The organism is Derxia gummosa DSM 723, from assembly GCF_000482785.1.
GTDB classification, from domain to species: Bacteria; Pseudomonadota; Gammaproteobacteria; order Burkholderiales; family Burkholderiaceae_E; genus Derxia; species Derxia gummosa.
Genome location: NZ_AXWS01000007.1, coordinates 907635 through 964627, shown reverse-complemented (window position 1 = coordinate 964627; position 56993 = coordinate 907635). Strand labels below are relative to the sequence as shown.

49 protein-coding genes and 2 pseudogenes (2 of these 51 cut by a window edge) are annotated in these 56993 nt (G+C 69.3%); 30 read left to right on the top strand and 21 right to left on the bottom strand.

Features of this window, described 5'->3' with window-relative positions; genetic code table 11:
- From H566_RS0105375 to H566_RS0105355, 5 genes are all read left to right on the top strand, one after another.
- A protein-coding gene (locus tag H566_RS0105375; RefSeq protein WP_028310634.1) for a DUF3683 domain-containing protein crosses the window boundary here: on the top strand, positions 1-1026 show its end. Its footprint begins 3003 nt before the window's first position; 1026 of the gene's 4029 nt are visible here — the last part of the coding sequence; its start codon lies off the left edge, out of view; the stop codon is at positions 1024-1026.
- A gap of 79 nt (positions 1027-1105) precedes the next feature.
- Positions 1106-1552 (top strand): HIT family protein, encoded by a 447-nt coding sequence (locus H566_RS0105370; protein WP_028310633.1) that lies wholly within the window; start codon positions 1106-1108, stop codon positions 1550-1552.
- Between the two features lie 121 nt (positions 1553-1673).
- On the top strand, positions 1674-3023 hold the full coding sequence (locus tag H566_RS0105365) for an ammonium transporter (protein ID WP_051378077.1): 1350 nt from the start codon (positions 1674-1676) through the stop codon (positions 3021-3023).
- A gap of 46 nt (positions 3024-3069) precedes the next feature.
- Positions 3070-3360: a hypothetical protein gene (locus H566_RS0105360; RefSeq protein WP_028310631.1), complete on the top strand. Its 291-nt coding sequence runs from the start codon at positions 3070-3072 to the stop codon at positions 3358-3360.
- 167 nt (positions 3361-3527) lie between these two features.
- Positions 3528-5195, top strand: a complete 1668-nt coding sequence (locus H566_RS0105355) for a hypothetical protein (protein ID WP_028310630.1) — start codon at positions 3528-3530, stop codon at positions 5193-5195.
- A 54-nt stretch (positions 5196-5249) separates the two neighbouring features.
- Here the strand turns inward: H566_RS0105355 and phoR are convergent, their stop codons facing one another.
- The 5 genes from phoR to rsmD form a co-directional block, all read right to left on the bottom strand.
- The gene (gene phoR / locus H566_RS0105350) at positions 5250-6569 is read right to left on the bottom strand and encodes a phosphate regulon sensor histidine kinase PhoR (protein ID WP_034410516.1); all 1320 of its coding nucleotides are present in this window, start codon (positions 6567-6569) and stop codon (positions 5250-5252) included.
- A 61-nt stretch (positions 6570-6630) separates the two neighbouring features.
- Entirely contained in the window at positions 6631-8343 is a 1713-nt protein-coding gene (locus H566_RS23090) for a glycosyltransferase family 39 protein (RefSeq protein ID WP_084544777.1), read from the bottom strand.
- A 609-nt stretch (positions 8344-8952) separates the two neighbouring features.
- Positions 8953-9240: a YfhL family 4Fe-4S dicluster ferredoxin gene (locus tag H566_RS0105340; RefSeq protein WP_028310628.1), complete on the bottom strand. Its 288-nt coding sequence runs from the start codon at positions 9238-9240 to the stop codon at positions 8953-8955.
- A 14-nt stretch (positions 9241-9254) separates the two neighbouring features.
- Positions 9255-9734, bottom strand: coding sequence for a pantetheine-phosphate adenylyltransferase (gene coaD, locus H566_RS0105335; RefSeq protein WP_028310627.1), 480 nt, complete (start codon positions 9732-9734; stop codon positions 9255-9257).
- On the bottom strand, positions 9731-10384 hold the full coding sequence (gene rsmD / locus H566_RS23085; protein WP_034410514.1) for a 16S rRNA (guanine(966)-N(2))-methyltransferase RsmD: 654 nt from the start codon (positions 10382-10384) through the stop codon (positions 9731-9733). Before rsmD ends, coaD begins: the two co-directional genes overlap by 4 nt.
- Positions 10385-10445: 61 nt before the next feature.
- Here rsmD and ftsY point away from each other — a divergent pair, with 61 nt between their 5' ends.
- The gene (ftsY, locus tag H566_RS23080) at positions 10446-11765 is read left to right on the top strand and encodes a signal recognition particle-docking protein FtsY (RefSeq protein ID WP_028310626.1); all 1320 of its coding nucleotides are present in this window, start codon (positions 10446-10448) and stop codon (positions 11763-11765) included.
- An 88-nt stretch (positions 11766-11853) separates the two neighbouring features.
- Here the strand turns inward: ftsY and prmC are convergent, their stop codons facing one another.
- Positions 11854-12744 (bottom strand): peptide chain release factor N(5)-glutamine methyltransferase, encoded by an 891-nt coding sequence (gene prmC / locus H566_RS0105320; protein WP_084544776.1) that lies wholly within the window; start codon positions 12742-12744, stop codon positions 11854-11856.
- Between the two features lie 785 nt (positions 12745-13529).
- Here prmC and H566_RS0105315 point away from each other — a divergent pair.
- The 5 genes and pseudogenes from H566_RS0105315 to H566_RS0105295 form a co-directional block, all read left to right on the top strand.
- Positions 13530-16490: pseudogene (locus H566_RS0105315) on the top strand (ribonucleoside-diphosphate reductase subunit alpha); the annotation flags it as partial.
- A 107-nt stretch (positions 16491-16597) separates the two neighbouring features.
- Positions 16598-17887 (top strand): ribonucleotide-diphosphate reductase subunit beta, encoded by a 1290-nt coding sequence (locus H566_RS0105310; RefSeq protein WP_028310623.1) that lies wholly within the window; start codon positions 16598-16600, stop codon positions 17885-17887.
- Positions 17888-18182: 295 nt separating this feature from the next.
- Positions 18183-18905, top strand: coding sequence for a hypothetical protein (locus H566_RS0105305; RefSeq protein WP_028310622.1), 723 nt, complete (start codon positions 18183-18185; stop codon positions 18903-18905).
- Positions 18906-18993: 88 nt separating this feature from the next.
- On the top strand, positions 18994-19545 hold the full coding sequence (locus H566_RS0105300; RefSeq protein ID WP_028310621.1) for a YggT family protein: 552 nt from the start codon (positions 18994-18996) through the stop codon (positions 19543-19545).
- A gap of 7 nt (positions 19546-19552) precedes the next feature.
- Positions 19553-19873 carry a DUF167 domain-containing protein gene (locus H566_RS0105295; protein ID WP_028310620.1) on the top strand — a complete coding sequence of 107 codons (321 nt, stop codon included), beginning with the start codon at positions 19553-19555 and terminating at the stop codon, positions 19871-19873.
- A gap of 102 nt (positions 19874-19975) precedes the next feature.
- Here the strand turns inward: H566_RS0105295 and H566_RS0105290 are convergent, their stop codons facing one another.
- From H566_RS0105290 to H566_RS23065, 9 genes and pseudogenes are all read right to left on the bottom strand, one after another.
- Positions 19976-20401: an outer membrane lipoprotein gene (locus tag H566_RS0105290; protein ID WP_051378212.1), complete on the bottom strand. Its 426-nt coding sequence runs from the start codon at positions 20399-20401 to the stop codon at positions 19976-19978.
- Positions 20402-20590: 189 nt separating this feature from the next.
- The gene (locus tag H566_RS0105285; RefSeq protein ID WP_028310618.1) at positions 20591-21529 is read right to left on the bottom strand and encodes a carbohydrate kinase family protein; all 939 of its coding nucleotides are present in this window, start codon (positions 21527-21529) and stop codon (positions 20591-20593) included.
- A gap of 14 nt (positions 21530-21543) precedes the next feature.
- Positions 21544-22491 (bottom strand): DUF3426 domain-containing protein, encoded by a 948-nt coding sequence (locus H566_RS29920; protein ID WP_028310617.1) that lies wholly within the window; start codon positions 22489-22491, stop codon positions 21544-21546.
- 507 nt (positions 22492-22998) lie between these two features.
- A pseudogene (locus tag H566_RS30550) lies at positions 22999-23103 on the bottom strand (zinc-ribbon domain-containing protein); the annotation flags it as partial.
- A gap of 71 nt (positions 23104-23174) precedes the next feature.
- Positions 23175-24083 (bottom strand): 50S ribosomal protein L11 methyltransferase, encoded by a 909-nt coding sequence (gene prmA / locus H566_RS0105275; protein ID WP_051378074.1) that lies wholly within the window; start codon positions 24081-24083, stop codon positions 23175-23177.
- 209 nt (positions 24084-24292) lie between these two features.
- Positions 24293-25660 (bottom strand): acetyl-CoA carboxylase biotin carboxylase subunit, encoded by a 1368-nt coding sequence (gene accC, locus H566_RS0105270; protein WP_028310615.1) that lies wholly within the window; start codon positions 25658-25660, stop codon positions 24293-24295.
- A gap of 94 nt (positions 25661-25754) precedes the next feature.
- Positions 25755-26213 carry an acetyl-CoA carboxylase biotin carboxyl carrier protein gene (gene accB, locus H566_RS0105265; RefSeq protein ID WP_028310614.1) on the bottom strand — a complete coding sequence of 153 codons (459 nt, stop codon included), beginning with the start codon at positions 26211-26213 and terminating at the stop codon, positions 25755-25757.
- Positions 26214-26521: 308 nt separating this feature from the next.
- Positions 26522-27277: a TlpA family protein disulfide reductase gene (locus H566_RS23070; protein ID WP_051378072.1), complete on the bottom strand. Its 756-nt coding sequence runs from the start codon at positions 27275-27277 to the stop codon at positions 26522-26524.
- Positions 27278-27369: 92 nt separating this feature from the next.
- On the bottom strand, positions 27370-27945 hold the full coding sequence (locus H566_RS23065; protein WP_034410512.1) for a hypothetical protein: 576 nt from the start codon (positions 27943-27945) through the stop codon (positions 27370-27372).
- 114 nt (positions 27946-28059) lie between these two features.
- Between H566_RS23065 and mpl the strand changes: the two genes are divergently transcribed.
- The 11 genes from mpl to H566_RS0105200 all read left to right on the top strand — a co-directional run bounded on the left by mpl (position 28060) and on the right by H566_RS0105200 (position 42215).
- Positions 28060-29520 (top strand): UDP-N-acetylmuramate:L-alanyl-gamma-D-glutamyl-meso-diaminopimelate ligase, encoded by a 1461-nt coding sequence (gene mpl / locus H566_RS0105250; RefSeq protein ID WP_028310613.1) that lies wholly within the window; start codon positions 28060-28062, stop codon positions 29518-29520.
- A 140-nt stretch (positions 29521-29660) separates the two neighbouring features.
- Entirely contained in the window at positions 29661-30311 is a 651-nt protein-coding gene (locus H566_RS0105245) for a YqiA/YcfP family alpha/beta fold hydrolase (RefSeq protein WP_051378210.1), read from the top strand.
- A 72-nt stretch (positions 30312-30383) separates the two neighbouring features.
- The gene (gene fabG, locus H566_RS0105240; RefSeq protein ID WP_028310611.1) at positions 30384-31124 is read left to right on the top strand and encodes a 3-oxoacyl-ACP reductase FabG; all 741 of its coding nucleotides are present in this window, start codon (positions 30384-30386) and stop codon (positions 31122-31124) included.
- Between the two features lie 215 nt (positions 31125-31339).
- Entirely contained in the window at positions 31340-33526 is a 2187-nt protein-coding gene (locus H566_RS23060; RefSeq protein ID WP_051378070.1) for a ribonuclease catalytic domain-containing protein, read from the top strand.
- 182 nt (positions 33527-33708) lie between these two features.
- Positions 33709-34602, top strand: a complete 894-nt coding sequence (locus tag H566_RS23055; protein ID WP_051378068.1) for an energy transducer TonB — start codon at positions 33709-33711, stop codon at positions 34600-34602.
- Positions 34603-34609: 7 nt separating this feature from the next.
- Positions 34610-35458, top strand: coding sequence for a shikimate dehydrogenase (gene aroE / locus H566_RS0105225; RefSeq protein WP_028310610.1), 849 nt, complete (start codon positions 34610-34612; stop codon positions 35456-35458).
- 109 nt (positions 35459-35567) lie between these two features.
- On the top strand, positions 35568-36278 hold the full coding sequence (gene mtgA / locus H566_RS0105220) for a monofunctional biosynthetic peptidoglycan transglycosylase (protein ID WP_211238049.1): 711 nt from the start codon (positions 35568-35570) through the stop codon (positions 36276-36278).
- Between the two features lie 581 nt (positions 36279-36859).
- Entirely contained in the window at positions 36860-38785 is a 1926-nt protein-coding gene (locus tag H566_RS0105215; RefSeq protein WP_028310608.1) for a PrkA family serine protein kinase, read from the top strand.
- A gap of 39 nt (positions 38786-38824) precedes the next feature.
- Entirely contained in the window at positions 38825-40093 is a 1269-nt protein-coding gene (locus H566_RS0105210; protein ID WP_028310607.1) for a YeaH/YhbH family protein, read from the top strand.
- An 84-nt stretch (positions 40094-40177) separates the two neighbouring features.
- Positions 40178-41701 carry a SpoVR family protein gene (locus H566_RS23050; RefSeq protein ID WP_084544772.1) on the top strand — a complete coding sequence of 508 codons (1524 nt, stop codon included), beginning with the start codon at positions 40178-40180 and terminating at the stop codon, positions 41699-41701.
- Positions 41702-41810: 109 nt separating this feature from the next.
- On the top strand, positions 41811-42215 hold the full coding sequence (locus H566_RS0105200; protein WP_034410509.1) for a YqhG/Tai3 family protein: 405 nt from the start codon (positions 41811-41813) through the stop codon (positions 42213-42215).
- A gap of 81 nt (positions 42216-42296) precedes the next feature.
- On the opposite strand, the gene H566_RS0105195 is transcribed toward H566_RS0105200, so the two are convergent.
- The 3 genes from H566_RS0105195 to H566_RS0105185 all read right to left on the bottom strand — a co-directional run bounded on the left by H566_RS0105195 (position 42297) and on the right by H566_RS0105185 (position 46253).
- Positions 42297-43202: a LysR family transcriptional regulator gene (locus H566_RS0105195; protein WP_028310605.1), complete on the bottom strand. Its 906-nt coding sequence runs from the start codon at positions 43200-43202 to the stop codon at positions 42297-42299.
- Between the two features lie 91 nt (positions 43203-43293).
- On the bottom strand, positions 43294-45129 hold the full coding sequence (locus H566_RS0105190; protein ID WP_034410507.1) for a bifunctional metallophosphatase/5'-nucleotidase: 1836 nt from the start codon (positions 45127-45129) through the stop codon (positions 43294-43296).
- Positions 45130-45167: 38 nt separating this feature from the next.
- The gene (locus H566_RS0105185; protein ID WP_028310603.1) at positions 45168-46253 is read right to left on the bottom strand and encodes a transglutaminase domain-containing protein; all 1086 of its coding nucleotides are present in this window, start codon (positions 46251-46253) and stop codon (positions 45168-45170) included.
- Positions 46254-46489: 236 nt separating this feature from the next.
- On the opposite strand from H566_RS0105185, the gene H566_RS23045 reads away from it, so the two are divergent.
- The 7 genes from H566_RS23045 (at position 46490) to H566_RS0105150 (ending at position 52416) form a co-directional block, all read left to right on the top strand.
- The gene (locus tag H566_RS23045; protein WP_084544835.1) at positions 46490-46990 is read left to right on the top strand and encodes a cytidine deaminase; all 501 of its coding nucleotides are present in this window, start codon (positions 46490-46492) and stop codon (positions 46988-46990) included.
- 359 nt (positions 46991-47349) lie between these two features.
- Positions 47350-48813 (top strand): magnesium transporter, encoded by a 1464-nt coding sequence (gene mgtE, locus H566_RS0105175; RefSeq protein WP_028310602.1) that lies wholly within the window; start codon positions 47350-47352, stop codon positions 48811-48813.
- 28 nt (positions 48814-48841) lie between these two features.
- Positions 48842-49948, top strand: coding sequence for an EpsD family peptidyl-prolyl cis-trans isomerase (locus tag H566_RS23040; RefSeq protein ID WP_051378064.1), 1107 nt, complete (start codon positions 48842-48844; stop codon positions 49946-49948).
- Positions 49945-50805, top strand: coding sequence for an exosortase B (gene xrtB, locus H566_RS0105165; protein WP_028310601.1), 861 nt, complete (start codon positions 49945-49947; stop codon positions 50803-50805). Before H566_RS23040 ends, xrtB begins: the two co-directional genes overlap by 4 nt.
- Positions 50802-51539 (top strand): exosortase-associated protein EpsI, B-type, encoded by a 738-nt coding sequence (gene epsI, locus H566_RS0105160; RefSeq protein ID WP_084544768.1) that lies wholly within the window; start codon positions 50802-50804, stop codon positions 51537-51539. Before xrtB ends, epsI begins: the two co-directional genes overlap by 4 nt.
- 317 nt (positions 51540-51856) lie before the next feature.
- A complete protein-coding gene (locus H566_RS0105155; protein WP_084544767.1) occupies positions 51857-52192 on the top strand; it encodes a BON domain-containing protein in 336 nt (111 codons plus the stop codon).
- Between the two features lie 38 nt (positions 52193-52230).
- Positions 52231-52416 (top strand): CsbD family protein, encoded by a 186-nt coding sequence (locus tag H566_RS0105150; protein WP_028310598.1) that lies wholly within the window; start codon positions 52231-52233, stop codon positions 52414-52416.
- Positions 52417-52567: 151 nt separating this feature from the next.
- Here H566_RS0105150 and H566_RS0105145 read toward each other — a convergent pair whose 3' ends face one another.
- Entirely contained in the window at positions 52568-54523 is a 1956-nt protein-coding gene (locus H566_RS0105145) for a PAS domain-containing protein (RefSeq protein WP_028310597.1), read from the bottom strand.
- Positions 54524-54654: 131 nt separating this feature from the next.
- Between H566_RS0105145 and H566_RS0105140 the strand changes: the two genes are divergently transcribed.
- On the top strand, positions 54655-55689 hold the full coding sequence (locus tag H566_RS0105140) for a 5'-nucleotidase (RefSeq protein WP_034410504.1): 1035 nt from the start codon (positions 54655-54657) through the stop codon (positions 55687-55689).
- A gap of 73 nt (positions 55690-55762) precedes the next feature.
- On the opposite strand, the gene H566_RS0105135 is transcribed toward H566_RS0105140, so the two are convergent.
- Both H566_RS0105135 and H566_RS27235 read right to left on the bottom strand, forming a co-directional pair.
- Entirely contained in the window at positions 55763-56566 is an 804-nt protein-coding gene (locus H566_RS0105135) for a response regulator (RefSeq protein ID WP_084544766.1), read from the bottom strand.
- A gap of 8 nt (positions 56567-56574) precedes the next feature.
- A protein-coding gene (locus tag H566_RS27235; RefSeq protein WP_028310594.1) for a protein kinase domain-containing protein crosses the window boundary here: on the bottom strand, positions 56575-56993 show its 3' portion. 1762 nt of this gene lie beyond the right edge of the window; only the last 419 of its 2181 coding nucleotides appear in the window; the start codon falls outside the window, past its right edge; its stop codon occupies positions 56575-56577.

The window sequence follows — 56993 nt, the reverse complement described above, 5'->3', positions numbered from 1 at the left end:
GCCCAGCGTTTCGCCAACGACCTGCTCAAGAAGTTCACGCGCAAGCAGACCGGCCATCCGCCCGCCACCGACGGCGGCCGCCCGCCGATCCGCGAGCAGGTCATCCACTTCGTGAACAAGAAGCTGCCGGCCGGCCTGCCGACCAAGACGGCGCGCGCGCTGCTCGACATCGAGGACAACGAGATCGTCCCGATCATCCGCGACCCGAAGAAGACGACGCCCGATACCGAGGCCGTCTTCTACTTCCCGGGCTGCGGCTCGGAGCGGCTGTTCTCGCAGGTGGGGCTCGCGACGCAGGCGATGCTCTGGCATGTGGGCGTGCAGACCGTGCTGCCGCCGGGCTATCTGTGCTGCGGCTATCCGCAGCGCGGCGCCGGCCAGGCCGACAAGGCTGAGAAGATCCAGACCGACAACCGCGTGCTGTTCCACCGCGTCGCCAACACGCTCAACTACCTCGACATCAAGACGGTGGTGGTGAGCTGCGGCACCTGCTACGACCAGCTCGCCACGTATGAATTCGAGAAGATCTTCCCGGGCTGCCGCATCGTCGACATCCACGAGTACCTGATGGAGAAGGGCGTGAAGCTGGAGGGCGTGCAGGGCACGCGTTACATGTATCACGACCCCTGCCACACGCCGATGAAGCTCCAGGACCCGCTCAAGACGGTGAACTCGCTCATCACGACCGCCGACGCCACGAAGATCGCGAAGAACGACCGCTGCTGCGGCGAGAGCGGCACCTTCGGCGTGACGCGGCCCGACATCGCCACCCAGGTGCGCTTCCGCAAGGAAGAGTCGATGCGCGCCCAGGCCGACAAGCTGCGCGCCGACGGCTTCACCGGCGACGTGAAGATCCTCACCAGCTGCCCGAGTTGCCTCCAGGGCCTCACGCGCTACGACGAGGACTCGGACACCAAGGCCGACTACGTCGTCATCGAGATGGCCAAACACCTGCTCGGCAACGACTGGCTGCCCGAGTACGTGAAGGCAGCCAACAACGGCGGGATCGAACGTGTGCTCGTCTGAAGCGCGCGTGATGCCGGCGGGCGCCGGCCATGCGGCCGCAGGCCAGGCCACGGCCACGGTCGGGCCTGCGGTCGCGCCGATGCCCGCCGCAACCGCCTTCGCCGCCGGCTGCCCGCTCTGCGAGGGCGACGGCGGCCGGCTGCTGCTGCGCACGGCCAAATGGCGCCTCATCCTCGTCGAGGACAGCGGCTTTCCCGGCTATGTGCGCGTGATCTGGAACGCGCATGTGCGCGAGTTCAGCGAGCTGCCGGCGGCCGACCGCGTCGCGCTCATGGAGGTGATCGCGACCATCGAGCGCGTCGCGCTCGACGTGCTTGTGCCGGCCAAGATCAACCTCGCCGCATTCGGCACGGTGGTGCCGCATCTGCACTGGCATGTGATCCCGCGCTTTGCCGACGACACCCACTATCCGGACGCGATCTGGGCACCGGCACGGCGCACACAGGCCGGCGAGTGCTGCACCGCCGCAGGGAGTCGCGTGAATTACTTCACGGAAAAGCTTGTCGAGGCGCTAGGACTCGCCTGAGTCCGAAAGCCCACGGCAAGGGCATGGAGCTTGCTGAAGTCGGTCGGATCTTTTCTAGGGTCGGGCCGCAGCGCCCGCCTGGCCACCGGCGCGGCTTGCGTCGGACCTTCCCCGACGCTCCATGCAAAGAAGAACTCATCTGGAAACCAAGGGATGCGGGCGCCTCGGCGCGCTCGCCGCATCAAGTGCATTGCTTCTTCCGCTCGCCGCGCGGGCCGACGATGTGCCGACCCAGCCCTTCGTGGTCGGCTTCGATGCGATCAGCGCGGGCGACACCGCCTGGATGCTGGTTGCCACGGCCTTCGTGCTGCTCATGACGCTGCCGGGCCTCGCGCTGTTCTATGCCGGCATGGTCCGGCGGCAGAACGTGCTGTCGGTCTGCCTGCACACGCTTGCATGCTGTGCCTCGGTCACGCTCATCTGGGCCGTCATCGGCTACAGCCTCGCCTTCACGCCGGGTGGCACGCCCTACATCGGTGGCCTGCAACGGGCGCTGCTGCATGACCTGGTCTATCTGAAGGAATCGGCGCGCCTGAGCGTGAGCCATCTCGCGCCGTCGATTCCCGAGCCGGTGTTCCTGATGTTCCAGCTCAGCTTCGCGATCATCACGCCGGCGCTGATCATCGGCGCCTTCGCCGAACGCATGCGCTTCGGCGCGATGCTGGCCTTCCTCTCGCTGTGGTCGCTGCTGGTGTACGTGCCGGTCGCGCACTGGGTGTGGGAGCCGAGCGGCTGGCTCGCGGGCCTGGGCGCGCTCGATTTTGCGGGCGGCACGGTGGTGCACGTGAACGCGGGCGCGGCGGGTCTGGCCTGCGCCTGGATGCTCGGGCCGCGGCGCGGCTACGGCCAGGAGGCCTTCGTGCCCTTCAACCTCGGTTTCACGATGACCGGCGCGGCGCTGCTGTGGGTGGGCTGGTTCGGCTTCAATGCCGGTTCGGCGCTCGCGGCCGACGGCCGCGCGGCGATGGCGATGGTGGTCACGCATGTGGCGGCGGCAACGGCGGCGCTCAGCTGGATGGCGGTCGAATGGATGGCGAAGGGCCGGGTCACGCTACTCGGCGCCTGCTCGGGAGTGGTGGCGGGGCTGGTGGCGATCACGCCGGCCTCGGGCTTCGTGGGCGTGGGGGCGGCGATGGGCATCGGCCTGCTGGCGGGCATCGGCTGCTTCTGGGGCGCGACCCAGCTCAAGCGTGTGCTCGGCGTGGATGACGCGCTCGACGTGTTCGGCATCCACGGCATCGGCGGACTGATCGGCGCGCTGCTCACGGGCGTGTTCAACGATCCGCACATGTCGGGCCTCAAGGCCGACATGCTCACGCAGGCGATCGCGGCCTTCGCGACCCTGGCCTTCAGCTTCGCGATGTCGGTCGTGCTGCTCAAGCTCGTCGACCTGGCGATTGGCCTGCGCGTGAGCGAAGAGGCCGAGGACACCGGCCTCGACCTGGCGCTGCACGGCGAACAGGTGGCCTGAATGCCGTCCCCGCGACGGACTGTCGAAGTGATCTGGGAGACCATCGATGGATAGCAGCGAGATCGACAGCAACACCCTCGCGATCGCGGCGCGCATGCATGTGGCGCTGCGCCGCAAGACCGGCCGCGTGACCGACACCGAATGGATGGCGAGCAATGCCGACTACGCGCGCGAGGTGTTGCGCGTGGCCCGCGCGGCCGACGATGGCGAACTCGACGCCATCGCGGCGCGGCTGGAGGCGGCCGTTTTCAGGAACGGTGGCGCTGCCGCTTCGCGGCGCGCGCAGGACATGGCCGGCACGCCGACCCAGGGGCGCTACGTCGGCAGCTTGCGCTGACTTTCGGCCGCCTGTCCGCCGCCTGGACGCGCTCGCGCTGAGCGGGCGCTGCTGGCCGGTCGGCTCGCCGCAGGGCTTTTCCGCCTGCGGCGCCGGGCCGAATACGCGACACTAGCCGCGCACAGACCGGGTTCGCCGGTCGGCTGTTTCGCGCAGGAAACCCGGGCGTGGCCTCCACCGACAACAACCTTTTCACCGACTCGACCGCGGTTCAGCTCTGGCTCAACCGTGCCCTCTCGCAGGACCCGGAGCGCTGGATCGATCAGGCGGAAGCCGGCATCGCGGCGGTCGGTGTCGGGCCGCAATCGGGCATTGCGCCGCTGGCCGCGCTCGAGACGTTGCGCCTGCCGCTGATCGAGGCGCTGCGGGCGCATGCCCGCGAGGCGTCGGGCCGGGCGCTGCCGCTTGACGAGATCCAGTCCGGCGGCCTGCTCAAGGCGCTGCGCATCATCGGCGCGCTGCGTGACGCCTATGCGCGCCTGATCGAGAGCATGCCCGACGTGCCGCAGGCATCGCCCACGCGCGAGCCCCAGGTCGATCGCCGGGGGCGCGAGGTGCCGCCGCCGCCCGATGTGCTGGCGGTGTTCGGCCCCCAGCAGCGCAGTGTCTCGCCGCGCGTGATTGCCGTGCAGCGCGCGATCGTGGCGCAGATGCAGGCCATGCTCTGGTGCCTGCGCGCGCGAGTCGATCTGCCCGCGCGCGACTGGGATCTGCTGGTGCGGCTGGCCAAGCTCGCGCGCCAGCACGCCGCGGTCGATGCGCCGGTGAGCGATCCGGCCTATCCCGAAATCATGCTCACGCCGCGCGCCGCCGCCGCGACCGTCGCCTTCGTGGCGCTGGCCGATCCGCGCGCGCTCACGCTCGCCGAATACGAGGTCGCGCGCGATCTCGCGCTGCGCAACGCGCACAAGATCAAGCTGCGCGTCGATTCGGGCGACACCGCCGCCGACGCCTCGGTCTGGCCGTCGGTGCGCGCGACCGCCGTCGAGACCTTCAGGCTAGACACCCGCCCGATGCTCGACGCGATCAAGCGCTACACCGCCGAACTGGGCGCGGGCATGGCGCCGGCCAGCCTCGGCCTCACGCGCCGGCTCACGTCCAGCGTGCTCGTCACCGTGCTCAACCGGCTCGCCGACCGCTGGCGCACGCCGGCCGCGCCGCCGGCGGTCTGGCGCAAGCCGATCGCGCCGCAGGCGATGGTGGTGCCGACGCTGCACCGCATGCTCGGCGCGCTGAACAAGGGCGGACGGCAGGCCGGCGGGGCGCTGGTCGATCGCGGTGCTTCGGTCTATCAGTACCGCAGGCATGACGTCGACCGTGTCGCGGCCGTGGGCGGCGCGGATTCGGCGCGGCGCCAGCTCGATCTCGTGTTTGCTGCCGCCGAGCTGTGGCAGATCGACGGCGAGAACGCGACCGGCCTTCAGTGCCGGCGCGACGCCGCCATGCCGCGCCTCAATCACGATCATCTCGTCGCGGTGCGCTTCGGCGACGCCGCGCGCGTGCCGCCGCTGTTCGCGGTGGTCGAGGCGGTGGCACAGACGATGCCCGAGTCCGGCGTGGTCGCGGGCCAGACGCTGCGGCTGCGCCTGCTGCGCGGCGTGCCGACGGTGGTCAGCATCAAGCTCGACGGCAACACGCTCGAAGATGCCTTCCTGCTCGTGCCGCCCGGTGCGGCCGACGACGCCTCGCTCGCGCTGGTGCTGCCGGTCGGCCGCTGGCGCGAAGGAAGCGAGACGGAGTTCGTGCATGACGGCCGCGCGCGCCGCATCCGGCTCGGCAAGCTGCTGTTCCGCGGTCTGGATTTCGATCAGGCGAGCTTCACCGAGCTGGGGTGATCCGGCGCCGGGGCGCCCTCCGGTCGTCTCCCGCGACCTGCCGGTCGGCTCGGCTCAGGCCACCCGCGCCGGTTCGCGCCGCACGCGCGCGACGCGCTGGGGCGGAAACACCGCCGTCATCGTCGTGCCCACGCCGACCTCGCTCGTGATGTTGAGCTGGGCTTCGTGGCGCGAAAGCGCGTGCTTGACGATCGCCAGTCCCAGTCCGGTACCGCCCGTCTCACGCGAGCGGCCGCGATCGACGCGGTAGAAGCGCTCGGTCAGCCGAGGGATGTGCTGGGGCGCGATGCCGATGCCGGTATCGCTCACGGCAAAGCGCACCTCGGGCAGCTGCCCCTCGGGCGCGGGAGGCGCGAACAGACGCACGCGCACCGTGCCACCGTCGGGCGTGTAGCGGATCGCGTTCGAGATCAGGTTCTCGAAAGCGCTTGCAATCTCTCCCTCGACGCCGAGCAGCGAGATGCCCGGTTCGAGCGCGAAGTCGAATTCGTGCCGCCCGCCGCTGAGCGAGCGCGCCATCTGCGCGAGCTTGTCGAGCAGCGGATCGAGTTCGACACTCGCGTCGCGCGGCGCGTCGGTACCGGCGTCGAGCGCCGACAGCGTGAGCAGATCGCCCACCAGATGACGCATGCGCGTCGCCTGGTCGTTCATGAGGTTGAGGAAATGCCGCTGCTGCTCGGGCGGCATCTCGTGCTCGATGAGCGTTTCGAGAAAGCCGGCCAGCACCGTGAGCGGCGTCTTGAGTTCGTGCGAGACGTTGGCCACGAAGTCGCGGCGCATGGTTTCGAGCCGGTCCATCTGCGTGATGTCGCGCGCGAGCAGGAGACGCTGGCTCTCGCCGTACTCGACGAGCTGGATCGAATAGAGCCGCGCGGTATCGCGCATCACGCGCAGCGACAGGGGACGGCTCCAGTCGCCCTGGTCGAGGTAGTGGGCGAACTCCGGGCTGCGCACGAGGTTGGTAATGGCGGCGCCGGTATCGGTATGCAGCTTCAGGCCGAGCATCGATGCCGCGTTCGCGTTGCACCAGGCGATGTGGTTGTCATGCGTGAGCGTCACCACGCCTTCGGGCAGCGCCTGGGCCGCGCGGCGGAAGCTGAGGAGTGCGTTCGTCACCTGATGCAGCTGGCGCTGGTGCGCGCGGCGCTGGCGATAGAGCAGCGCGAACACGTCGTCCCACATGCCGATGCCGTGCGGAACCGGCTGTTCCGGATCGTCGAGCCAGCGCTCGAGTCGAGCCAGCCGCTGGGCGCCGTACATCCAGGCCGCGAAGGCCAGTGCGAAGCCGAAGCCGAAGCCCACCGCCGGCCCGAGGCTCGCGACGAGCGCGGCGACGAAGCTGGCGATCAGCAGGAACTTGAAATGACTTTGCATCAGAAGGGCTGCCGCGAAGCGAAAGCCCGAATGGTAGCCGTGGCAACCGGCCCCGATCGTGTCAACGCGGGTTGCGCAGCCAGCTCGGCAGGGTGCGGCGGTCCTTCAGCACCGAAAGCGTCGCGCCGAGGCGATCGACCTTGCCGATCACGTCGCCCTTGAGCGCGCCCGCGCAGTCGAGCTGGGTGATGGCGAGGAAGAAGTCGGCACGTCGCCAGTCGCGCGTGACGCGGAACTGCGGTGACAGATAGGCGGCCGCCTGCGCACCCTCGGCACAGACCGCCACCTGATACGGCTCGCGCACCGTCTTGCCCTCGCGCCGCACGAACTCGTTGAGCTGACCCGACAGCTCGCGCAGCGAAGTGGACCAGTAGTCGCCCTCGTACTGCGTCACCGCCCGGGCCGTGCCTTCACCGAACACCGTGTTGTAGGCCACGTACTCGTAGGGATGGAGCCGCGCGAGCAGGACCGATTGCGACAGGCAGAGGCCACACAGCGTTGCGACCAACGCCCACGGTGCCACCGGCCGGCGCAGCATCGCGCGCCAGGCCAGATGCCAGCCGAGCGCCGCCAGCACCGCCGCCACCGGCACGATGAACAGGAAATGCCGCAGGCCGTTGTAGAGCGGCGGCGCCTTCAGCCAGGCAAAGGCGAGCGGGAATGCCAGCGCGAATACCACCGGAAACAGCACCAGCGCGCGCAGACGGTCGTCGGCCGCCGCCGGGCGCCAGTGGCGGATGGCTGCCGCGCCCCACCACAGCAGGGCAGCCAGACCAGCCAGCACCACCTCGGGCATGCGCACGAGGAAGTAGGTCGGCAGATAGCGGCCGGGTACCTGGTCGAGCGCCAGCGGCTGCCCGTCGAGCACCGTGTACATGCCGAAGGAGAAATGCGAGAAGGTGCGCGCCGCCTCGGCCAGATGGTCGAGGTCCATCACCGCCCAGGGCCAGCACAGACCGGTCAGCGCGAGACAGGCCACCGCCGCCGGCAGCAGCGTGACCACCGAGCGCAGGGCGAACTGCGCGCGTGCCTTGAGATCGCCGGTGGCGACCAGCACCAGCGCCAGCGCGACGGTCAGCAGCACGTACATCACCGCGAAGGCCGCGCCCACGCGCATGCCGAAGGCGGCGCCGATCGCGAGCCCGAGCTTGACAGACAGGCCGAGCGGCACGCGCGGCAGCAGCGGCGCGATGCGCACGGTGTAGTACAGCGCCCAGGTCATGAAGGCCGCGAAGGGCACGTCCTTGGTGTGGGTGAACAGCGCGCCGGTCCAGGCGCCGGTCAGCGCCAGCAGCAGCGCCGCCACGACGCCGACCTTCTCGCTCGCGACATGCCGGCCGAGACGCCATACGCCCACCATGCCGAACAGCCCGAACAGCCCGGAGAGCAGATGACGCAGCTCCCAGACGGTGGCGCCGCGCACGTCGAGCGCGCTCGCCAGCCAAGCCGCGACCAGATCGAACAGGCCGCCGTAGAGGTAGAGATTCTTGTAGCCGAAGACGAACTGGTCTTCGAAGCCCGAGCGGTAGAAGTCGAGCAGCAACTGGCCGTAGGTGTGCTGTACCGGCTCGTCGTTGCTGAGTGCGACATCGCCGTAGCAGAACAGCACATACAGGCCGAGTGTCCAGAACAGGGTCCAGCTCGCGGCGCGGGTCCAGCCGATGGATTGCCAGGCGTTCGCGCGCCACGGGCGGGGCAGGGCGGCGATGCCGCGGCCATCGGTTTGAGCGAGGCCGAGGCTGGTCATGAATGACCGCAGGAGGTTGGTGAACATTGTCGGCAGGCGCCTGCGCGCAGGGGAGGCGCGGTCCGGCGCCGGACGGAAAACCTGTTGGGAAGGCCTGCCGACCGATGCAGATCGGCCAGGGGGCGGTACCGACGGTTTCATGCGGCGCCGCGCGCGGATTCTACAAGTGCGACCTTTGTCGCAATCGGTCGAACAAGGCTGGGTTTGTAGGATTGCGCTGACGAACTGTCACATTCCTTGTCGGTGCGAGCGAGTCGTTGGCGCTTCCATTGGGGTCTTTGCGGTGTTGCCAGCCACGAGCATCAGGGGTCTCGGCTCCAGCTGATCCGAACAGCCGGTGATCGCACGGTGGGGCTGTCGTGGCATGCCGCTTGCTGCTATCTTCTCGACTGGCCAAGCGTTGTGACAATTACAACCTTTGTGTCATTTTCGCGACGACGAGACGGCGCGGAATGACGGCTGCGGTTCTCCACGATGTCGGGTAGCGAGGTCTGAAGGCAAGCGCTGATCGTAGGCGCCCGACAATTCCAGCCGTCGGTCGATAAACGACCGACGGCTTTTTTTTGCCTGTTTCCGCGACGGACGGTGGCGTCGCCCGGCCGGTCGGGGCGGCATGCGGCTCTGCCGCGCCGCGCTTCAGGCGCTGCCTTCGTGCGGGGCGCTTGCGGTCGTCGTGGCTTTCTGCTTGAGCCGTTCGGCCTTGTCCGCGAGCGTCTCATTGCTCTCGACGTGCGCCGGGTCGTGCGGGATGCATTGCACCGGGCAGACGATCTGGCATTGCGGTTCGTCGTGATGACCGACGCATTCTGTGCAGCGGGCCGGGTCGATCTCGTAGATCTCGGCGCCCATCGAGATAGCCGCGTTGGGGCAGACCGGCTCGCAGACGTCGCAATTGATGCATTCGTGGGTGATCTTCAGCGCCATGGCTTCGGGCGTGATCAGCGCTTGGCGCGCTGGCTGAGCCAGCGTTCGACGCTGGGGAAGACGAACTTGGACACGTCGCCGCCGAGCTGGGCGATCTCGCGCACGATCGTGCCGGAGATGAACTGGTACTGGTCGCTCGGCGTGAGGAACAGGGTCTCGACGTCGGGCAGCAGATAGCGGTTCATGCCGGCCATCTGGAATTCGTACTCGAAGTCGCTGACCGCGCGCAGTCCGCGCACGATGACGCGCGCGCCCTGAGCGCGGACGAAATCCTTGAGCAGGCCGCTGAACGGGGCGACTTCGACATTGGGGTAATGCGAGAGAACTTCGCGCGCGATCTCGACGCGCTCGTCGAGGGTGAACAGGGGACGTTTGTTGGCGCTGTCGGCGACGCCGACGATGACGCGCTCGAACAGGCCCGAGGCGCGCCTGACGAGGTCTTCGTGGCCACGGGTCAGGGGGTCGAACGTGCCCGGATAGACCGCGGTGATCATGTGGGCTGGCTCCCAGAGAGCGGATCGGACCCGGAGCCGTCGGCCGCCGGGAAGGACAAAAGATGATAGTGGACTTGTCCTGCGCGATCGTGGCGGCTCACCGTCAGGCCATTGCCGATGGCCAGTTCATTGATGTCGTGCTCGGCCTCGACGTAGATGCGTCCGCCCGGACGCAACAGTCGGACGGCGAGCGGCAGGCAGCGCTCGATCCACTGATCGCGGAACGGCGGGTCGAGGAAGACGAGGTCGAAGCGCTCGCCGTCGCGCGCCGCGCGCTCTGCATGGGCGAGGGCGTCGCCGCAGATCGGCACGAGCATGGTCGCGCCGAGCTTTGCGGCGAGGGTGCGGATGGAGGTGATGGCGCCACGCGAGCGATCGAGGCAGACGACGCGCGCGGCACCACGCGAGGCAGCCTCGAACGAGAGCGCGCCGCTGCCGGCAAAGAGGTCGAGGCAGTCGAGACCGTCGAGCTCCTGGCCGAGCCAGTTGAACAGCGTCTCGCGCACGCGGTCGGGCGTGGGGCGCAGGCCTTCGCCGTCGGGCACGGGAATGGGGGTGCGCTTCCAGCGGCCGCCGATGATGCGCACGCGGTGGCTGGCGCCGGCAGTGGCCTGGCGCGGGGCGCGGGCCGGTTGTCGGGGTGAATTCATTGCCGCGATTCTAGGCGGGGCGCTCGGCTAGAATTGCCGATTACCCTGCGGCGACCCTTCCATGTTCGGATTCTTCAAGCGCAAGCTTTTTGGCGACAAGTCCGCCGACAAGACAGCCGCGGAGCAGCCCCAGACTCCGCCGCCCGCCGCCAGCGAACCCGCGCCCGCACCGGCGCCGGCCATAGCGCGGCAATTCCCGCCTGCTGTGGATGCGCCGGCCTCCGGTGGCGCCGCGGCAGTGCCCGACAAGGCAGCTGAACCCGTCGGTGCGCCCGCGCCAGCAACCGTGCCAACGTCCTCGGCGCCCCGGCCAGCCAGCGCGCCGGCGTCGCCCGTGCCCGCGCCGGCCCCCGTTGCCGTGGCGGCAAACGCACCGGCTGCCGCCGCACCGGCGGCTATCGTTTCCGCCGTGCCCGCCGCCGAGGCGATCGCGCCTGTGGCCGAGCCTCAGCCCGCCGAGCGCAAGTCCTGGCTCGGCCGTCTCAAGGCTGGCCTGTCGCGCACCGGCCAGTCGATCTCGATGCTGTTCGTCGGCGCCAAGGTCGATGATGCGCTGCTGGAGGAACTCGAAGCCGCGCTGCTGATGGCCGATGCGGGCGTCGAGGCGACCGAACTGCTGCTCGAACGCCTGCGCCGCCGCGTCAAGGACGACAAGATCACCGACGCCCAACAGGTGCGCGTCGCGCTGCGCCAGCTCTTGGCCGACCACCTGCGCGTGCTGGAGCGACCCTTCGTGCTCGACGCAGCGCGCCCGCTCGTGGTGATGGTCGCGGGCGTGAACGGCGCCGGCAAGACGACCAGCATCGGCAAGCTCGCGCGCCACATGCAGGGCGCAGGCTGCAAGGTGCTGCTGGCGGCTGGCGACACCTTCCGCGCGGCGGCGCGCGAGCAGCTCCAGATCTGGGGCGAGCGCAACAACGTCACCGTCATCTCGCAGGAAAGCGGCGATCCGGCGGCGGTGGTGTTCGACTCGATCCAGGCAGGTGCCGCGCGCGGCATCGATGTGGTCATCGCCGACACGGCGGGCCGCCTGCCCACGCAGCTGCACCTGATGGACGAGCTGCGCAAGATGAAGCGCGTCGCGTCCAAGGCGATGGTCGGCGCGCCGCACGAGGTGCTGCTCGTCATCGACGGCAACACGGGCCAGAACGCGCTGGCGCAGGTCAAGGCCTTCGACGATGCGCTCGGCCTCACTGGGCTGGTCGTCACCAAGCTCGACGGCACGGCCAAGGGCGGCGTGCTGTGCGCGATCGCGGCCGGCGGCCTGCCGGGCAGCAAGATCGCGCGGCCGATTCCGGTGTACTTCATCGGCGTGGGCGAGAAGCTCGAAGACCTCCAGGCCTTCTCGGCCGACGAGTTCGCCGAGGCGCTGCTGGGCTGAGGCCCGGGCGCACCGTCTTGCCGCCGCGCCGCCCGGTCCGATGGCCGGACTGATGGCCGGTGCGGCGTGCGGCGGATGTCGCCGGCGATCAGCCCGGCCGGCGTCCGACGCCGATGCGCTCGATGCCCGCGAGGTCGCGCTCGCTGGCCACCTCGGTCAGTCCGCCCGCCTGCAGGATGCCGCGCACGGCGGTGCCCTGATCCCAGCCGTGTTCCATGCCGATCCAGCCGCCGGGCAGCAGATGCGCATCGACGGCCGCGACGATCGCGCGGATGCAGCTCAGCCCGTCGCGGTGGTCGGTGAGCGCGCCGACCGGCTCGAAGCGAAGATCGCCTTCGCCGAGGTGATGGTCGCCTGCCGCGATGTAGGGCGGATTCGAGACGACGAGCCCGAAGCGCTCGCCGGCCAGCGCCGAATACCAGTCGCTGCGCAGCACCCGCACCCGGCCCGGCGCATGCCTTGCCGCATTGCCCGCCGCGACCGCCAGCGCCGCGTCCGACACATCCACCGCCCACACCTCCAGGTCCGGCCGCTCGGCCGCGAGCGTGACCGCGATCGCGCCCGAGCCGGTGCCGAGGTCGAGCACCCGCGCGCCCGTCGGCGCATGCGACAGCGCCCATTCCACGAGCAGCTCGGTTTCCGGACGCGGGATCAGCACCCGCGCATCCACCGCGAAGGCGCGGCCAAAGAATTCGCGCTCGCCGACGAGATAGGCGACCGGCTCGCCCGCGAGCCGCGCCGCCGCCAGCGCTTCGAAGCGCGCCAGCGTCGCCGCATCGACGGCTTCGTCGTCATGTGCCGCGAGCCAGGTGCGCGTGCGTCCGCTGGCATGGACGAGCAGCGCGATCGCGTCGGCGCGTTCGAGGCCGCAGGCGCGCAGCAGCGAGCGGTAATCGGTGGTCGCTGGCGTGGCGGCATCGGTGCCGGCCTGGCCGGCGGGGAGGGAAGAGGTGTCGGCCACGGTGGGGCGCTCTGGCATGAAACGGGGTGACTAGTGTGACCGGCGTCCGGCCGGTCTCGCGCGGCCGGGCGGCGGCGGGAGGCAGCGCATCGGCCCGTCTTCCGCGAACCGGGATGCGGGCAGGCGCGAACCGGCCGGTCACGCACAGCCGCCACACAGGATGCGCACCGATTGTCCCACGCTCATCCACAGCTCATTCACAGCCCGGCGCGTCGCAAGCGATTGAACCGGCAGGGAAAGCGCCGCGACTGCCTGCGTCTTGAGCAGCCCGCGGCCATGCCCGGACGCCCGGCGATCGGGGTTGATCCCGACCCGCGCCGGCCGGCGGGCAAACTTGCGAGGGAATGGCCGGGGTACTACAATTAGTGAATCGACGAACCACAAACACTACAGGTAGTGTGAAGTGATCGAAGTGAAACTTTCTGATCCGGTCGCCGTCAGTCGCATCCCATGCTCCGGCATGGCCTTGCCCGGCGGTCGTCATGCAGGGGCGCGAGTCCGGATCGAAACAAGCCGCTCATCGTCGTCGCCTCCGTGCCGGTCTTGTGCCGGCGCACAGCCAAACCTGCATTCCTGACCGATCTTTTCCGCAGCGCGCGGGCCGCAGGCGTCCCGTGAGGACCCGCATTTCCGGCGCGCTCCAGACCCATTCAGACGTGACGCGGCCACGCCCTCACGTCGTCGCCGTGTTCTTCCCAGGAGACTCCATGGATCAACTTGCCCAGCCGATCGACCCCAGCGATGTCAGCGGCGTGCGTGCCCAGCCGTCCGATTCGGGCGTGACGTCGGCACGTGCCTCGTCCTTCGCCGATTACCGCGTGATCCGCCGCAACGGCGCGGTCGTCGGTTTCGAGCCGTCCAAGGTGGCGGTGGCGATGAGCAAGGCCTTCATCGCGGTCAACGGCGGGCAGGGCGCGGCCTCGGCGCGCGTGCGCGAGGTGGTCGAGAAGCTGACGCGCGACGTGGTGGGCGCGCTGCTGCGTCGCCAGCCCGCGGGCGGCACCTTCCACATCGAGGACATCCAGGATCAGGTCGAACTCGCGCTGATGCGCTCGGGCGAGCACGAGGTTGCGCGCGCCTATGTGCTCTACCGCGAGCGTCGCGCCGCCGAGCGCGCCGCCCAGCACCAGCAGCAGGTGGAAACCGGCGGCATCAGCGTCATCGACAACGGCCAGAAGCTGCCGCTGCCGATGGGCCAGCTCGAAGCCATCGTGCGCGCCGCCTGCGAAGGCCTCGGCAGCCAGGTGCAGGCCGAGCCCATCCTCAAGGAGACCATCAAGAACCTGTACGACGGCGTGCAGATGGACGAGGTCTTCAAGTCGATGATCCTCGCGGCGCGCGCGCTCATCGAGAAGGACCCGGCCTACAGCCAGGTCACGTCGCGCATCCTGCTGCACACGATCCGCAAGGAAGTGCTCGGCGAGGAAGTGCTCCAGGGCGACATGGCCACGCGTTATGCCGAGGCCTTCCCGCAGTTCATCAAGGCCGGCGTCGAGGCCGAGCTGCTCAACCCCGAGCTGCGCAACTACAACCTCGACAAGCTCGCCGCCGCGCTAGATCACTCGCGCGATCTGCAATTCGGCTATCTCGGCCTGCAAACGCTGTACGACCGCTACTTCCTGCATGTGAAGGGCCGTCGCATCGAGCTGCCGCAGACCTTCTTCATGCGCGTGGCGATGGGTCTCGCCATCAATGAAATCGACCGCGAGACGCGCGCGATCGAGTTCTACAACGTGCTGTCGAGCTTCGACTTCATGAGCAGCACGCCGACGCTGTTCAACTCGGGCACGCTGCATTCGCAGCTGTCGTCGTGCTACCTGTCCACCGTCACCGACGACCTCGACGGCATCTACGAGGCCATCAAGGACAACGCGCTGCTCGCCAAGTACGCGGGCGGCCTCGGCAACGACTGGACGCCGGTACGCGCGCTCGGCTCGCACATCAAGGGCACTAACGGCCAGAGCCAGGGTGTCGTGCCCTTCCTCAAGGTCGTCAACGACACGGCCGTCGCGGTCAACCAGGGCGGCAAGCGCAAGGGCGCGGTCTGCTGCTATCTCGAAACCTGGCACCTCGACATCGAGGAGTTTCTCGACCTGCGCAAGAACACCGGCGACGACCGCCGCCGCACCCACGACATGAACACGGCGAACTGGATTCCCGACCTGTTCATGAAGCGCGTGATGGAGAACGGCGACTGGACGCTGTTCTCGCCGTCGGACGTGCCCGATCTGCATGACAAGGTCGGCAAGGCTTTTGAAGAGGCGTACACGCGCTACGAGGCCAAGGCCGCGTCGGGCGAGCTCAAGCTGCATCGCAAGATTCCGGCGACGAGCCTGTGGCGGAAGATGCTCGGCATGCTGTTCGAGACCGGCCATCCGTGGATCACGTTCAAGGACCCCTGCAACATCCGCTCGCCGCAGCAGCATGTGGGCGTGGTGCACAGCTCCAACCTCTGCACCGAGATCACGCTCAACACGAGCGAGACCGAGATCGCCGTGTGCAACCTCGGCTCGGTCAACCTCGTCGCGCACATGAAGCAGGGCGTCGACGGCCAGTACTCGCTGGACCTCGCCAAGCTCAAGCGCACCGTCAGCATCGCGATGCGCATGCTCGACAACGTCATCGACATCAACTACTACGCGGTGCCGAAGGCGCGGAACAGCAACCTCAAGCACCGTCCGGTCGGCCTGGGCATCATGGGCTTCAGCGACTGCCTGCACCTCATGCACACGCCCTACGCGTCGCAGGAGGCGATCGCCTTCGCCGACACGTCGATGGAAGCGGTCTGCTACCACGCCTACTGGGCCAGCACCGAACTCGCCGCCGAGCGCGGCCGCTACAGCACCTATCGCGGCTCGCTGTGGGATCGCGGCATCCTCCCGCAGGACACGCTCGCGCTGCTGGCCGAGCAACGCGGCGGCTATGTCGAGATCGACATGGGCAGCACACTCGACTGGGATGGCCTGCGTGCCCGCATCCGCGAATACGGCATGCGCAACAGCAACTGCGTGGCCATCGCGCCGACCGCGACGATCAGCAACATCATCGGCGTGTCGGCCTGCATCGAACCCACGTTCCAGAACCTCTACGTGAAGTCGAACCTCTCGGGCGAGTTCACGGTGGTCAACGACTACCTCGTGCGCGACCTGAAGGCGCTCGGCCTGTGGGACGAGGTGATGGTGGCCGACCTCAAGTACTTCGACGGTTCGTGCTCGAAGATCGACCGCATCCCGGCCGAGCTGCGCGCCATCTACGCGACGGCGTTCGAGGTGGAGCCGAAGTGGATCGTCGAAGCCGCGGCACGTCGCAGCAAGTGGATCGACCAGGCCCAGTCGCTCAACATCTACATGGCCGGCGCCTCGGGCAAGAAGCTCGACGACACCTACAAGCTCGCTTGGCTGCGCGGCCTCAAGACCACGTACTACCTGCGCGCGCTGTCGGCGACGAGCGCCGAGAAGTCGACTGGCCGTGGCGGCGAACTCAACGCCGTGCCGACCGATGGCGGCATGGCTGGCGGCTTCGGCGCGGGTGGCATGTCGGGCGCCGGTTTCGGCGGCTCGGCCGGCTCGACGACGGGCGCGCTCAATGCGGTCGCCAGTGAAGTGAATGCGATTGCAGTGCCGTCGCCGGTCGCCACCGCCGTGCCCGCGAACAGCGGCGCCGACGAGATCGAACTCGTGCTGCCGGAACCCGAAGTGATGGGCCAGGTCTGCACGCTGCGTCCGGGCGATCCGGGCTTCGCGGATTGCGAGGCTTGCCAGTAATCACGCATTGCGATGGCCGCTTCGCGCGGCCGTCTTCCCCTCTTTTTCCCGCCTGACTGGCGCGACATCCGCCGCCATCACGCCTCGCCAAAAACACGGAGAACATCATGCTGACCTGGGACGACGAAATGTTTGCCCCGACGGCCGCGCCCAAGGCGCCGGCCCAAGCCCCGCGCCCCGAGCAGGACCCCTCGCTGCGCCTGCGCGAAGTCGCGCACGAGCTGCGCGAAGTCGTCGAGCAGCTTCAGGTCGGCTCGCCGCTGCCCGCCACCGATTACGCGAGTACCGCCCAGGCCGCGCAGCAGGCCGCGATCCATCGCGCGCCGGCGCAGCCGCGTCCGGCCGTCAACGCGCCAGTGATCAGCCAGCGCGCCGCCGACGAGCGCCGCGTCAACGTCGCCGACAAGCGCATCATCAACGGCGCCACCGACGTCAACCAGCTCGTGCCCTTCAAGTACAAGTGGGCCTGGGACAAGTACCTCGCCGGCTGCGCCAACCACTGGATGCCGCAGGAAGTGAACATGGGCCGCGACATCGAACTCTGGAAGAGCGACAAGCTCTCCGAGGACGAGCGCCGCCTCGTCAAGCGCAACCTCGGCTTCTTCGTGACGGCCGATTCGCTCGCCGCGAACAACATCGTGCTCGGCACCTATCGCCACATCACCGCGCCCGAGTGCCGCCAGTTCCTGCTGCGCCAGGCCTTCGAAGAGGCGATCCACACGCACGCCTACCAGTACATCGTCGAGTCGCTCGGGCTCGATGAAGCGGAGATCTTCAACGCCTATCACGAGGTCCAGTCGATCCGTGACAAGGACGAGTTCCTGATCCCCTTCATCGACACGCTGACCGACCCGAACTTCACGACCGGCACGCCCGAGAACGACCAGAAGCTGCTCAAGTCGCTGATCGTCTTCGCATGCCTCATGGAAGGCCTGTTCTTCTACGTCGGCTTCGTGCAGATCCTCGCGCTCGGCCGCCAGAACAAGATGACCGGCGCCGCCGAGCAGTACCAGTACATCCTTCGCGACGAGTCGATGCACTGCAACTTCGGCATCGACCTGATCAACACCATCAAGCTCGAAAATCCGCACCTGTGGACGCCCGAGTTCCGCGCCGAACTCAAGAGCCTGTTCGAGAAGGCGGTCGAGCTTGAGTACCGCTATGCCGAGGACACGATGCCGCGCGGCGTGCTGGGCCTGAATGCGCCGCAGTTCAAGACCTATCTGCGCTTCATCGCCAACCGTCGCGCGACGCAGATCGGCCTCGACCCGCTGTTCCCGAACGAAGAGAACCCCTTCCCGTGGATGAGCGAGATGATCGACCTGAAGAAGGAACGCAATTTCTTCGAGACCCGCGTCATCGAGTACCAGACCGGGGGCACGCTCGCGTGGGATTGACGACCGACGGTCATGCGCGCGCAACAAAAGCGCGCGCTTTCGGTCCACCGGTTGTTAGAATCGATTTCATATGATTTGTGCTTGAACGAGCCACGGTGACTTCAACCGAATTCGATCCGCCCGCCGACCTTGCATACGCTTGCAAGTCGGCGGGTGCAATGCAGGCGCGCATGGCCTTCGGGTCTGCGCGCCTTTGTGCATTGGCCGATCGGATCGTGCGCATGTGCCCGGTTCGCGTCATGCACGCCCACGCCGGTTCCCGGTTTCAACTATCAGCTCTGTGAAGGAGATCGTCATGGCAACTGCCAAGAAGACTGCCGCGAAGACTGCGCCGGCCAAGAAGGCTGCGGCCAAGAAGGTCGCCGAAGCCGCTGTGCCCGCCAAGAAGGCTGCCGCGCCCGCCGCAAAGAAGGTCGCGGCCAAGAAGGTTGCCGTGAAGAAGGCCGCCGCGCCCGTCGCGAAGAAGGCCGTCGCCGAGAAGAAGGCTGCCGCGCCGGCCGCCAAGAAGGTCGCCGTCAAGAAGGCCGCCGAGAAAACCGTGGCCGTGAAGAAGGTCGCGGCCAAGAAGGTTGCCGCGAAGAAGGCCGCCGCGCCGGTCGCCAAGAAGGCCGTCGCCAAGAAGGCCGTGGCCGTGAAGAAGGTTGCGGCCAAGAAGGTCGCCGCGAAGAAGGCTGCCGCTCCGGTCGCCAAGAAGGCCGCCGTCAAGACCGTCGCCGCCGCCAAGAAGGTCGCGGCGAAGAAGGTTGCCGCCAAGAAGGCCGCCGAGCCCGTCGTCGCCAAGAAGGCTGCCGTCGCTCCGGTCGCCGCCAAGAAGGCGCCTGCTAAGAAGGCTGTGGCCAAGAAGGCTGTCGCGCCCGCCGCCGAACCGGCCGCCAAGAAGGCTCCCGCCGCGAAGAAGGCTGCCGTGCCGGCCGCCAAGAAGGCGCCGGCCAAGAAGGCCGCGAAGAAGGCTGTCGCCAAGCCCGCCGAGGGCGAGGCCCCCACCGCCTGGCCTTTCCCGACCACGCCGCGTCCCTGATCGGGCACGCATTCTCCCGGCCGCCTCGCGGCCGATGACGCCCGCCGGCCCGTCGCCCTCACGGCGACGGCGCGGCTGAAGGAGCGCCATGCTGTACGACATCTTCCGGTTCGTCATCGACACCGTCGGCGACATTCTCGGCAGTGCCCTGCTGCTGCGTGCCTACATGCAATGGGTACGGCTCTCGCCGCGCAATCCGTTGTCGGGCTTCGTCTTCACGATCACCAATTGGCTCGTACTGCCATTGCGCCGGGTGCTGCCCGGGGTGGGTGGTATCGACTGGGCAAGTGTGGTCGGCGCGCTGCTGGTCGCGCTGGTCGTCAATCTGCTGCTGGTGCTGCCCTTCGGCACACCGGCGATCGGCGGGCTGATCGTCGCCTCGCTGTTCGCCTGCCTGAAGTGGGCGACCTATCTCGTCTTCGGTCTTGTGCTCGTGCACGTGATCCTGAGCTGGGTGAATCCGCATGCGCCGATGGCACCGGCCGTCGACATGCTGGTCGCGCCCATGCTTGCGCCGATCCGGCGCGTGCTGCCGACCTTCGGTGGCATCGACTTCTCGCCGCTGGTGCTCATCCTCATCGTGCAGGTCGCGCAGATGGTCATTGCGCGGGTGATGGCGATGACGCTCGGCCTGTTCTGACGCCGCCATGCCCGCCTGCGACTGGCTGCGCCGGGACGCGGCGGGGCGGCTGCTGATCGAGCTGCATGTGCAACCCGGCGCGCGCTGTACCGAGGCCGTCGGCCTGCATGACGGCGCGCTCAAGCTCAAGCTCGCCGCACCGCCCGTGGACGGCAAGGCCAACGAACTGCTTGTGAAATGGATTGCCGAGCGTTGTGGCGTCGGCCGCCGCGAGGTTGAGCTGGTATCGGGCCAGACCTCGCGCCGCAAGCGTGTGAGCGTGTCGGGCATCGGGGGCGGCGAGGCCGCGCTCGATGCGGTGATGCGCAGCCTCCGGGGCCAAGGCTGAATCGTCGGCGATGCCGGCGCCGCGCATGCGGCGGCTGCGATCGTCGTCGGACTCACGCCGAGCTATCGGGCCGATCGGCCGGCGCCCCCCGGCACTTGACGCTCAGTGCGTGACGCGCGTGCCGCCGGCACCGCTGAGCAGACGCACGCGGTCGCCCGGCGCGAAAGTTTCGTCAGCCGCCTGCACGACCACGCGCATGTCGCCGTTGTCGAGCTTGACCGTGAGTTCGAGGCCCTGCTGGTTCGAGGCGCTGCCTTCGATCGCTTGGCCGGCAAGACCGCCGAGGATGGCGCCGCCGATCGTCGTCAGTACCGAGCCGCGTCCGCCGCCCACCGCGCCCCCCGCCACGCCGCCTGCGATCGCGCCACCCGCGACGCCTACGCCGGTATTGCCCTTGTCGATCGTGACACTGCGCACCGACTCGATCGTGCCCATGCGCACCGTCTGCTCGCGGCCGACCGTGTTTGCGTCATAGACCGAAGCCGAGGTACGCGGCGAGGCACAGCCGCCCAGCGCGCCCACCGCCATCGTGGCCGTGAGCACCAGCGCGAGCGCGCCGCACAGGCGCGAGCCAGTTGCCGTGCCGGTGGCATGGCCTGCCGCCGAAATCCGATCCTTCCCGTTCATGACGCTGTCCTCCCTGCCGAGGTGTTGTGTGTGATCTGGCAGCTCCGGCACGGGAGGCCGAGGCTTTCCGTGCCGGAATCGCGGTTCACGCTACCACTGGGCAGAGCCGAATTCGGCCGCGAATTGTGAGCGGACATCGGCAGTCGTGAAGTGATGATTCTGGGCGCCGCGGTGGGCGATCTTGCGCGCGCCGAGGATCGCGGCGATGCGTCCGGTGATGGCCCAATCGAGCCCGCGCTGCATGCCGAACAGCAGGCCGGCGCGATAGGCGTCGCCGCAGCCCGTCGGATCGACGATGCGCTCGGCCTTCACGCAGGGGATCTCGATCTTCTCGCCGCGCACGTAGATTTCGGAGCCGGCGCCACCGCGCGTCACGACGAACACCGGCGCGAGCTTCACCACTTCTTCGAGCGGCTTGCCGATGCGCTCGCACATCAGGCGCGCCTCGTAGTCGTTGACCGCGACCACCTCGGCCAGCGAGATGAAATGCAGCAGTTCCTCGCCGTTGAACATCGGCAGGCCCTGGCCCGGATCGAACACGACGCGGATGCCTGCGTCATGCATTTCCTGCGCGTGCTGGAACATGCCGTCGCGACCGTCGGGCGCGATGATGCCGATCTCCACGCCCGGGCCTGCGTCGGCCACATGGTTCTCGTGCGCATGATTCATCGCGCCGGGGTGGAAGGCGGTGATCTGGTTGTCGGCGCGGTCGGTCGTGATGAAGGCCTGGGCGGTGTAGGCCGACGGGATGCGCTTCAAGCAATGCGTGTCGAGGCCGAGGTTGCGCAGGCGTTCGAGATAGACGTCCGAATCCTGGCCGACCGTGGCCATGACGATCGGCTTGCCCCCGAGCATGTTGAGGTTGTAGGCGATGTTGCCGGCGGTGCCGCCGAACTCGCGCCGCATCTCGGGCACGAGGAAGGCGACGTTGAGGATGTGAACCTGGTCGGGAAGGATGTGTTCCTTGAACTCGCCGGGGAACACCATGATGGTGTCGAAGGCGACCGAGCCGCAGATGAGCGTGGACATGGCGTGATCCGGTGTCAGGGAAAGAAGGCGTCGACGGTGTAGCCCACGACGCCCGTGGCATCGATCCGCAGGGGAACGACGAGTTGCTGTTCGGCATTGGCGGCGAGGCCGTCGCGCGCGAGGCGGGCGGCGTCGGGCTGGGCCGGGAGGTAGTCGGTGGCAGCCAGCATGCGGCGCGCGATGAGCTTGCCCTGCACGTCGGTGAGCGAGACGTCGAGTACCGGCCAGGCCTGGTTCCAGTGCGATTCGTTGCGCAGGCCGACATGCAGGTCATGGCCGCCGTCCTCGCTGGTCTGGCGCAGCTCGGCGCTGGCCACGCGCAACTGGTGGGCGCGCTTGGGCAGCTCGATCACGCAGCGGGCGCGGGCGCAGGCGGCTTCGAGCGCGGGGCGCGTGGCTGGCAGGGCGGCCGCGACTTCATCGTGAAAAAGCCAGAGCGCCTGTCCGGCCAAGGTCAGTGCGAGCACCGGTGCCACGACGCGCAGCGCGAGCCGCAGCGCGCGCGACATCTCGGCGCGCTGCCGCATGAACGAGGGAACGCGGTCGGGGTCCTCGGCGATGCTGCGCGGTACCGGCATGCCCGGGCGGCGCTCGACCTCGATGAGGGTGAGCGGCGGGAGTTCCTTCGGCTCGGCCTCGTTGACCGGCATCGCACGCGCCGCGGCGTAGGCGGTGGCGGCCTTCGCGACCCATTCGCGGTCGAACGAGGGTTCGGGCAGCGGGCGTGCGGCGGGATGGTTCTCGACCGAGAGCGTGGGGTCGAAGCCGGGGTCGAGGCGGTCCGGCTCGGACGGTGCCGGTCGGGTGACGGGCGCGGGCGTCGTCCCGGGCTGCGAAGGGGCGTCGGTGGTCGGCGCGGGCGACGGTGAGGCGGATTCGGCCGTGCCGGTTTCGCGCGTGACGGACTCCGACTGCTCGGGCGAGGCGACGTCGGTGTCTTCGGCCGCGACGGCGGGTGACATGGGTTCGGGCGCCGGCGCGGTGGACCCGGATTCAGACCCGGACAGGGGCCCGGACTCGGACTCGGACTCGGACTCGGACTCGGACTCGGACGCCTCGGTGGCCGGCGGGATGGATGTCGCCTGTGCCTCGTCGGCGGGCGGCTCCGATTCCCGTGACGGCGGCTGTGAAGCCGGTGGCGGGCTTGCAAGCGCTGTCGTGGCCGGCGCTGGCCCGGCTGTGGACGGCTCAACCGTTCCGGCTGCGGGTTCTGCAGCGGCGGCAGGCCCGGCGGCGGGCGGCGGGCTCGCCGGAACATCGGCGGGCCGAGGTACCGCCGGCGCCGCGCCTGCTGGTGACGCAACCGGCGCGGGAACGTCGACGACGGCTGTCGGCGCATCCGCCCGTGGCGCGACCGGCATCGGCGGCGCAGGGGGCGCGGGCGGCGTCGGCGGCACCGGCCGGATCACCGTGTTGGGCGAATCGCCGAGCGTCGCCACGTAGCGCAGCTGCTCGATGCCGTTGAACACGGTCGCGCAATGACCGCACTTGACGAGGCCGCGCCTGAGCTTGAGCTGGTCCGACACGACGCGGAAGGTCGTGCCGCAGTTGGGGCAGCGGGTCGCGAGGGCCATGGGCGCGGGGCGGGTGGTTGGGGTTGGCGCGCGGGCCCGTCAGGCCCGGCTCGGTGGTGGCGCGCGCCCGGTCAGGCCGGCCGGCGACCGGCCAAGCATACCCAACCGTCGAGCGTGGCCGCGACCTCGACCGGCAGGCCGCATTCGGCGTACACGGCGGCCACGTCGAGCGCCTGGCGCTCCAGCACGCCCGACAGCACCAGCGCGCCGCCAGCCTTCACCTGAGCGACCAGCGCCGGCGCGAGCACCTTGAGCGGATTCGACAGGATGTTGGCGACCACCACGTCGAAGCCGCCCGCCGACACGCTCGTCTCGGCGTCGTGGAAGCGCGCCTCCACGTTGTTGCGCCCGGCGTTGTCGCGCGCGGCGATGACCGCGTTCGGGTCGATGTCCAGTCCTTCGGTCTCGCCGGCGCCGAGCAGCTTGGCGGCGATGGCGAGGATGCCCGAGCCGCATCCGTAGTCGAGCACGCGCGCGCCGGCGGGCAGCTCGCGCTCCAGCCATTCGAGGCAGAGCCGCGTGGTGGGGTGGCCGCCCGTGCCGAAGGCCATGCCGGGGTCGAGCGTCATCACCACCTCGGCGCCCTCGGGCGGCTGATGCCAGCTCGGCACCACCCACAGCCGGCCGATGCCGATCGGGTCGAACTGCGCCTGCGTCGCGCGCACCCAGTCCTGGTCATCGACGAGGCGGATGGCTTCGCGCACCGGCTGGCTGCCTTCCCAGATCTCGGCCAGCTTCTGCTCCAGCGCGAGCGCCGCATGCTCGGCCGACTCGCCGGCGTCGATGAGGGCGACGAGCAGGTTGTTGGTCCAGGCCGCGACCTCGGGTTCGAGGCCGGGCTCGCCGAAGATCGGCGTCTCGGCGTCGGTGTCGAGGTCGGCGTCTTCCACCGTGACCGACAGCGCGCCGGCTTCGAGCATGGCGTCGCCGAGCGCTTCGGCCTCGGCCTCGCCCATGCGATAGACGAGTTCTGCAAACATGGGCGTTCTCCCGGAAAAGCGGTATTCGATGTGCGGCTTCGGCCGCGCGGATGTCAGGCGACCGGGCGCGATGCGATGCGGCAGGGCCGGTCGGGCGCCGGCTCGGCCACCCCGGGCCGATCGCCCTCACCCAGCAAGCGAAAGGGCGACCCTCGGGCCGCCCTCGCGTGACTGCTTGCCGGACGGTTGCCCGCCCGACGCGCCGGCCCTCAGGCCGACTCGCCCTCGCCCTGCTTGCGCTGGGCCAGTCGGTGTTCGAGGTAATGGATGCTGGTGCCGCCTTCGATGAACTTCGGGTCGAGCATCAGCTCGCGATGCAGCGGGATGTTGGTCTTGATGCCTTCGACCACCATCTCGCTCAGCGCCACGCGCATGCGGGCGATCGCCTGGTCGCGCGTCTTGCCGTAGGTGATGAGCTTGCCGACCATCGAGTCGTAGTTCGGCGGCACGAAGTAGTTGTTGTAGACGTGCGAGTCCACGCGCACGCCGGGGCCGCCCGGCACATGCCAGTTGGTGATGCGACCGGGGCTCGGGATGAAGGTGAACGGATCTTCCGCGTTGATGCGGCACTCGATCGCATGGCCTTCGAACTTGATGTCGCGCTGGCGGAAGGGCAGCGGCTGGTGCGCGGCGATGAGGATCTGCTGCTGCACGATGTCGATGCCGGTGATCATCTCGGTCACGGGATGCTCGACCTGCACGCGCGTGTTCATCTCGATGAAGTAAAACTCGCCGTTCTCGTACAGGAACTCGATCGTGCCGGCGCCGCGATAGCCGATCTTCTTGCAGGCGTCGGCGCAGCGCGCGCCGATCTTGTCGCGCAGCTTGGGCAGAAGATGCGGCGCGGGCGCCTCTTCGATCACCTTCTGGTGGCGGCGCTGCATCGAGCAGTCGCGCTCGCCCAGGAACACCACGTTGCCGTGCTCGTCGGCCAGGATCTGGATCTCGATGTGGCGCGGATTCTCGAGAAACTTTTCCATGTACACGGACGGATTGCCGAAGGCGGCCCCGGCTTCCGTGCGCGTGGTGGTGACGGCGTTGATGAGCGCCGCCTCGGTATGCACGACGCGCATGCCGCGACCACCGCCACCGCCCGACGCCTTGATGATGACCGGGTAGCCGACCGCGCGCGCGATCTTGACGATCTCCTTCGGGTCCTCGGGCAGTTCGCCGTCGGAGCCGGGCACGCAGGGCACGCCGGCCTTGATCATCGCCTGCTTGGCCGAGACCTTGTCGCCCATGAGGCGGATGGTGTCGGGGCGCGGGCCGATGAAGGTGAAGCCCGACTGCTCGACGCGCTCGGCGAAGTCGGCGTTCTCGCTCAGGAAGCCGTAGCCGGGGTGGATCGCCTCGGCGTCGCTCACTTCAGCGGCGCTGATGATCGACGGGACGTTGAGATAGCTCTGGGCCGACGGCGCCGGGCCGATGCAGACCGACTCGTCGGCGAGCTTGACGTACTTGGCCTGGGCGTCGGCCTCGGAATGGACGACGACCGTCTTGATGCCGAGTTCGCGGCAGGCGCGCTGGATGCGCAGCGCGATCTCGCCACGGTTGGCGATCAGGATTTTCTGGAACATGACTTGGATGCCTCGTGGTCGGGGAGGGCGCCGCGCGATGCGATTGCCGGCGGCGGCGCGCCAGCGGCGGGCGCGCCCGGAAGGCGGAACGGAATCAGCCGATGACGAACAGCGGCTGGCCGTATTCGACCGCCTGGCCGTTCTCGACCAGGATCTGCTTGACCTCGCCGGTGGCGTCCGACTCGATCTCGTTGAGCAGCTTCATCGCCTCGATGATGCAGAGCGTGTCGCCTTCCTTGACCTGCTGGCCGAGTTCGATGAACGACTTCGCGCCGGGCGACGGCGAGCGGTAGAAGGTGCCGACCATCGGCGACTTCACCACATGGCCCTTGGGTGCCTCGGGCGCGGCCGGGGCGGCGGCCGGCGCCCCGGCCGCCGGTGCCGCGGCGGCGACCACCGGCGCGGGCGCGGCGGCCTGCTGCACGTACACCGGCGCGGCCTGCGGCGAGGTCTTGACGATGCGCACCTTGCCGTCGGCCTCGGTCACTTCGAGTTCGGAGATGCCGGAGTCGGCGACGAGGTCGATGAGCGTCTTGAGCTTGCGGAGATCCATGCGAGTCCTGGAGTGGCGGTGCCCCTGCGGCGGGCCGGAATGCGGCCGAACGGGCGCCGCATGTGAATCAAACTGGCCTGAATTGTAGCCAATTTGTGCTTACTGGAAGCAATTGCGCCGAATCAAGGACTGCTTCGGCTAGGTGGCGGGCTGCGGACGATGTCACGAAGGACGGCGGCGCGGCCTCGAAAATCGACGAAATCGACAGCCGGCGCGACTGGAGCGGCGCGCAGTGTGGCCACAAGCCGGGCCAAAGTCCAGAACAGGCGCATCGCGTCCCGCCAGTCCGGCGCGTCGCACGCGGCGGTTCAGCGCGGCGTGGTGGCGAGTGCGCTCGCGGCCAGCGTGGTGCGCAGCGCGGCAAGGTCGAGCCGGCCTGCGTGGCGGTCGCGCACCTGGCCGTCGGGGCCGATCACGACCGTGTAGGGCAGGCCGCCGGCCTTGTCGCCGAGAGCGCGCGCGTGTTCGGTGCCTTCGGCGGCGCCGAGCAGCAGCGCATAGCCGATGCCGTGGGCGCGCGCGAAATCGCGCACCGGCTGAGGATTGTCGATCGCGATGCCGACCACGCTCACGCCGGCCGGCGCGAGGTCGGTAGCGATCGCCTGGAGGCCGGGCATCTCCTCGACGCAGGGCGCGCACCAGGTGGCCCAGAAGTTGACCACCACGGTGCGGCCGGCAAACTCGGCGAGGCCGCGCGCGCGGCCGTCGAGGTCGTCGAAGCGCGCGGCGAACAGTGCGGTCACGGCCGGCTCGGTCGGGCGGAAGCTGGCGGGCGCGGCTCCGGCAATGCCGGCGGCGGGCGGGTTGCCGCCGGCCGGATCGGCGCCGGCCGCGCCGGTTACTTGATTGCCGGTTGCCGGATGACCGGTTGGCGCGGCGTCTGTGGCGCCGCCGGACTGGCCCGCCGGAGCTGCGGCATCGTTGCCCGCCGAGGCACCGGCCCCGTCCGGCAGCGCCGGCAGGTCATAGCGTTGCGCGTCGCGGTGCAGGCCGAACAGCAGGCCGCCACCCAGAGCGACGGCGGCGATCAGCAAGACCGCCAGCGGGCCGAATTTCAGTTTCATCGCGGATTCCTCGAAGGTCGTGATGCCGCCCGGTCACGCGGACCGCCGGGCCGGTTCGCGGTCGGTCGCGCCACGGTCGGGGCGGTGCCGGCTCAGCCGGCGAGCAACGCCGCCAGCGCCTCGCGCGACAGCCGTTCCGGTACCTGCTCGCCGATCTGCCGGGCCTGGCGCGGCGCGTAGCACGTGATGTGCACCGCTTCGCCCTGCCACAGGAAGCTCAGCCGCTCGACCCGGCCGCGCCCGAAGGGGTTGGGAATCTCGTCGGCATCGGCGTCGATGTCGCGGTTGAGCAGGTCGATGTGGATGTCCTTGCTGCTGTCGACGTAGGCCTGGAGATAGATCTCGGACAGCTCGCCGGCCGTGCCGTTCGCCACCTGGCCGACGAGCCAGAGCGGCTGGTGCGGCAGCAGGTCCATGACATCGAGCGCGATGCGGCGCAGTTCGGCGAGGCGCGCGGGCTGGCTCTCGCCCTGATACAGGCGCTGGAAGGTGCGCAACTCCTCCTCGATCTCGTCGTCGTCGGGCAGCACCTCGTCGTCGGGCTGGCGCTTGCCGAGCACCTCGCGCGCGGCCTTGCGCTTGGCGGAGGCGTAATCGAGCCCGTCCTCGGCGACGAGGCGGGCGGCGGCGGCGGCGATGCGCTCGCGGAGATGGTCGGCGGCAGGCATGCGGACGATGGTAGCCGAGGGGGCGGAGGGCGATTTTCGTAACGCGCGGCGCGGGGCCGGTGGCCGACGGATGGCCCCGGACGCGACCACCCCCTTCGCTAGAATCCGCCGCCTATGCACATCCACATCCTCGGCATCTGCGGCACCTTCATGGGAGGGGTCGCGCAGCTCGCGCGCCAGGCGGGCCATCGCGTCACGGGTTGCGACGCCAACGTCTATCCGCCGATGAGCACCCAGCTCGAAGCGGCTGGCATCGAGCTGATCCAGGGCTGGTCGCCCGAGCAGCTCGGCCTCGTGCCCGACCTGTTCGTGATCGGCAACGTGGTGAGCCGCGGCAATCCGCTGATGGAAGCCATCCTCGACGCCGGCCTGCCCTATGTGAGCGGCCCGCAATGGGTGGCCGAGCACATCCTCGCCGGGCGCCATGTGCTGGCGGTGGCCGGTACCCACGGCAAGACGACGACCAGCTCGCTGCTCGCGTGGATTCTGGAAGACGCGGGCCTCGCGCCGGGCTTCCTGATCGGCGGCGTGCCGCTCAACTTCGGCGTGTCGGCGCGGCTGCATGGCGCCACGCCCAGCCCCTTCTTCGTGATCGAGGCCGACGAGTACGACACGGCCTTCTTCGACAAGCGCAGCAAGTTTGTCCATTACCGGCCGCGCACCGCGATCCTTAACAACCTCGAGTTCGACCACGCCGACATCTTTCCGGACCTCGGCGCGATCGAGACCCAGTTCCATCACCTCGTGCGCACGGTGCCCGGCGGCGGGCGGCTGGTGGTGAATGCGCGCGAGGCGGCGCTGGAGCGGGTGCTCAAGCGTGGCTGCTGGTCGGGAGTGGAACGCTTCGGCGCGGAAGATGGCTGGCGCGTGCGCGAGGTGGAGGCGGGCACGGCGGCGGCCGCGGGCGCGACCCATGGCGCGGTGACCGTGTCGCAGGCCGGCACCGGCACGGCCGAGCTTGAATTCCTGCGCGGCAACGCCGTCATCGGCCGGCTGCCGGCCGACGTGTTCGACGGCGCGCTCCAGGGCGAGCACAACCGCATGAACGCGCTCGCGGCGCTGGCCGCCGCCGAGCACGCCGGCGTCGCGCCCGAGCGCGCGCTCGACGCGCTGCGCCGTTTCCGCTCGGTCAAGCGCCGCATGGAGCTGCGCGGCGAGGCGGCCGGCGTGCGCGTGTACGACGACTTCGCCCATCACCCGACCGCGATCGAGACCACCATCGCGGGCCTGCGCCATGCCATCGGCGCCGGCCCCCGCATCCTCGCCGTGCTGGAGCCGCGCTCCAACACCATGAAGCTCGGCACGATGAAGGCCCAGCTGCCCGGCTCGCTCGCGGGCGCCGACCTCGTGTTCGGCTACGGCGCGCGCGACGGCAAGGACGCGCTGGGCTGGGATCTGGCCGAAGCGCTCGCGCCGCTCGGCGCCCGCGCCCGCGCCTTCACCGAGCTGGCCGAGCTGGTCAACGCCGTCGCCGCCGCCGCGCAGCCGGGCGACCGCGTGCTCGTGATGAGCAACGGCGGCTTCGGCGGCGTGCATCACAAGCTGCTCGAAGCGCTGGCCGGAAAGGGCGAGTGATGAGCGCCGAACGAGATCCGCAACCCGACGCGCCGCGCGCGGCGCCCGGCACCGGCGACGGCCATGCCGGCAAGCCCGGCGCCGACGAGGCCGGCGAGCGCCCGATCGTCCCGTTCCACGCCGGCAGCGAGCGCATCGACATGCGCGCCGATGGCGCTGGCACCCACCCCGCCGGTCCGGCCGCGATCGTCTATCTGCACGGCTTCCGCTCGTCGCCGGCGTCGTTCAAGTCGTGCCGCATGGCGAGCGCGCTCGACGCGCTGGAGCTGGGCGACCGCTTCCACGCGCCGACGCTGCCACCGTCGCCCTCGCTCGCGCTGCGGCTCGCGATCGCCGTGTGCCAGGTGGCGCTCGACGGCGCCGATCCGGCGACGGAACTGGTCATCGTCGGTTCGTCGCTCGGCGGGCTGTACGCGACGGCCGCCGCCGAGCGGCTCGGCTGCCGCGCGGTGCTCATCAATCCGGCCGTCGATGTGGGGCGCGACCTGTCGCCGCTGGTCGGCACGCACACCCTCTTCCACGATCCGTCGCAGAGCTTCGACTTCCTGCCGTCCTACGTGGACGAGTTGCGCGCCATCGCGCCCGCCACCATCACCCGGCCCGAGCGCTACTTCCTCATCGCCGCCACCGGCGACGAGGTGCTCGACTGGCGTGACGCCGACCGGCTCTACGCCGGCGCGCGCAAGACCATCGTGCAGGGCGGCGACCACGGGCTGAGCGATTTCGACCGGCATCTGCCCGCGATCCTCGATTTCTGCGGCATCGACGCGGGCCGGCCGGCGGCCGGCTGAGGCTGGCCCGCCACTATCCGGCGCGGCTCGGTCCGCCGGTTCTCCTACTTCCGCAACCCAAGGAACCCGCCCATGAGACTCAACGGCAAAGTCGCCATCGTCACCGGCGCGGCCAACGGCATCGGCCTCGCGACGGTGCGCAAGTTCGCGTCCGAGGGCGCGATCTGCGTCGTCGCCGATCTCGATCCGGCGCAGGTGGACGCGGCCGTCACCGGCCTGCTGCGCGACGGCGCCCAGGCGCGCGGCTTCGCGGTGGACGTGACCGACCGCGAGAGCGTCGACCTCATGGTCATGAAGACGCTCGACGCCTGGGGCCGCATCGACGTGCTGGTCAACAACGCCGGCATCACCGCCGACGCCCGCCTGCTCAAGATGACGGCCGAGCAGTTCGACCGCGTGATCGACGTGAACCTGCGCGGCGTCTTCAACTGCTCGCAGGCGGTGGCCGACACGATGGTCGGCCAGGGGCGCGGCGTGATCCTCAATGCGTCGAGCGTCGTCGGCCTGTACGGCAACTTCGGCCAGACCAACTACGCCGCCACCAAGGCCGGCGTCATCGCCTTCGCCAAGACCTGGGCGCGCGAACTCGGCCCCAAGGGCGTGCGCGTGAACGCCGTCTGCCCTGGCTTCGTCGCGACGCACATCCTCGACACCATCCCGGCCAAGGTGCTGGAGCAGATGACCTCGCGCGTGCCGCTCGGCCGGCTCGCCCGGCCCGAGGAGATCGCCAACGTCTACGCCTTCCTCGCGAGCGACGAGGCGAGCTATGTGAACGGCGCGGTGATCGAGGTCGGCGGCGGCATGAGCGTCTGACGCCGACGTGCCGGCGAGGCGCCAGCGCCCGCTGCCTGTGACGGACCCGCGCGGCCGGCGGCAGGCGGCGGGCGCCGCGCCGGCCCGTCGTCAGCCGCTCGCGTTACCCTCTCGCCATCCGGCACGGCGCCGCGCGCCAGCCTTGCAGCGCGGCACGCCGCGCCTCCACCAGATTCCCCCGGGCCGCCACGCGCGGCCCTTTTTCACGATCGACGATGCAAGTTCTGTTTGAAGAAGACGGCGGCTTCAAGGCCGGCGCCGTGCTCGATGCCCAGGGCGGCAGCGAACCGACCAGCTACCAGGTCGAGATGTCCACCGGCCGCCGGGTCAAGATCAAGGCCTCGGCCGTGGTGCTCAAGTTCGACGCGCCGGCGGCCGACGAGCTGCTGCCCGCCGCCCAGGCGATGGCCGACGAGATCGACCTCGACTTCCTGTGGGAAGTCGCGCCGCAGGACGAGTTCGACGTGTCGGCCCTCGGCGCCGAGTACTTCGGCGGCAAGCTCAGCCCGGTGCAGTACGCCGCGCTGCTGCTGCGCGTGCACACCTCGCCGATGTACTTCCGCCGCAAGGGCAAGGGCCGCTACCGCCCCGCGCCCGAAACCGAGCTGAAGGCCGCGCTCGCCGGGCTGGAAAAGAAGCGCATCGCCGCCGAGAAGCAGGCGGAACTCGCGCGCCAGCTCGTCGCGGGCGAACTGCCCGAGGGCTGGGGCGCCGAGCCGGGCCACGATCCGGCGCTCGCGCGCGCCGCCTTCCTGCTGTTCAAGCCCGAGAAGAACGGCATCGAATGGAAGGCGCTCGACGCCGCCGCGCATGACGCGCACCAGTCGCCCGAAAAGCTGCTGCTCAAGGCCGGCGCCTTCGCCAACGTGAAGGACCTGCATCGCGGCCGCTTTCTCGTGGAATGGTTCCCGCGCGGCACCGGCTTCGCGCCGGTCGAGCCGCCGGCCGCCGCCCTCGACGCCGCCGCCAGCCTGCCGGTGGCCGAGGTGCAAGCCTTCTCCATCGACGATTCGCAGACGACCGAGATCGACGACGCGATGTCGGTGCAATGGCGCGATGACGGCACGGTGCGCGTTGGTGTGCACATCGCCGCGCCGGGCTTGGCGATCCGCCCCGGCGACGCGCTCGACGCCATTGCGCGCAAGCGCCTGAGCACCGTGTACATGCCGGGCGAGAAGATCACGATGCTGCCCGACGCGCTGGTCGAGGTGTTCACCCTCGGCGAGGGCACGGCGCGCCCGGCGCTGTCGATCTACGGCGACTTCGACGCCGACACCGGCGAGTGCCGCGCCACCGAAACCAAGGTGGAGCGGGTGCCGATCGCCGCCAACCTGCGCCACGACCGGCTCGACCATCTCATCACCGACGACACCCTCGTCGATGACACGACCGACTTCCCGTTCAAGCGCGAATTGCAGGCGCTCGCGCGCATCGCCGCGCGCCTTGCCAGCGACCGCGAGGTCATCCGCGGCAAGCCCGAGCCGCGCAACCGCACCGACTTCAACTTCCGCGTCGTGAACGACGGCGGCGCCGAGCGCGTCGTGATCGAGCAGCGCAAGCGCGACGCGCCGCTCGACCGCATCGTGGCCGAGTGGATGATCTTCGCGAACAGCGCCTGGGGCCGCCTGCTCGACGAGAAGGGCGTGCCCGGCATCTACCGCGTGCAGACGCACTGGGCCCGCCCCGGCGCGCGCCAGAGCGCGGTGCGCATGCAGACGCATGCGGCGCAGCACATCGGCATCGGCGTCAAGCACTACGCCTGGAGCAGCTCGCCGCTGCGCCGCTACGTTGACCTCGTGAACCAGTGGCAGATCCTCGCCGTCGCGCGCGGCGAGCCGGTGCCCTTCGCCAAGAACTCGGCCGAGCTGTTCGCGATCATCGGCGCCTTCGACGCGGCCTATGCCGCCTACGCGACGGTGCAGAGCCAGCTCGAACGCTACTGGTGCCTGCGCTGGCTGGCGCAGGAAGGCTTCGTCGGCGGCGGCAGGCGGCTCGACGCCGTGGTGCTGCGCAACGAGAACGTGCGGCTCGCCGCGCTGCCGCTGGTGCTGCCGCTCGCGGGCATCGGCCATCTGCCGCCGGGCACCCGCGTCGAGGTGGACGTGCTCGCCGTGGACGAGGCCGCGCTCACGATCGAGGCGCGTCTGGCCGCCGTGCACGAGGAAGAGGCGCCCGCCGATGTCGAGGCGCTGGAGGAAGACCTGCCCGACACGCCCGAAGCCGTCGCCACCGAGGCCGAGGGCGAGGCGGCCGTGGTCGGCGCGCCGCTCGCGGGCGATGCCACCGCGCCCGGCGCCGACGGTCAGCCTGCCGGCGAGGGGCGGCCGATGGGCGCCGCCCCGGCCGACGCTGCGCCAGCCCTCGTGCCCGCCGAGGGCAAAGCCGACGGCAACACCGGCTGACGCGGGCGCATGATCGCCGGCGGCTGTCGCCCTGTGGCGCGCCGTCCGGCGCCACGGCCCGGCGCACGGCGGGTGCGCCCGTCGTCGCCGCGTGCCGGCTGTCGCAAGCCTGCGAAATGACCGTGGCGCGGGCTGATCGACGCCGCATCGCCGTCGCCACCCCGCCGCTAGAATCCGCCGCCATGACCCAGACCCTGAGCGCCCCGCGCCGCTTCGACCCGCGCGACTGGTACGACCGCAACCGCGTGCTGGCGGCGGCGATCGCCCTGTCTTTCCTGCTGCACGGCGGCCTGCTGACCGTACGTTTCGTTGCTCCCGAAACCTTCGAGATCAAGGCCAAGGACCCGGGCATCGAGGTCGTCATCGTCAACAGCCGCAGCGACCGCGCGCCGGCTCAGGCCGAACTGCTGGCCCAGGTCGCGCTCGACGGCGGCGGCGAGCACGACAGCAAGCATGCCGGCACGCCGCTGCCCAACACCGGCGTCGAGCAGCCCGGCAACTCCCTCAATGACGCGGTGCGCAAGCTCCAGCAGCTCGAGGCCGAGCAGAAGAAGCTGCTCAGCTCGCTCACGAGGGACGGCAAGCCCACGCCCGCCCCGAGCGACGCGCCGCGTCCCACGCCCGATCCGCGCAACGGCGCCGACATGACCGACGCCCAGCGTGCCTACGCCCAGCAGGCGGCGATCGTGCAGGAGCGCATCGACATGGAGAACAAGCGCCCGCGCAAGCACTTCTTCGGCACCGGCGCCAAGGACTACTCGGCCGCGCTCTATGTCGAGAACTTCCGCAGCAAGGTCGAGAAGTGGGGCAACTCCAACTACCCCGAGGAGGCGCGCGGCAAGGTGTACGGCGCGGTGCAGATCACCGTGCTCATCGACGGCGACGGCAACATCGTCGAGCTCAACATCGACAAGAGTTCGGGCCACAAGCTGCTCGACCAGTCGGCGCTCAACATCGTGCGCCGCGCCGCGCCCTACGGACGCTTCACCGCGCAGATGAAGAAGGAGATGGACCAACTCTCCATCACGCGCACCATGATGTTCACCAACGACCAGTTCGAAACCCGCGCCAAGTGACGCCCCCGTGACCGCTTCCGCCTCCTCGCCCGACCGCTACGCCGTCGTCGGCAACCCGATCGCCCACAGCCGCTCGCCGCAGATCCACGCCCGCTTCGCCGCCGAGACCGGCGAGCACGTGGCCTATGACCGCATCCTCGCGCCGCTCGACGGCTTCACCGTCACCGCGCGCGACTTCTTCGCGGGTGGGGGACGCGGGTTGAACGTGACCGTACCGTTCAAGCTCGAAGCCTTCGAACTCGCCGATCAGCTCACCGAGCGTGCCGCCCATGCCGGCGCGGTCAACACGCTCTGGATCGATGCCGCCGGCCGCATTCATGGCGACAACACCGACGGCATCGGCATCGTGCGCGACCTGCGCGACAACCTCGGCGTGAAGCTCGCGGGCGCCCGCGTGCTGCTGCTCGGCGCGGGGGGGGCGGCGCGCGGCGCGCTGCTGCCGCTGGTCGATGCCGGCCCGGCCGAGATCGTGATCGCCAACCGCACCGAGCCGAAGGCGGAGGAACTGGCGCAGTCGGCGCGCGCCGCCGCGACCCGAGTCACCGCCGCCGGCTTTGCCGGGCTGGCCGGCCGTTTCGATGTCGTCATCAACGCGACCAGCACCAGCCTCGACGGCGACTTGCCGCCGATTGCCGATGCCCTCTTGAAGGACGCGGGTTTTGTTTACGACATGATGTACGGCGCAAAGCCGACAAGCTTTCTGGCCCACGCCGCCATCTGTGGCTGCGCCGGTCTTGCCGACGGCCTCGGCATGCTGGTCGAGCAGGCCGCCGAATCCTTCTTCGACTGGCGCGGCGTGCGGCCGACGACCGGTGCCGTCATCGCCGCGATCCGCGCCGAACTGGCCGCCAGGTGATGCCGGGCACCGCCTGCGGCATGCGTGGCCGCCGCGCGATCCCGCTCCACCGGTGAATGGCATGCCAGGTTTCGCGCGAGTGGTTGGCATTGGCTGGCGGCTGGCGCTCATGGCGGCGGCTTCGGCCGTCGTGGTGCAGGCGCTGTTCTTCATCAAGATCGGCATGTGGGTCGTGATCGACCCGGGCATGACCAGCTTCATGCGCGCCCAGCAATTGCGCCTCGAAAGTCCCGAGCCGAACGTCGCGCGCGTCGACGCCACGCCGGCACGGACGCAGCGCAGCGCCGCCGTCCAGCCCGTCATCCAGCACAGCTGGGTGGCCTACGACCGCATCAGCCGCAACATCAAGCGCGCAGTGATCGCTGCCGAAGACAGCAATTTCACCGAGCACGACGGCGTAGATTGGGAGGCGCTCGAACGTGCCTGGCAGAAGAACCAGCGTCGTGGTCACGTCGTCGCCGGCGGCTCCACGCTCACCCAGCAGCTCGCCAAGAACCTTTTTCTCACGGCCGACCGCAGCTATGTGCGCAAGGGTCAGGAATTCGTCATCACCTGGATGATCGAGTTCTGGATGGACAAGCCGCGCATCCTCGAGGTCTATCTCAACGTTGTTGAATGGGGCGTCGGCGTGTTCGGCATCGAGGCCGCGGCGCATCACTATTACGGCATACCGGCTTCGGCCCTCAGCGCGCCGCAGGCCGCCAAGCTGGCGGCGATGCTGCCCAATCCGCGCTACTTCGACCGCAACCGCAACCATCCCCAGCTGCTGCGCAAGACAGCAACGGTGCTCGCGCGCATGGGCGGTGCCACGCTGCCCTAGCACGGGCTGACTGCGAGGTCCGGGGCAGCTGCGGAGCACGGGCTGGCGCATGTCGCCGCAGCCCGACGGCGCGCATCAGCCTGCCCTCTCGGCTCCGAGCGGAAGGCTCCGGCAGTGCCGCCGGATGACCGTTTATCCCGAAATCCGGAACGTCGGCTGCCCCTACAGTCCATCCGTGACTTGCCGATGTGCGAGACGGCCGCCTGTTACCAAACTCCGCTCGACACTCGGCATGAATGTTGCCAACGTGAGCTTGTCGCGGACACACACGCCGCTGCGTTGTCGCTCTTTGAGCGCTCTTTTGGTTTCTCCCCGCCCCGTGCCACCCGGCCAGATGCACCGATTGCCCTTCATCCCGGGCAATTGTCCGATCAGCCGGTGTTGTCAGTGGTTACTGCCTGATGCCGCTCGGCATTGTGCAAACCTGCATCAGGGCTGAACCTCATGACTCGGGAATGGTCTGGGTTCAGTGAAGGACGAAACCGGTCGATCCTTTGTTCCGCGCTCTTTGCTCCCGCTCTTTTGCCGCGTCACTGAATCTTCATTGCCGCCCGGCCGGGGCCGGGCACTGGGAGGGCGATATGGGAAGCTTGCTGGATCGATTCCACGAGTCGTATAGCGCGAAGCAGAGCGTCGAAATGACGCTGGAGGAGTATCTCCAGCTCTGCGCGCGCGATCCGATGGCCTATGCCTCGCCGGCCGAGCGCATGCTCGCGGCGATTGGCGAACCTGAAATCATCGATACGCGTGGCGATCCGCGCCTGTCGCGCATTTTCAGCAACCGGCCGCTGCGGCATTACCCGGCATTCGACGGCTTCTACGGAATGGAAAGCGCGATCGAGCAGATCGTCGCGCATTTCCGCCACGCGGCCCAGGGCCTGGAAGAAAAGAAGCAGGTGCTTTATCTGCTCGGCCCGGTCGGCAGCGCGAAAAGCTCGCTGGCTGAAAAGCTCAAGGTGCTGATGGAGAAATTCCCCATCTATGCGCTCAAGGGTTCGCCCATCAATGAATCCCCACTCGGCCTCTTCAATCCGATCGAATACGCCGAAGTGCTGGAGCAGGAATACAAGATTCCGCGCCGCTACCTGACCGGCATCAGCAGCCCCTGGGCGCAGAAGCGTCTGGCCGAATACGACGGCGATCTGCGCAAGTTCAAGGTCGTGCGCGTGCAGCCGTCGGTGCTCAACCAGATCGGCATTGCCAAGACCGAGCCGGGCGACGAGAACAACCAGGACATCTCGTCGCTGGTCGGCAAGGTCGATATCCGCAAGCTCAAGCTGTTTGCCCAGGACGATCCGGATGCCTACAGCTATTCGGGCGGCCTGTGCATCGCGAACCAGGGCATTCTCGAATTCGTCGAGATGTTCAAGGCGCCGATCAAGATGCTGCATCCGCTGCTGACGGCAACCCAGGAAGGCAATTTCAAGGGCACCGAAGGTTTCGGCGCGATCCCATTCCAGGGCGTGATCCTCGCGCACTCGAATGAAAGCGAATGGCAGAACTTCCGCAACAACAAGCACAACGAGGCATTCCTCGACCGGATCAACGTGGTCAAGGTGCCGTATTGCCTGCGCGTGACCGAGGAAGTGAAGATCTATCGCAAGCTGCTGGATCACAGCTCGCTCACCCAGGCGCCATGCGCGCCGGGCACGCTTGAAATGATGGCGCAATTCAGCGTCCTGACCCGCCTCGAAGATCCCGAGAATTCGAGCGTCTATTCGAAGATGCGCGTCTACGACGGCGAGAACATCAAGGACACCGATCCGCGCGCCAAGACGATCCAGGAATACCGTGATTTCGCCTCGCCTGACGAAGGCATGGCCGGCAGTTCGACACGCTATGCCTACAAGATCCTGTCGCAGGTCTTCAATTACGACACCCAGGAGATTGCCGCCAATCCGGTACACCTGATGTATGTGCTCGAACAGAAGATCGAGGCCGACAATCTGCCGGAGGAAACCAAGCGCAAGTACATTTCCTTCATCAAGGACTGGCTTGCGCCGCGCTATGCCGATTTCCTCACCAAGGAAATCCAGACTGCGTATCTGGAAACCTATTCGGAGTACGGTCAGAACCTGTTCGACCGTTATGTCACCTACGCGGATTACTGGGTGCAGAACCAGGATTACCGTGACCTCAATACGGGCGAGTCGTATGACCGCGCGATGCTGAATTCTGAACTCGAAAAGATCGAGAAGCCGGCCGGCATCAGCAATCCGAAGGATTTCCGGCAGGAAATCGTCAACTTCGTCCTCCGCGCGCGTGCCGCCAATGGTGGCAAGAATCCGGTGTGGACCTCCTACGAGAAACTGCGCGAAGTGATCGAGAAGCGCATGTTCTCGAATACCGAGGAGTTGCTGCCCGTCATCGCTTTCACGGCCAAGGGATCGGCCGAGGAGCAGAAGAAGCACGAATCCTTTGTCTCGCGCATGCTCTCCAAGGGCTATACCGAGAAACAGGTCCGTGTTCTTGTCGAATGGCACCAGCGCACCAAGAAAGCCAGCTGACGCGCCGCAGGGTGAGAGGCTTCGGCCTCGGGAGGACGAATGTCCAGCATCATCGACCGCCGCCCCAACGGGCGGCACAAGAATGCCGCGAATCGAGAGCGCTTCATCCGCCGTTATAAACAGCAGATCAAGCGCGCGATCGCCGACACCATTTCCGGACGCAGCATCAAGGACATGGACGGCGCAGCGGAAGTCACCATCGACGAGCGCGGCATCACCGAGCCGTCATTCCGCAATGGCCAGGGCGGCAACAACATCTGGGTGAATCCGGGCAACCGCAAATTCGTGCCCGGAGACGAGATCCCGAAGCCGAAGGAAGGTGGCGGGCAGGGCGGGCATGGCGGCGAAGGCGAGGACAGCTTCACCTTCACGCTGTCGCGCGAAGAATTCATGCAGTTGTTCTTCGACGATCTCGAATTGCCGAATCGCCTGCGAGAGGAGCTCGCGCAATCGCCGGAATTGAAATCACGCAATGCCGGTTATGCGCGCGAGGGTTCGCCGAGTCGCCTGTCGGTCATGCGCACGATGCGCCAGGCGTCGGCCCGCGCATTGGCGCTGTCGGACGATCCGGACGACGAGGAAAAGGAGCTCGAAGCCCTGCTGGCTGAGGCTCGCGCGCGCGGCGATTCGCTCGCGACCATTGCCGAGATCGAGCGCCAGTTGATGGCCTTGCAGGAAGTGCGGCTGGATCGCGTGCCCTATCTCGAAGAACTCGACCTTCGCTACCGCAATCGCACGACCTATCCGGCGCCGGCCTTCAAGGCGGTGATGTTCTGCCTGATGGACGTGTCCGGGTCGATGGACGAGCACAAGAAGGATCTGGCCAAGCGTTTCTTCACGCTGCTGCATCTGTTCCTGACTCGGAAATACGATCAGGTCGATCTCGTCTTCATCCGCCATACCGAAACGGCGCAGGAAGTGGACGAGCAGACTTTCTTCTTCGACCGGCAATCGGGCGGCACCCGCGTGGCGAGCGCGCTCGAACTGATGATCGACATCATGAAGGCCCGCTATTCGCGCGGCTGGAATGTGTACGCGGCCCAGGCTTCCGATGGCGATTGCCTCATGGATGATGGCGTGCGCTCGGTCGGCCTGCTGCAGAACGAGATCTTTCCGAAGCTGCGCTATTTCGCCTACATCGAAACACGCGACGAGGATGATTTCTCGATGCGGCCTACGGGCCTGTGGAGCGCCTATTCGCCGCTCGACGGTCGGCCGGTGTTCTCGATGCGACATGTGGCGGCGCCGAACGAGATCTATCCGGTGTTCCGCGGCCTATTCGAGAAGCGGGTGACCGAGAAGCGTTGAGCAGCCGTCGCCTTGCGGTGGCGGTATCGGGGCCGACGCGTGCCCTGATTGTGGGGAAATTGCGGCAGGGAACAGGAGCGGGCAATGGGCTATATCTCGACCGGCAGCGAATGGACTTTCGATCTCATCGCCGAATATGACCGGGCGATTGCCGACATCGCGATCAACGAGTTCAAGCTCGATGTCTATCGCAACCAGATCGAGGTGATCGGGTCGGAGCAGATGCTCGATGCCTATGCCTCGGCCGGCATGCCGGTGCATTACGCGCACTGGTCCTATGGCAAGGAACTGGTGCGAAACGAGCGCGCCTACAAGACCGGCCGTCAGGGTTTGGCTTACGAAATCGTCATCAATAGCGATCCCTGCATCGCCTATCTGATGGAAGAGAACACCATGCTCATGCAGGCGCTCGTGATCGCGCATGCAAGCTATGGGCACAACGCGGTGTTCAAGGGTAATTACCTGTTCCGGCAATGGACGCAGGCTGATGCCATTCTCGATTACCTGGTGTTCGCGCGCGATTACATCCGCAAATGCGAAGAGCGCTACGGCATCGATGCGGTGGAAGATGTGCTGGACGCCGCCCATGCCTTGCAGCATCACGGGGTGGATCGCTATCGGCGGCCGCCGCCGCTTTCGGCCGATGCCGAACGCCGGCGTCAGGACGAAGCCGATGAAACCCGTCGCCTGATGTATGACGATCTGATGGCGCGCACCACGCTCAAGCATGCGGCCGAAATCGAGGCCAAGCACGATCGCTATCCTCCCGAGCCCGAAGAGAATCTTCTCTATTTCATCGAGAAGAACGCACCGAAGCTGGCGACCTGGCAGCGGGAAGTGGTGCGCATCGTGCGAAAGATGGCCCAGTATTTCTATCCGCAGACGCAGACCCAGGTGCTGAATGAAGGCTATGCCACTTTCACGCATTACAACGTGCTGAACCGGATGCATGAAAAGGGGCTCATCAACGATGCCTACATGATGGAGTTCCTGCATTCGCACACCAATGTGGTGTTCCAGCGCCAGGATCCCGAAGGCCAGAAGATGTACCCGATCAATCCGTATGCGCTCGGATTTGCGATTTACCGCGACATCCAGCGCATCTGCCTCGAGCCCACGGAAGAGGACAAGCGCTGGTTTCCGGAATTTGCCGGCACCAAGGACTGGATCAAGGTGACGGACTTCGCGATGCGCAATTTCAAGGATGAATCCTTCATCCGGCAATTCCTGTCGCCCAATGTGATCCGCGAATTCCGCTTCTTCGCGGTGGAAGACAGCGTGAACAAGAGCGTCTACCGGGTCGATTCGATTCACAACGAGGACGGTTATCGGCGAGTGCGCAGCCTGCTGGCCGATCAATACGCACGAGAGAATCGCGTGCCCGACATCCAGGTCACGCAATACAACCGCTTGACCGATCGTTCGCTCACACTCACGCACACGCGCCAGAATCAGCGCCCGCTCGATGATGAAAGCGCCGGCAAGACGCTCGAATATCTGGCCAATCTCTGGGGATTTCCGGTGCGAATAGAATCGCGCGATCCGGGGTCCGAGGCACGAGTCGGACTGCTTACGCGTTCGCCGCGCGGATTGGCGGCGACGGCTTGAATCGAGGTGGGGATTGGTGCATTTGCAGCGGTATCTGGCGGCGGCGGGCGCGGTGGCGCTGTTGATCGCGCATCCGGCAGGGGTGGAAGCGGTATCCGATGCGCGTCACATGACAGCCACGGTGCGCAATCTGTATCTCGGCTATGCACGCAACCAGCCGCGTGACGTGCTTGGCGTCGATGCCGGTGCGGTGTTCGCGCCCGAGCTGCTGGCGCTGATCCGCGCCGATCGCGCGCTCGGCGGCGAGATGCTCGATTTCGATCCGTTCTGTGACTGCCGCGCGCCAGCGGTGAGTGGCGTCGCCTTTTCCAGCAAGCCGCCGGCGCCCGGCGACGTGAGCGGCGCGGTCACGGTCGATTTCCTGAATGCGGGCGAGCCGGCCAGCGTCACGCTCGACATGCGGCGCGGCGCCAATGGCGAATGGCGGGTGGCGGATGTACGCACCGCCTTGCGGCCGAGTTTGGTGGTGTGGCTCAGGCGCGGCCTCGGCCTGCGCGTCGCGCAGCAGCAGTAGTAACGGGGCGCGACGACACCCGTGGCAACGGGGTTTGGCACCACGCGCGCCTCCGCCGCGCGGCGCCCAGGCGCGCGCGACCTACTCCCGCCCGTCGAGCATCGGCGCGAGGCCCTGGGCGAGCGTGTCGCGCAGCAGCTTGACGCGCGCGCTGCCGCGCGTGCTGCGGTGCCCGACGATCCATACCGGCAGGCGCGTCGTGTAGTTGTCGGGCAGGGCGGGGAGCATGCCGTCGAAGCGTTCGGCGATGGCGCTGGGCGCGAAGGCGATGCCGAAGCCCGCGAGCGCCATCTGCCAGTTGGTGGCGCTGTCGTCGCAGCGGAAGCGGAAGAAGTTGCGCGTGACCTCGATGCCGGCATCGCGAAAGCCGCGGATCAGCAGGTCGGAGCGCTCGTAGCCGATCCAGTCGTATTCGTTCATGCGCGCCGGGTCGATGCGGCCTTCGTGGCGCGCGAGATAGTGGGCATGGGCGAAGGCGCGCACCTCCAGCGCGCCGAGATGGCGCGCGATGAGGTCGGCCTGCGTGGGCCGCGAATGGCGCAGCGCCAGATGGGCCTCGCCCTCGGCCATCTGCTCGATCGCGTCGCTGGCGACGATCTCGATCTCGATTTCCGGATGCGTGTGCAGCAGCGGCGCGAGCAGGCGCGGCAGCAGATAGGTGGCGGTGAGCTTGCTGGCGGTGAGGCGGATGGTGCCGGCGAGGCGGTCGGCGGTGCCGAGCAGATCGAGCGCGAGCGATTGCGCGGCGGCCTGCATGCGGCGCGCGCCTTCGAGCGCGATCTGGCCGGCTTCGGTGGTGGTGACGCCGCGCGCGTTGCGCACCAGCAGCTCGGCGCCGACGGCGGCTTCCAGCCGCGCGAGCGAGCGCGTGAGCGTGGGCTGGCTGATGCCGAGCCGTGTGGCGGCGGCGGTGAGCGAGCCGGCCTCGACGATGGCGAGCAGGCAGTGCAGCAGCGACCAGTCGAGCTCGTCGGCGCTGCCATTCATGGGTGAATGAAAGTCGTGCATGGCCACGCGATTCTGAATCGCAGCCGCCACGCCGGCCATGAAGGGAAGCCCCGAGTCCGGGGCTGGTCTTTCAAGGTACGTAGCGGATGCGCGTCTTGTCGTCGGGCTTGAGCGGCGACTTCGCGCGCAGGAAGGCGGCCAGCGCGTCGAGGTCGCCCGGGCCGGTCACGCGGTCGCGGCCTTCGCGCAGCAGCGCATGGCCGTCGCCGCCCTCCGCGAGGTAGTTGTTGACCGTGATGCGCAGCTTCGCGTCGGCCGCGATCGGCTTGCCGTCCAGGCGCAGTTCGTCGACGTGTTCGCCGTGCGGCGCCTGCTGGCGCCAGGTGTAGCTGAGGTTGGACGAGGGCTGGAGGAAGCGCGGCAGCGCGTCGCCGGGGCGCTGCTGGCTTTCGAGCAGCTCCTTCAGCTCGGCGCCGGTGAGCGTGAGGGTGACCAGCGTGTTGCCGAAGGGTTGGGCGACGAAGGCCTGACCGAAGGTGAGGCCGCAGCCGGGGCGGCCGCAGTCGAGGTCGGCGCGCACGCCGCCGCTGTTCATGAACGCGAGCTGGGCGCCCGCGTGCTCGCGCGTGGCGGCAAGCTGGGCATCGGCGATGAGGCGGCCGGCGGTCGAATCGCCCTTGTCGGCGCCGGCGCGGGTGAAGGCGCCGTCGAGCTTGCCGAGTTCGCGGTTGGCGCGCGGCGCGGCCAGTCGGGCATAGCGCTCGACGAGGGCGGCGACGTTCTTGTCGTCGCGCGCGCTGACGAGCACATGGCCGAGTTCGGGCGGCAGCGCGGCGGCGAGGCGGCGGCGCGCGTCCATGTCGGTCTGGCCGTTGACGACCGGCAGGTTGACGGCGCGCGTGCGCTCGCGGATCACGTCGCGCGAGCGCGGGTCGATGGCGAGGTCCACCACCGCCAGCCCGCGTCCGTAGGACGTGGCCTGCACGATGGGGCGGCCGTCCATCACGCAGGCATAGCCCTGATGGGTGTGGGCCGAGAAGATCGCATCGACCTGGGGCGCGATGCGCTTGGCCAGTTCGAAGATGCGCCCGCTCGCGCCGGGGCAGCCGGGATCGTTCCAGTCGCCGGGCAGGTCGTTGTCGCGCGCGAGTTCGCCGCCTTCGTGCAGCACCGCCACGATGGCCTCGACGCCGCGCCGGCGCAGCGCCGCGACGCGGGCGTTGATGGCGTCGGCTTCGTCGTCGAAGCTCAGGCCGGCGATGCCCGAGCGCATCACCATGCCCGGCGTGTCGCGGGTGGTCGCGCCGATGAAGCCGACCTTCACGCCGCCCACGGTGCGCACCACGTCGGCCGGCACCAGCGTGGCGCCGTCGGCGCGCTTCACGTTGGCCGACAGCCACGCGAACTTCGAGCCTTCGTAGTGGTGCAGGGCGCAGCTTTCGCTCGCCGAATGCGGCTCGTTGCCGCCGCAGCCGCCGCGCATCAGGCGTTGCAACTCGACGCGGCCGGCGTCGAATTCATGGTTGCCGAGCACGTTGAAATCGAGCCCGAGCTTGTTCATCACCTCGACGGTCGGCTCGTGCCGGTACAGCGTCGAGACCAGCGGCGCCGCGCCCACCAGGTCGCCGGCCGAGAAGAAGATGGTGTGCGGCGCGCCCACGCGCAGCTGCGTGACCATGCCGGCCAGCGCCGGCGCCCCGCCTGCGTTGAGCTTGAGCGGCTTGTCGCGCGCCTGCGGCTCGCGCACGGTCAGCGTGAGTCGGCCGGCTTCGAGGTTGCCGTGGAAGTCGTTGACCGCGACGAGTCGCAGAGGGATCGGCGCGTTGGGACTGGTCTTGGCCGTCGCGCCACTGGCGGCGGCGACGGAAGCGGAGGCGGGTGAGGGCGCGGTGGCGGCAAGGGCCGGGCCGCCGCCGGTCAGGACGCCCGCGGCGAGGGCAAGCGCGAGGAGATGAGGCGTTTTCATCCGACGGATGGTAAGCCCGCCCGATGAAGCGCCGATGCTCAGCGCGCCGCCAGACCGGCCGGCGTGGTGACGCCGTAGCGCATGAAGGTGAGATAGGCCGGCCGCCCCGGCAGATGCAGCGCCAGCTGCACGTCGCGCCCGGCGCCCACCGCCGAGCGCAGCCGGAAGTGCGCGCCCTCGCGCTCGAAGTGCAGCCAGCGGTCGCCGTCGATGAGGGCGACATCGTCGGCCTCGGGGGCGTTGAGTTCGAAGTCGTGCTCCGGCCCCGCCGCGAGCCGGCCATCGAGCGGCACGTGCAGGTCGCGTACCAGGCCGGCCGGCACGTCGAAGGCTTCGGCAAAGCCGTCGAAGCCGGGCGTCACCGCCCGCCCCAGCAGCAGGCCCGGCGCCACGCCGAACTCCACCAGCCGCTCGACCGGCGCGCTCAGGCGCTCGAACTGCTGCTTGCTGAAGCGCTGGCTGTAGAGGAAGTCGTCCTCGCGCGACGGGTAGTGGGTGAAGGCGAAGGCGTCGGGCTCGGCCAGGAACTCGAATTCGGAGAACTGCTTGTCGGCATGGCCGTCGGCATCGGCGGTGCCGGCGCCCCAGGTCGGATCGATGAAGCGCCATTGCCCGTCGATCTGCACCGCGATCCACGAGTGGTTGGGCGCGGGGATCTCGCGTCCCGGCTCGTGGCCCGGTTCCTTGGCATAGCCGCGGATGACGCGGGTGCGCACGCCCAGCTCGCGCGCCAGCTCGGTGTAGAGCTTGACGAAGCCGCCGCACACGGCCTTGCGGCTCGCGAGCACCTGGTCGGCCTCGACGAACTCGGCCTGGCGGTCGCGGTAGGCGATGGCGTCGTAGGTGATGCGGTCGCTGACCCAGCGGTAGGCGGCGCGCAGCCGTTCGGCATCGCTGCGCGCGGCCCGGCCGAGGTAGCGCGCGAGGCTGGACACGTCGCGCTCGTCGGCCGGGGCGGCGGCGAGGGCGTGACTGTCGATGGCCGTCCAGTCGCCGGCGCGCGCGACGGTGGCGCAGAACAGCAGGGTGACGCCGGCGGCGCGGCGCAGACGGGCGGCGGGCGGAACCGCGGCCAGGTGCCGCGCGACACGCGCGAGTGCGGCAAGTGCAAGGGGGCGCTGCATGGACCGGCTCCTCGTCATGGCGGGCCGATGGTGGCGGCCCGATGCCCGGCGGTGTAGCGCGCCCGGCTTTCACCCGAGATTGATGGGGGCATTTCCGTCATACCCGTTGTAGGGGCGATGTGCGAGATGACGGCCTGCCGGGTTGACGGCATGCCCGACGGCCGGCTTGAGCGGCGGCCGCGCGGTGTGCGCCGATGCGCGCTGCCCGCGCGCGCCGATGGCGGAAGATGGAGCCCATGACAGCCGCCTCCCAGTTCCGCCCCGACCAGCTTGCCCTCATCGAGGCCGCCCGCGCCGCGCGCGAACGGGCCCATGCGCCGTACTCGCGCTTTCGCGTCGGCGCGGCGCTGCTCGGCGCCGACGGGCGGGTGCACGCCGGCTGCAATGTGGAGAACGCGTCCTACGGCCTGTGCAACTGCGCCGAGCGCGGCGCCTTCTTCAACGCGATCGCGGCCGGCGCGCGGGCTGGCGACTTCATCCGGCTGGCGGTGATCGGCGCGACGCCGGGGCCGATCGCGCCCTGCGGCGCCTGTCGCCAGGTGATGCACGAGCTGGGCGGGCCCGGGCTGGAAGTGCTGCTCGCCAACCTCGACGGCGCGGTGGCGGTGACGACGGCCGGCGCGCTGCTGCCCGGCGCTTTCGATCCGGCGGCGCTCGGCGCGGCCGGGGCGCGCGGCGCGCCGGGCGATGCCGCGACGGGCGCGGGCGCCGACGCTCCCGCCGCGCGGCGCGACTGAGTCGATTGCCACGCCCGCGGTGGTGATGCCACCTGTGGGTGGCGATGCCGCCCGTAACCGCACATCCATGCCGAGTCGGCCCGCAAGCGCGGGCGCCCGTCACGTCGCCTGCGCTAGCATCGACCGCCCCTCCGCCGAGACCGAGACAGGAAGCGACCGCGATGCCAGAAGAACAAGACCGTCCGTCCCTGCCCGAAGCCGCCGCGCCGCCCGGCACGGCCGATGCCGCCGTATCGGCCCGGCCCGTCGCCGACTCCGCCGAGACCGTCGCGGCGCCGCCCGCCGGTGCCGCCGTGCCCGATGCCGCCAGGCCAGCCTCCGAAGCCGCCACCGAACCCGAGGAGCCGGCCCACGAACCCATGCCGCGCGACCCCGATGTCGCCCAGCGCGCGCTGGCCCAGGTCCAGCGCCTGCTGCACCGCCAGCACATCGTCCAGCAGATCACCGAGCGCCAGCATTTCGCCGAGGACGACGCGCGCCACGAACTCGTCTCGCGTCTCACCCACAAGCAGCACGAGGCCGAGCTGCGCGCCGTCATCGACGACCTGCACCCGGCCGACATCGCCTACGTGCTCGAAGCCCTGCCGCCCGACGACCGCGCCGAGGTCTGGGGCTTGGTCGCGCCCGAGGCCGATGCCGAAACCCTCGGCGAGGTGCTGCTCGAAGCCAGCGAGGCCGTGTGCGAATCGCTGGTCGAGGCGCTGTCGCACGAACGGCTGGTGCAGATCGCCGCCGCGCTCGACGCCGACCAGCTCGCCGACCTGGCGCCGCTGCTGCCCCAGGCCGTCATCGACGAGGTCACGCAAAGCCTCACCACCGAGGAGCGCGAGGACTTCCGCGCCGCGCTCAGCTTCGAGGAAGGCTCGGTCGGCGCGCGCATGGTGTTCGAGATGGTCACCATCCGCGACGACGTGACGCTGGAGACGGTGCTGCGCTACCTGCGCCTGTTCGACGAACTGCCCGACCACACCGACCAGGTGTTCGTCATCGACCGCGACGACCACCTCAAGGGCGCGCTCTCGCTCAACACCCTGCTCGTCAACGACCCCGACGCCACGGTGGCCGACCTGATGCAGACGGAGATCTTCACCCTGCACGCCGAGGACGACGCCAGCGATGCCGCCCAGGCCTTCGAGCGCTATGACTTCGTGTCGGCGCCCGTCATCGACCGGCGCGGCCGCCTGATCGGCCGGCTGACCGTGGCCGAGATTGTCGACGTCATCCGTGAGGAAACCGAGGAGCAGGTGCTTTCCGCCGCCGGTCTGCGCGAGGAGGAGGACATGTTCTCGTCGGTCTGGGAGTCTGCGAAGAATCGCTGGCTATGGCTGGGAATCAACATGGGTACCGCCTTCTTCGCGAGCCGCGTGATCGGCGCCTTCGAGGGCACGATCGAGCGCATCGTGGCGCTGGCCGCCCTCATGCCCATCGTGGCCGGCATCGCCGGCAACTCGGGCAACCAGACCATGACGCTGCTCATCCGCTCGATCGCGCTCGGCCAGATCACCCCCGCCAACGTGCGCCGGCTCATGCTCAAGGAGCTGGCCGTGGCGCTCGCCAACGGCGTGGTTTGGGGCACGGTGGCCGCCACCTTCGCGGTGCTGCTGTATTTCAGCGCGCCCTACGTGCTCAAGCTCGGCACCGTGATGTTCATGGCGATGGTGCTCAACATGCTGGTGGGCGCGGCCGTGGGCATGGCGGTGCCGATGCTGCTCAAGAAGCTCGGACGCGATCCGGCGATGGGCTCGTCGGTGCTGCTCACCTTCACGACCGATTCGGGCGGCTTTTTCATCTTCCTGGGGCTGGCCACGCTGTTCTTCAGCTGATGCCCTCCGGGGCATCACGAGGAACGGCATGCGCCGAATCGTTCGTCCGACCCTGATCGCTGTCGCGCTGGCCGGCCTGCTCGCCGGCTGCGGTGGCAGCTCCGCCGACAAGGCGCCCACGCAGACCGCCGCGCGCGTCAACGACAGCGAGATCTCGGTCCACCAGATCAACGACGTGCTCGCGGCCCAGGCCGGCCGCATCCCGCCCGACCAGACCGGCGTCGCCGCGCGCCGCGTGCTCGACGGCCTCGTGACCCAGGAACTGCTGGTGCAGCGCGCCAGGAAGGCCAAGCTCGACGACGACCCGCGCGTGCTGCGCGCCGTCGAGGCGGCGAAGCGCCAGATCCTCGCCAGCGCCTATCTCGAACAGCGCCGCGCGCTCGAGCACAAGCCCGACGACGCCGAGGTCAGCGCCTTCTACGACAAGAACCCGGCGGTGTTCCGCGACCGGCGCATCTATGCGCTGGACGAGTTCACCATCGAGCCGGCGCCCGGTCTGGGCGAGGCGCTCGATGCCTTCGTGGCGCGCAAGCCGGCGGCCGGCGCGATCGCCGACTGGCTGTCCGCGCGCGGCACGCCCTTCGCGCTGCGCAGCGCGAAGCGCCCGGCCGAGCAGCTGCCGGCCGCGATGCTCAACCGGCTGAAGGACATGCCGGCCGGCGAGAGCCAGGTGTTCTCCAACCCGCGCGCGCTCGTGGTGCTGAGGCTGACGGGCGCCACGCCGGCGCCGGTGTCGCTCGACCTGGCACGGCCGGCGATCGAACAGCTGCTACTGCGCGAGCGCGTGGCGCGGGTCGAGCAGCAGGAAGTCCGCGCGCTGCGCGACGGCGCGAAGATCGAATTCATGGGCGAGTTCGCCGACATGGGCCGGCGTCCGCCGGGCGTGGACGGCGCGCCCGGCGCGGCACCGGGCGGCGCCGCGACGCCGAGCCTCGGGGGCGCGAGCGAAATGCCGACCGGCTTCGGCGCCACGCCGGGCGAGGCGGGCGGCGCGGCCGGTGGCCTCGGCGCCGCGCCTGGCGGCACGGGCGCCGGCATGCCTGCCGCACCACTCGCGCCGACGGGCGCGATGCCCGCCATGCCCCCCGCGCCGGGCACCATGCCCCCAGCGGCCCAGCCCGGCCCGCGGCCATGAACGCCCCTCTGTCCGCCCCCAAGTCGCTGCCGTCCGCCACGCTGCTGCTGTTCGTGGTCGGACTGGTGGCGCTCTATGCGCCCAGCCTGCTCGACCTGTCGCGCACGCTCTGGCAGAGCAGCGAGCAGAGCCAGGGACCGCTGGTGCTGGCGGTGAGCGGCTGGCTGATCTGGCAGCGCTGGCAGACGCTGCCGCCCACCACCGGTCGGCGCGGCGTGACGGGCTGGTCGCTGCTCGCGCTCGGGCTGCTGATGTACGCGCTCGGGCGTTCTCAGGGCGTGCTGATGTTCGAGCTGGGCTCGCTCATCGTGATGGTGGCGGCCTCGATCGCCCTGCTGCGCGGCGCGCGCGCGCTGCCGCACTTCGCGTTCCCGCTCGTGTTCCTGCTGTTCATGATTCCGCTACCGGCCGCGGTGGTGGCCGCGCTCACGCAGCCGATGAAGGCGGCGGTGTCGGCCTCGGTGGTCGGGCTGCTCCAGCCGCTCGGTTATCCGATCGCGCGCTCGGGCGTGATCATCTCCATCGGCCAGTACGACCTGCTCGTGGCTGACGCCTGCGCGGGCTTGCAGACGCTGTTCTCGCTCGAATCGCTCGGGCTGCTGTATCTGGACCAGGTGCGGCATCCGCGTCTGGCGCGTGGCGTGATCCTGGCGCTGCTGGTGTTTCCGATCGGCTTCGTCGCCAATGTGGTGCGGGTGGCGGTGCTGGCGCTCATCACCTATCACCTGGGCGACGCGGCGGGGCAGGGTTTTCTGCACGGCTTCGCGGGCATCGTGCTGTTCCTGTGCGCGCTGGCGCTGATCATCGCGGCCGACGGTCTGCTGCGTCGCCTGCTGCCTGCGAAGGAGGCGCGATGAGCGCGCGGTTCGAGCGGCACGCGTCAACGGCGGCGCCGGCCGGCGCGCCCGCGCCCTGGCGGCCGCCGCTGCGGCGCGCGCTCGCGGCCTGCGCGCTGATGGTCGCGGCGGCCGTCGGCACGGCGCTGCTCACGCCCACGGTCAGGCGCGCCGACCTGATCGGCCCGCCCCGGCTCGAATCGGCGGTGCCGACGGCATTCGGCGACTGGCGGCTCGCGCCGGCGCCGGCCCAGGTGGTGAATCCGCCCGGCAAGTTCGCGCTCGACCAGATCTACGCCGAGGTGCTGTCGCGCACCTACGTCAACGCGCGCGGCGACCGCGTGATGCTCACGATCGCCTACGGCAACGACCAGCGCGACGGCCTCCAGATGCACTACCCCGAGGTCTGCTACCCGGCCCAGGGCTTCGACCTGCTGAGCGGACGCGACGGCATGCTCGACACGCCCGTCGGCCGCATCGCCGTGCGCCGGCTCGAAACCCTGCTGCGCGGCCGGCGCGCCGAGCCCGTCACCTACTGGACGACGGTGGGCGACAAGGTGGTGCGCGGCGGCATCGACAAGAAGCTGGCCGAGATGGGCTACGGCCTGCGCGGCGTGATTCCCGACGGGCTGCTGTTCCGCGTCTCGACCATCGACAACGACAGCGCCCATGCCTTCGAGGTGCAGCAGCGCTTCGTGATCGACCTGATCGGCGCGCTGCCGCCCGAGCAGCGCGCGCGGCTCGCGGGGCTCTGAGGGCGCGGCGTCGGCCATCGTCGCCTGGGCCGGCGCCGGGGTGCGGCCGGCCGCCCGTCGGCGGTTGCCGGCGCGGGGCCGGCGGTGGCGCGGGCGGGCCGGCACGCGGCATCCGGTTATCGGCTATCGGCCCGCCCAGTCCTACAAACTCGCCCGCTCGACCCTGACCGTGCCACCGCCGCGCGGACGACAGGGCGCCTCCACCCCCGTCGATACATTGGCCTCGCGGTCGCAGCCGAGACACGAATCCCGGCCGCCACCGTGATCGGCGCCGCGCGCGGCCCGATCCCCGTCAAGCGGATTCGGGAGAGCCACCAATGACAGCCACAAAACTCATCGCTCGCGGTCTCGTCGTCGCCATGCTCGGCACGGGCGCGGTACTCGCGACCGGCTGCGCTTCGTCGCCCACGTCGGAAAGCTTCGGCGAGCACATCGACGATTCGGTCATCACCACGAAGGTCAAGAACGCCTTCATCCAGGACAAGACCGTGAACGCCACCGACATCTCGGTCGAGACCTTCAAGGGCACGGTGCAGTTGAGCGGCTTCGCCAACAGCCAGGCCGAGATCGATCAGGCCGTGATGCTGGCCCGCCAGGTCAAGGGCGTGGTCGGCGTCAAGAACGACGTCCGGCTCAAGACCGCCGCGCGTTGATCCCCTTCGAAGTTCAACCCCCCAGCAAGGAGATGTATATGAACAGCGATCAGGTGAAGGGCCGTGTCGAAGAGGCCAAGGGCAAGGTCAAGGAAGGCGTCGGCAAGCTGACCGACAACGACCGGCTGCGTGCCGAGGGCAAGGCAGACCAGCTCGCCGGCAAGACGCAGGCCGGCTACGGCGACGCGAAGGAAAAGGTGAAGGACGCGATCGACCGTCATTGAGCGGATCGCGTCACGCCCGCGCCGCGCGGTGAAGCGGCGCATGCGGCCCGCCTGCGTCGATCGACGTGGGCGGGCCGCGCCGCGTTTGGGATGGTGGCCGATCGCCCTCGCGCGCCGCTCCGACGGGCGCGCCTCGCGCCGGTCGGCGCCGTCAGCCGCCCGTGCCGCGATCCGCCGGCCGTTCGAGGAGTTGCAGCAGCTGGCGCACGGTGAGCGGCTTGACCAGCAGCCGGCTCGCCGCATTGGCGGACGCCGCCTCGGCCTGGCGTGCGGTTGGCGTGATGAGCGCGATGCGCGGCGCCGGCCCGGGCCGTGCGGCGGCCAGCGCGCGGACGAACTCGGCCGGCCGCAGTCCGGCCAAGTGATCGGCCACGAGCACCACGTCGGGCTTGAGCAGGCGCGTGAGTTCGATGGCCTCCTCGCGCTGGTTCGCCACATGCAGCCGCACCGAGGGATAGGCCTCCAGCATCGCTTCCAGCTGCGCGATGTCGAGCACGTTGTCATCGAGGCAGAGCAGGGTGAGCGGGCCGGGATCGGCGGCGGGCCGGCGCTCGCCGCCCGCGCGGGCCAGTGGCCGGGGCAGCGGCAGCGCCAGGCTCAGGCACAGGCTGGCGTCGTCACGGCGGGCGTCGATGCGGCCGTTCATCATCACCGCCAGCCATTGCGCGATCGACAGGCCCAGCTCGCGCGGCGTATCGCCGCTCGGCATCGCGTCGGGGCGCGGCGCCAGCGAGGCGATGAGCTTGCCGACATGCTCGCGCGCGCTCTCGGTCACGGGATGGGTGATGTCGATGACGGCATGGCCGGCCGCGGCATCGACCCGGCAGCCCACGTCCACCACGCCGGCGTCGGCGCAGTCGCGCACCGCGTTCGACAGCAGGTGGATGAGGATTTCCTCCAGCCGCTCGCGGTCGGCCCAGGCGATGACGGCCGGACCGAGCGACTGGCGGATGCGCAGCTCGACATCGCGGCGCGTGAGTTCGGGATCGATGAGGTCGGTCGCGTCGCGCACGCAGCGCACGCAATCGACCTCGCTCCAGCGCAGCCGCAGCGTCGAGCGCTCGGTGCGCGCCAAGTCGACCGCCTGGTCGACCATGCCGAGCAGCTGGCGCGCCGATTGCGCCACCGCGCCCACCAGTTGGCGCGGCGTGCCGTGCAGCGCGAGGCTCGCGTCATGCCGCAGCAGCTCGACCGTGCCGATGATGGCGTTGAGCGGCGCGCGCATCTCGTGGCCGAGACGGGCGAGGAAGTCGGTCTTGGCGAGGCTGACGGCCTCGGCGTAGAGCATCGCGTGGCGCGCCTCGGCAGTGGCGCGGCCTTCGCCGATGTCGTGCAGCACGGTGATGAAGCGCTCGGTCATGCCGTCGCCGCCGGTAACGGGCTGGATGCTGAGCGAGGCCCAGTAGGTGCTGCCGTCGTGGCGGTGCGCGAGCAGTTCGACATGCTCGATCGGCAGGCCGGCGGCGAGCGTGATGTCGATGTCGGCAAGGGTGGCCGGATCGCTGCCCGGCCCGTTGATGAACATCGCCTGCGGCTGGCCGCTGGCGACCGCGCCGTCATGGCCGGTGATGCGCGCGAAGGCGCGGTTGGTCCAGATCACGCGGCGCTGGCGGTCGCTGATGATGACGGCGCCGTTGGTGAGGTCGGCCACTTGGGCCAGCTTGGCGTTGACGAGGTTGGTGGCGCGCAGCTCGCGGTTCTCGTGTTCGAGCTGGTCGATGCGCTCGCGCAGCCGGGCGCGTTCGAGCAGCAGCAGCAGGCAGTGACCGGGATGGCCGGGCAGGGCGCGCAGCCGCAGGTCGAAGGCGCTGCCGTCGCGCAGGCTGAAGTCGTCGAGGCTGATGTCGCCGCGTTCGCGAGCATGGTCGAGCGCGCGCTTGAGGACGCGGCCGAGCACCGGCGTGGCCGCGAGGCCGACGAGCTGGGCGCCGACCAGCCCCTGCGCGGCCGCGAGCGTCGCGCAGGCCGGATTGGCGGCGACGATGCAATCCTGGCTGTCGGCCAGCAGCGCCGGCCAGGGCAGGGCGGTGAACACCGTCGCCAGAGCGGCCGGCGGCGGCGGGTTGGCCGGCTCGTCCGGAGGCTTGCGTTGGGTGTGAGGCGGCATGGTGGGCGACGGGAGGCAATGGCAAGACCTAGCCTGCGGGCAACGCGCCGGATGCCGCGTTTTTTTACACGCCGCCCCGCGCTTATGCTCGGGCCGGCAGGCAGCTTTTCCATCGATTTCCCGCGTCCGCCATGACCCAGCTTCCGACCCTCGCCGCGCCCTTGCCCGATGCCTCGTCGCGTCTCGTCGTCGCCATCAGTTCGCGCGCCCTGTTCGATTTCGAGGAGGAGAACCGCATGTTCGACGCCCATCCCGACGATGGCGCCTACATGCAGCTCCAGCTCGACCGGCTCGAACTCGCCGCCCGCGACGGCGTGGCCGCGCCGCTGGTGCGCAAGCTGCTCGCCTTCAACCGCGGCTGCGACGAGAAGAACCGACGCGTCGAGGTGGTGATCCTGTCGCGCAACGATCCGGTGTCGGGCTTGCGGGTGTTCCGCTCGGCGCGCGCGGCAGGGCTGGCGATCGACCGGGCGGTGTTCACGCGCGGGCGCTCGCCGTGGCGCTATCTGGCGCCGCTCGCGGCCAATCTGTTCCTGTCGGCCAACGAGGCCGACGTGCGCGACGCGCTCGACGCGGGCTTTCCGGCGGCGCGCGTGTATCCGCAATCGCGCGCGGCGGCGGCCTCGCATCCGGACGAGATCCGCATCGCCTTCGATGGCGACGCGGTGCTGTTCAGCGACGAGGCCGAGGCGATCTACAAGGCGGGCGGGCTGCACCGCTTCATCGAGCACGAGGTCCAGCATGTGTCGCGGCCGCTGCCGCCCGGGCCGTTCGCGCCGCTGCTGCGCGCGCTGCATGCGCTGCAATCGGCTTCCACGGCCGGCAGCGCGGGCGCGGCGCTTGAAGTGCGCGAGACGGGCGACGGCGGCGGCATCCGGGCCGACCTCGTCCGCGCCGACGGTCCGCCGATGCGTATCCGCACCGCGCTCGTCACCGCCCGCAGCGCGCCGGCGCACGAGCGCGCGATCCGCACGCTGATGGATTGGAACGTCGGCGTGGACGAGGCGATGTTTCTCGGCGGGCTCGACAAGGGGCCGTTCCTGCGCGAGTTCGAGCCGGATTTCTTCTTCGACGACCAGACGCGGCATTGCGATTCGGCCGCTGCCCATGCGCCGACGGGGCATGTGGTGGCGGGTATCGCCAACCGGCTGCCGGCGCCGGAGTGAGGGGCGCGCGGCTGGCGCGACGGTGATGCCGGTGCTTGCGCGGCTCGCGGGAGGGCGCGAGCGTCCGTCGGCCTCAGTTTGCGTGGGCGAGCCGGTTGCGGCTGAGCGCGCGACCGAGCGCCGTGACCAGTTCGGTCGGGTCGATCGGCTTGATGAGCAGGGTGTCGCAGCCGGCCAGCAGCGCGCGGGCGCGGGTGCCGAAGTTATCGTCGCGGCTCATGAGCGCGACCGAGGTGTCGCCGGCGCTCAGCTTGCGCGCGCGCCGCAGCAGCCGCAGTCCGCCGCCGGGCAGATCGTCGGCCGAGAACAGCAGGCGGTAGTGCGTCAGGCCGAGCATGTCGAGCGCCTGGCCCGCGTCGGCGGCGATGCCGGTATCGACGCGAAAGGGCTTGAGGGCGGCGCGGATGAACTCGGCGTTGGCGCTGTCGGCATCGGCCACGAGCACGCGCGCCACCCGTCCGTCGAGCGGCGGCAGCGCCGCGCGCAGTGAGGCCGGCAGGCTGGCCAGCATCGCCGGCAGCGACATGCTCTGGCGCGCCACGCCGTCGAGCGCGGCGAACAGCGTGCTCCACACCAGAGGCCGGCCGACGCGCGGCAGGTCGCCCGGCACACGGCCGTCGCCGACCAGCACCGTGCCGAGCCGCGCCATGTTGCGGTCGCTCATGTAGGCCGACATGGCGCGTGCGTCGTCGGTGTCGACCAGCAGCAGTTCGCAGGCCTCGCCACGCGCCGCGAGCAGATAGCGCTGCACCCGCTGATCGGAGTATTCGAAGATGGTTGCCAGCGCGATGCGCTCGGTCGGGCTGAAGCCGAGGATGCGCACGCGCAGCGCCTGTCCGGGCAGGACGCGCGCGGGAGCCTGTTGGGGAGGGGGCATCGGCAGGGTCAGATTTGCATGGCGGCCTCGATCACCTGGGCCGCGCTCGAAAAGCGCTCGGCGGACTTCTTGGCCATCAGCTGGTCGAGCAGGGGCTGGAAGCGTGCGAGCGTCGCGGGCAACCGGGGTATCGGGGAATGCACATGCTGGTACAGCAGACCCTGGGCGTTGTCGGCGTAATAGGGCTTCTTGCCGGTGAGCATCTCGAACAGCATCACGCCGAGGCTGTAGAGATCACTGCGCGTATCGACCGCGCCGCCCACCGCCTGCTCGGGCGAGATGTAGTAGGGCGTGCCGTAAACCTCGCCGTGACGCGTCTTCATGAGCGCGTTTTCGAGGTGCTTGGCGATGCCGAAATCGGCCAGCACGAGCGAGCCGTCGCGCCGCAGCATGACGTTGTCGGGCTTCATGTCGCGGTGGACGATGC

What these genes read in the sequence shown, in the direction of transcription:
- H566_RS0105310 (WP_028310623.1), top strand. Translation starts at nt 16,598, where the DNA reads ATGCTGACCTGGGACGACGAAATGTTTGCCCCGACGGCCGCGCCCAAG.
- coaD (WP_028310627.1), bottom strand. Translation starts at nt 9,734, where the DNA reads ATGATCACCGCGGTCTATCCGGGCACGTTCGACCCCCTGACCCGTGGC.
- mtgA (WP_211238049.1), top strand. Translation starts at nt 35,568, where the DNA reads ATGGCGGCGGCTTCGGCCGTCGTGGTGCAGGCGCTGTTCTTCATCAAG.
- H566_RS0105210 (WP_028310607.1), top strand. Translation starts at nt 38,825, where the DNA reads ATGTCCAGCATCATCGACCGCCGCCCCAACGGGCGGCACAAGAATGCC.
- H566_RS23050 (WP_084544772.1), top strand. Translation starts at nt 40,178, where the DNA reads ATGGGCTATATCTCGACCGGCAGCGAATGGACTTTCGATCTCATCGCC.
- H566_RS0105140 (WP_034410504.1), top strand. Translation starts at nt 54,655, where the DNA reads ATGACCCAGCTTCCGACCCTCGCCGCGCCCTTGCCCGATGCCTCGTCG.
- ftsY (WP_028310626.1), top strand. Translation starts at nt 10,446, where the DNA reads ATGTTCGGATTCTTCAAGCGCAAGCTTTTTGGCGACAAGTCCGCCGAC.
- mgtE (WP_028310602.1), top strand. Translation starts at nt 47,350, where the DNA reads ATGCCGCGCGACCCCGATGTCGCCCAGCGCGCGCTGGCCCAGGTCCAG.
- accB (WP_028310614.1), bottom strand. Translation starts at nt 26,213, where the DNA reads ATGGATCTCCGCAAGCTCAAGACGCTCATCGACCTCGTCGCCGACTCC.
- phoR (WP_034410516.1), bottom strand. Translation starts at nt 6,569, where the DNA reads ATGCAAAGTCATTTCAAGTTCCTGCTGATCGCCAGCTTCGTCGCCGCG.
- prmC (WP_084544776.1), bottom strand. Translation starts at nt 12,744, where the DNA reads ATGCCAGAGCGCCCCACCGTGGCCGACACCTCTTCCCTCCCCGCCGGC.
- H566_RS0105285 (WP_028310618.1), bottom strand. Translation starts at nt 21,529, where the DNA reads ATGTCCACGCTCATCTGCGGCTCGGTCGCCTTCGACACCATCATGGTG.
- H566_RS23060 (WP_051378070.1), top strand. Translation starts at nt 31,340, where the DNA reads ATGCAAGTTCTGTTTGAAGAAGACGGCGGCTTCAAGGCCGGCGCCGTG.
- fabG (WP_028310611.1), top strand. Translation starts at nt 30,384, where the DNA reads ATGAGACTCAACGGCAAAGTCGCCATCGTCACCGGCGCGGCCAACGGC.
- H566_RS0105370 (WP_028310633.1), top strand. Translation starts at nt 1,106, where the DNA reads ATGCCCGCCGCAACCGCCTTCGCCGCCGGCTGCCCGCTCTGCGAGGGC.
- H566_RS0105300 (WP_028310621.1), top strand. Translation starts at nt 18,994, where the DNA reads ATGCTGTACGACATCTTCCGGTTCGTCATCGACACCGTCGGCGACATT.
- H566_RS0105215 (WP_028310608.1), top strand. Translation starts at nt 36,860, where the DNA reads ATGGGAAGCTTGCTGGATCGATTCCACGAGTCGTATAGCGCGAAGCAG.
- H566_RS0105145 (WP_028310597.1), bottom strand. Translation starts at nt 54,523, where the DNA reads ATGCCGCCTCACACCCAACGCAAGCCTCCGGACGAGCCGGCCAACCCG.
- epsI (WP_084544768.1), top strand. Translation starts at nt 50,802, where the DNA reads ATGAGCGCGCGGTTCGAGCGGCACGCGTCAACGGCGGCGCCGGCCGGC.
- H566_RS0105245 (WP_051378210.1), top strand. Translation starts at nt 29,661, where the DNA reads ATGCGCGCCGATGGCGCTGGCACCCACCCCGCCGGTCCGGCCGCGATC.
- accC (WP_028310615.1), bottom strand. Translation starts at nt 25,660, where the DNA reads ATGTTCCAGAAAATCCTGATCGCCAACCGTGGCGAGATCGCGCTGCGC.
- H566_RS0105190 (WP_034410507.1), bottom strand. Translation starts at nt 45,129, where the DNA reads ATGAAAACGCCTCATCTCCTCGCGCTTGCCCTCGCCGCGGGCGTCCTG.
- H566_RS0105360 (WP_028310631.1), top strand. Translation starts at nt 3,070, where the DNA reads ATGGATAGCAGCGAGATCGACAGCAACACCCTCGCGATCGCGGCGCGC.
- H566_RS0105290 (WP_051378212.1), bottom strand. Translation starts at nt 20,401, where the DNA reads ATGGCGGTGGGCGCGCTGGGCGGCTGTGCCTCGCCGCGTACCTCGGCT.
- H566_RS0105135 (WP_084544766.1), bottom strand. Translation starts at nt 56,566, where the DNA reads ATGCCCCCTCCCCAACAGGCTCCCGCGCGCGTCCTGCCCGGACAGGCG.
- H566_RS0105340 (WP_028310628.1), bottom strand. Translation starts at nt 9,240, where the DNA reads ATGGCGCTGAAGATCACCCACGAATGCATCAATTGCGACGTCTGCGAG.
- H566_RS23040 (WP_051378064.1), top strand. Translation starts at nt 48,842, where the DNA reads ATGCGCCGAATCGTTCGTCCGACCCTGATCGCTGTCGCGCTGGCCGGC.
- H566_RS23070 (WP_051378072.1), bottom strand. Translation starts at nt 27,277, where the DNA reads ATGAAACTGAAATTCGGCCCGCTGGCGGTCTTGCTGATCGCCGCCGTC.
- H566_RS0105200 (WP_034410509.1), top strand. Translation starts at nt 41,811, where the DNA reads ATGACAGCCACGGTGCGCAATCTGTATCTCGGCTATGCACGCAACCAG.
- H566_RS0105305 (WP_028310622.1), top strand. Translation starts at nt 18,183, where the DNA reads ATGGCAACTGCCAAGAAGACTGCCGCGAAGACTGCGCCGGCCAAGAAG.
- H566_RS23090 (WP_084544777.1), bottom strand. Translation starts at nt 8,343, where the DNA reads ATGTTCACCAACCTCCTGCGGTCATTCATGACCAGCCTCGGCCTCGCT.
- H566_RS23045 (WP_084544835.1), top strand. Translation starts at nt 46,490, where the DNA reads ATGACAGCCGCCTCCCAGTTCCGCCCCGACCAGCTTGCCCTCATCGAG.
- H566_RS23065 (WP_034410512.1), bottom strand. Translation starts at nt 27,945, where the DNA reads ATGCCTGCCGCCGACCATCTCCGCGAGCGCATCGCCGCCGCCGCCGCC.
- H566_RS0105365 (WP_051378077.1), top strand. Translation starts at nt 1,674, where the DNA reads ATGCAAAGAAGAACTCATCTGGAAACCAAGGGATGCGGGCGCCTCGGC.
- H566_RS29920 (WP_028310617.1), bottom strand. Translation starts at nt 22,491, where the DNA reads ATGTCACCCGCCGTCGCGGCCGAAGACACCGACGTCGCCTCGCCCGAG.
- H566_RS0105155 (WP_084544767.1), top strand. Translation starts at nt 51,857, where the DNA reads ATGACAGCCACAAAACTCATCGCTCGCGGTCTCGTCGTCGCCATGCTC.
- rsmD (WP_034410514.1), bottom strand. Translation starts at nt 10,384, where the DNA reads ATGAATTCACCCCGACAACCGGCCCGCGCCCCGCGCCAGGCCACTGCC.
- prmA (WP_051378074.1), bottom strand. Translation starts at nt 24,083, where the DNA reads ATGTTTGCAGAACTCGTCTATCGCATGGGCGAGGCCGAGGCCGAAGCG.
- H566_RS0105150 (WP_028310598.1), top strand. Translation starts at nt 52,231, where the DNA reads ATGAACAGCGATCAGGTGAAGGGCCGTGTCGAAGAGGCCAAGGGCAAG.
- H566_RS0105195 (WP_028310605.1), bottom strand. Translation starts at nt 43,202, where the DNA reads ATGAATGGCAGCGCCGACGAGCTCGACTGGTCGCTGCTGCACTGCCTG.
- H566_RS23055 (WP_051378068.1), top strand. Translation starts at nt 33,709, where the DNA reads ATGACCCAGACCCTGAGCGCCCCGCGCCGCTTCGACCCGCGCGACTGG.
- H566_RS0105185 (WP_028310603.1), bottom strand. Translation starts at nt 46,253, where the DNA reads ATGCAGCGCCCCCTTGCACTTGCCGCACTCGCGCGTGTCGCGCGGCAC.
- H566_RS0105295 (WP_028310620.1), top strand. Translation starts at nt 19,553, where the DNA reads ATGCCCGCCTGCGACTGGCTGCGCCGGGACGCGGCGGGGCGGCTGCTG.
- xrtB (WP_028310601.1), top strand. Translation starts at nt 49,945, where the DNA reads ATGAACGCCCCTCTGTCCGCCCCCAAGTCGCTGCCGTCCGCCACGCTG.
- mpl (WP_028310613.1), top strand. Translation starts at nt 28,060, where the DNA reads ATGCACATCCACATCCTCGGCATCTGCGGCACCTTCATGGGAGGGGTC.